Source organism: Peribacillus sp. FSL M8-0224, assembly GCF_038003055.1.
Taxonomy (GTDB): Bacteria; Bacillota; Bacilli; order Bacillales; family DSM-1321; genus Peribacillus; species Peribacillus frigoritolerans.
In genome coordinates this window covers 2,422,204-2,479,874 of the sequence record NZ_JBBOOJ010000001.1, presented here as the reverse complement: position 1 = coordinate 2,479,874, position 57,671 = coordinate 2,422,204, and the positions used below count along the sequence as shown (strand labels likewise).

General features: G+C 39.6%; 53 protein-coding genes (1 of these 53 running past the window's edge). 40 read left to right on the top strand and 13 right to left on the bottom strand.

The window, feature by feature from the left end; genetic code table 11:
• The first annotated feature begins 95 nt into the window (after positions 1 to 95).
• From MKX49_RS11905 to MKX49_RS11890, 4 genes are all read left to right on the top strand, one after another.
• A complete protein-coding gene (locus MKX49_RS11905; RefSeq protein ID WP_340876565.1) occupies positions 96 to 1,091 on the top strand; it encodes a cation diffusion facilitator family transporter in 996 nt (331 codons plus the stop codon).
• A gap of 158 nt (positions 1,092 to 1,249) precedes the next feature.
• On the top strand, positions 1,250 to 1,993 hold the full coding sequence (locus MKX49_RS11900) for a Cof-type HAD-IIB family hydrolase (protein WP_340876564.1): 744 nt from the start codon (positions 1,250 to 1,252) through the stop codon (positions 1,991 to 1,993).
• Positions 1,994 to 2,165: 172 nt separating this feature from the next.
• Positions 2,166 to 3,164 carry an NAD(P)H-dependent flavin oxidoreductase gene (locus MKX49_RS11895; RefSeq protein WP_054395689.1) on the top strand — a complete coding sequence of 333 codons (999 nt, stop codon included), beginning with the start codon at positions 2,166 to 2,168 and terminating at the stop codon, positions 3,162 to 3,164.
• 414 nt (positions 3,165 to 3,578) lie between these two features.
• Positions 3,579 to 5,975 carry a YhgE/Pip domain-containing protein gene (locus tag MKX49_RS11890; protein ID WP_340876563.1) on the top strand — a complete coding sequence of 799 codons (2,397 nt, stop codon included), beginning with the start codon at positions 3,579 to 3,581 and terminating at the stop codon, positions 5,973 to 5,975.
• Positions 5,976 to 6,495: 520 nt separating this feature from the next.
• Here the strand turns inward: MKX49_RS11890 and MKX49_RS11885 are convergent.
• From MKX49_RS11885 to MKX49_RS11875, 3 genes are all read right to left on the bottom strand, one after another.
• Positions 6,496 to 7,095, bottom strand: a complete 600-nt coding sequence (locus tag MKX49_RS11885) for an exonuclease domain-containing protein (protein ID WP_251539903.1) — start codon at positions 7,093 to 7,095, stop codon at positions 6,496 to 6,498.
• A 424-nt stretch (positions 7,096 to 7,519) separates the two neighbouring features.
• Positions 7,520 to 8,401 (bottom strand): helix-turn-helix domain-containing protein, encoded by an 882-nt coding sequence (locus MKX49_RS11880; RefSeq protein ID WP_340876562.1) that lies wholly within the window; start codon positions 8,399 to 8,401, stop codon positions 7,520 to 7,522.
• A gap of 287 nt (positions 8,402 to 8,688) precedes the next feature.
• A complete protein-coding gene (locus tag MKX49_RS11875; protein ID WP_323597132.1) occupies positions 8,689 to 9,318 on the bottom strand; it encodes a CAP domain-containing protein in 630 nt (209 codons plus the stop codon).
• Positions 9,319 to 9,654: 336 nt separating this feature from the next.
• On the opposite strand from MKX49_RS11875, the gene MKX49_RS11870 reads away from it, so the two are divergent.
• The 10 genes from MKX49_RS11870 to MKX49_RS11825 all read left to right on the top strand — a co-directional run bounded on the left by MKX49_RS11870 (position 9,655) and on the right by MKX49_RS11825 (position 19,529).
• Entirely contained in the window at positions 9,655 to 9,975 is a 321-nt protein-coding gene (locus MKX49_RS11870) for an FAD-dependent oxidoreductase (RefSeq protein WP_340876561.1), read from the top strand.
• A 145-nt stretch (positions 9,976 to 10,120) separates the two neighbouring features.
• A complete protein-coding gene (locus MKX49_RS11865; RefSeq protein ID WP_340878528.1) occupies positions 10,121 to 10,855 on the top strand; it encodes an NAD(P)/FAD-dependent oxidoreductase in 735 nt (244 codons plus the stop codon).
• Positions 10,856 to 10,919: 64 nt separating this feature from the next.
• Positions 10,920 to 11,498 carry a GNAT family N-acetyltransferase gene (locus MKX49_RS11860; RefSeq protein WP_048679424.1) on the top strand — a complete coding sequence of 193 codons (579 nt, stop codon included), beginning with the start codon at positions 10,920 to 10,922 and terminating at the stop codon, positions 11,496 to 11,498.
• Positions 11,499 to 11,653: 155 nt separating this feature from the next.
• On the top strand, positions 11,654 to 12,088 hold the full coding sequence (locus tag MKX49_RS11855) for a DMT family transporter (protein WP_098865135.1): 435 nt from the start codon (positions 11,654 to 11,656) through the stop codon (positions 12,086 to 12,088).
• A 685-nt stretch (positions 12,089 to 12,773) separates the two neighbouring features.
• Positions 12,774 to 14,408, top strand: coding sequence for a peptide ABC transporter substrate-binding protein (locus MKX49_RS11850; RefSeq protein WP_230175882.1), 1,635 nt, complete (start codon positions 12,774 to 12,776; stop codon positions 14,406 to 14,408).
• A 133-nt stretch (positions 14,409 to 14,541) separates the two neighbouring features.
• The gene (locus tag MKX49_RS11845) at positions 14,542 to 15,471 is read left to right on the top strand and encodes an ABC transporter permease (RefSeq protein ID WP_340878527.1); all 930 of its coding nucleotides are present in this window, start codon (positions 14,542 to 14,544) and stop codon (positions 15,469 to 15,471) included.
• On the top strand, positions 15,471 to 16,400 hold the full coding sequence (locus MKX49_RS11840; RefSeq protein ID WP_048679430.1) for an ABC transporter permease: 930 nt from the start codon (positions 15,471 to 15,473) through the stop codon (positions 16,398 to 16,400). The genes MKX49_RS11845 and MKX49_RS11840 overlap by 1 nt, the downstream gene beginning before the upstream one ends.
• A 49-nt stretch (positions 16,401 to 16,449) precedes the next feature.
• Positions 16,450 to 17,463: an ABC transporter ATP-binding protein gene (locus tag MKX49_RS11835; protein ID WP_340876560.1), complete on the top strand. Its 1,014-nt coding sequence runs from the start codon at positions 16,450 to 16,452 to the stop codon at positions 17,461 to 17,463.
• Positions 17,464 to 17,476: 13 nt separating this feature from the next.
• On the top strand, positions 17,477 to 18,469 hold the full coding sequence (locus MKX49_RS11830; RefSeq protein ID WP_095393125.1) for an ABC transporter ATP-binding protein: 993 nt from the start codon (positions 17,477 to 17,479) through the stop codon (positions 18,467 to 18,469).
• Between the two features lie 205 nt (positions 18,470 to 18,674).
• Positions 18,675 to 19,529, top strand: a complete 855-nt coding sequence (locus MKX49_RS11825) for a crotonase/enoyl-CoA hydratase family protein (RefSeq protein ID WP_323597119.1) — start codon at positions 18,675 to 18,677, stop codon at positions 19,527 to 19,529.
• A gap of 221 nt (positions 19,530 to 19,750) precedes the next feature.
• On the opposite strand, the gene MKX49_RS11820 is transcribed toward MKX49_RS11825, so the two are convergent.
• Positions 19,751 to 19,951, bottom strand: coding sequence for a cold-shock protein (locus MKX49_RS11820; RefSeq protein ID WP_029714163.1), 201 nt, complete (start codon positions 19,949 to 19,951; stop codon positions 19,751 to 19,753).
• A gap of 184 nt (positions 19,952 to 20,135) precedes the next feature.
• Positions 20,136 to 21,092, bottom strand: coding sequence for a D-2-hydroxyacid dehydrogenase (locus MKX49_RS11815; protein ID WP_340876559.1), 957 nt, complete (start codon positions 21,090 to 21,092; stop codon positions 20,136 to 20,138).
• Positions 21,093 to 21,212: 120 nt separating this feature from the next.
• On the opposite strand from MKX49_RS11815, the gene MKX49_RS11810 reads away from it, so the two are divergent.
• The 5 genes from MKX49_RS11810 (at position 21,213) to MKX49_RS11790 (ending at position 26,646) form a co-directional block, all read left to right on the top strand.
• Positions 21,213 to 21,761, top strand: a complete 549-nt coding sequence (locus MKX49_RS11810; RefSeq protein WP_048687106.1) for a GNAT family N-acetyltransferase — start codon at positions 21,213 to 21,215, stop codon at positions 21,759 to 21,761.
• A 221-nt stretch (positions 21,762 to 21,982) separates the two neighbouring features.
• The gene (locus MKX49_RS11805; RefSeq protein WP_048687107.1) at positions 21,983 to 23,440 is read left to right on the top strand and encodes a CoA-acylating methylmalonate-semialdehyde dehydrogenase; all 1,458 of its coding nucleotides are present in this window, start codon (positions 21,983 to 21,985) and stop codon (positions 23,438 to 23,440) included.
• Between the two features lie 71 nt (positions 23,441 to 23,511).
• Positions 23,512 to 24,852, top strand: coding sequence for an aspartate aminotransferase family protein (locus MKX49_RS11800; RefSeq protein WP_340876558.1), 1,341 nt, complete (start codon positions 23,512 to 23,514; stop codon positions 24,850 to 24,852).
• A 287-nt stretch (positions 24,853 to 25,139) separates the two neighbouring features.
• Entirely contained in the window at positions 25,140 to 25,754 is a 615-nt protein-coding gene (locus MKX49_RS11795; RefSeq protein ID WP_340876557.1) for an NUDIX hydrolase, read from the top strand.
• A 94-nt stretch (positions 25,755 to 25,848) separates the two neighbouring features.
• Positions 25,849 to 26,646 (top strand): endonuclease I family protein, encoded by a 798-nt coding sequence (locus MKX49_RS11790; RefSeq protein WP_095393134.1) that lies wholly within the window; start codon positions 25,849 to 25,851, stop codon positions 26,644 to 26,646.
• Between the two features lie 62 nt (positions 26,647 to 26,708).
• On the opposite strand, the gene MKX49_RS11785 is transcribed toward MKX49_RS11790, so the two are convergent.
• The 3 genes from MKX49_RS11785 to MKX49_RS11775 form a co-directional block, all read right to left on the bottom strand.
• Positions 26,709 to 27,767 carry a lactonase family protein gene (locus tag MKX49_RS11785; RefSeq protein WP_098865140.1) on the bottom strand — a complete coding sequence of 353 codons (1,059 nt, stop codon included), beginning with the start codon at positions 27,765 to 27,767 and terminating at the stop codon, positions 26,709 to 26,711.
• Between the two features lie 144 nt (positions 27,768 to 27,911).
• Positions 27,912 to 29,669: an adenine deaminase gene (ade, locus tag MKX49_RS11780; protein ID WP_340876556.1), complete on the bottom strand. Its 1,758-nt coding sequence runs from the start codon at positions 29,667 to 29,669 to the stop codon at positions 27,912 to 27,914.
• Between the two features lie 31 nt (positions 29,670 to 29,700).
• Positions 29,701 to 30,186 (bottom strand): nucleoside deaminase, encoded by a 486-nt coding sequence (locus MKX49_RS11775; RefSeq protein WP_340876555.1) that lies wholly within the window; start codon positions 30,184 to 30,186, stop codon positions 29,701 to 29,703.
• Between the two features lie 225 nt (positions 30,187 to 30,411).
• Between MKX49_RS11775 and MKX49_RS11770 the strand changes: the two genes are divergently transcribed.
• The 10 genes from MKX49_RS11770 (at position 30,412) to MKX49_RS11725 (ending at position 37,699) form a co-directional block, all read left to right on the top strand.
• The gene (locus MKX49_RS11770) at positions 30,412 to 31,314 is read left to right on the top strand and encodes an AEC family transporter (RefSeq protein ID WP_323597084.1); all 903 of its coding nucleotides are present in this window, start codon (positions 30,412 to 30,414) and stop codon (positions 31,312 to 31,314) included.
• 224 nt (positions 31,315 to 31,538) lie between these two features.
• The gene (locus tag MKX49_RS11765; RefSeq protein WP_340876554.1) at positions 31,539 to 31,949 is read left to right on the top strand and encodes a hypothetical protein; all 411 of its coding nucleotides are present in this window, start codon (positions 31,539 to 31,541) and stop codon (positions 31,947 to 31,949) included.
• A gap of 420 nt (positions 31,950 to 32,369) precedes the next feature.
• Positions 32,370 to 33,098: an amino acid ABC transporter ATP-binding protein gene (locus tag MKX49_RS11760; RefSeq protein ID WP_340876553.1), complete on the top strand. Its 729-nt coding sequence runs from the start codon at positions 32,370 to 32,372 to the stop codon at positions 33,096 to 33,098.
• A gap of 22 nt (positions 33,099 to 33,120) precedes the next feature.
• Positions 33,121 to 33,948 (top strand): transporter substrate-binding domain-containing protein, encoded by an 828-nt coding sequence (locus MKX49_RS11755; protein WP_048687121.1) that lies wholly within the window; start codon positions 33,121 to 33,123, stop codon positions 33,946 to 33,948.
• Between the two features lie 98 nt (positions 33,949 to 34,046).
• The gene (locus MKX49_RS11750; protein WP_048687123.1) at positions 34,047 to 34,685 is read left to right on the top strand and encodes an amino acid ABC transporter permease; all 639 of its coding nucleotides are present in this window, start codon (positions 34,047 to 34,049) and stop codon (positions 34,683 to 34,685) included.
• Between the two features lie 14 nt (positions 34,686 to 34,699).
• Positions 34,700 to 35,350 (top strand): amino acid ABC transporter permease, encoded by a 651-nt coding sequence (locus MKX49_RS11745; RefSeq protein WP_034307000.1) that lies wholly within the window; start codon positions 34,700 to 34,702, stop codon positions 35,348 to 35,350.
• 658 nt (positions 35,351 to 36,008) lie between these two features.
• A complete protein-coding gene (locus tag MKX49_RS11740) occupies positions 36,009 to 36,290 on the top strand; it encodes a DUF4190 domain-containing protein (protein ID WP_063577730.1) in 282 nt (93 codons plus the stop codon).
• Between the two features lie 110 nt (positions 36,291 to 36,400).
• Complete coding sequence (locus MKX49_RS11735) at positions 36,401 to 36,721, top strand: type II toxin-antitoxin system HicB family antitoxin (RefSeq protein ID WP_048686335.1); 321 nt, start codon at positions 36,401 to 36,403, stop codon at positions 36,719 to 36,721.
• Positions 36,722 to 37,010: 289 nt separating this feature from the next.
• Entirely contained in the window at positions 37,011 to 37,460 is a 450-nt protein-coding gene (locus MKX49_RS11730) for a nucleoside 2-deoxyribosyltransferase (protein WP_081088608.1), read from the top strand.
• A 110-nt stretch (positions 37,461 to 37,570) separates the two neighbouring features.
• Positions 37,571 to 37,699, top strand: coding sequence for a hypothetical protein (locus MKX49_RS11725; protein ID WP_255256757.1), 129 nt, complete (start codon positions 37,571 to 37,573; stop codon positions 37,697 to 37,699).
• A gap of 397 nt (positions 37,700 to 38,096) precedes the next feature.
• Here MKX49_RS11725 and MKX49_RS11720 read toward each other — a convergent pair whose 3' ends face one another.
• Positions 38,097 to 38,840 (bottom strand): L,D-transpeptidase family protein, encoded by a 744-nt coding sequence (locus MKX49_RS11720; RefSeq protein ID WP_063593663.1) that lies wholly within the window; start codon positions 38,838 to 38,840, stop codon positions 38,097 to 38,099.
• A gap of 225 nt (positions 38,841 to 39,065) precedes the next feature.
• Between MKX49_RS11720 and MKX49_RS11715 the strand changes: the two genes are divergently transcribed.
• The gene (locus MKX49_RS11715) at positions 39,066 to 39,518 is read left to right on the top strand and encodes a YueI family protein (protein ID WP_340876552.1); all 453 of its coding nucleotides are present in this window, start codon (positions 39,066 to 39,068) and stop codon (positions 39,516 to 39,518) included.
• Positions 39,519 to 39,804: 286 nt separating this feature from the next.
• On the opposite strand, the gene MKX49_RS11710 is transcribed toward MKX49_RS11715, so the two are convergent.
• On the bottom strand, positions 39,805 to 40,872 hold the full coding sequence (locus MKX49_RS11710) for an AI-2E family transporter (RefSeq protein ID WP_340876551.1): 1,068 nt from the start codon (positions 40,870 to 40,872) through the stop codon (positions 39,805 to 39,807).
• A 500-nt stretch (positions 40,873 to 41,372) separates the two neighbouring features.
• Positions 41,373 to 42,641, bottom strand: a complete 1,269-nt coding sequence (locus tag MKX49_RS11705; protein WP_340876550.1) for an L-lactate MFS transporter — start codon at positions 42,639 to 42,641, stop codon at positions 41,373 to 41,375.
• A gap of 643 nt (positions 42,642 to 43,284) precedes the next feature.
• On the opposite strand from MKX49_RS11705, the gene MKX49_RS11700 reads away from it, so the two are divergent.
• Positions 43,285 to 44,373, top strand: a complete 1,089-nt coding sequence (locus tag MKX49_RS11700; RefSeq protein ID WP_318292118.1) for a branched-chain amino acid aminotransferase — start codon at positions 43,285 to 43,287, stop codon at positions 44,371 to 44,373.
• A 39-nt stretch (positions 44,374 to 44,412) separates the two neighbouring features.
• Here MKX49_RS11700 and MKX49_RS11695 read toward each other — a convergent pair whose 3' ends face one another.
• Positions 44,413 to 45,099, bottom strand: coding sequence for a helix-turn-helix transcriptional regulator (locus MKX49_RS11695; protein WP_323597061.1), 687 nt, complete (start codon positions 45,097 to 45,099; stop codon positions 44,413 to 44,415).
• 135 nt (positions 45,100 to 45,234) lie between these two features.
• Here MKX49_RS11695 and MKX49_RS11690 point away from each other — a divergent pair, with 135 nt between their 5' ends.
• Both MKX49_RS11690 and MKX49_RS11685 read left to right on the top strand, forming a co-directional pair.
• Entirely contained in the window at positions 45,235 to 46,122 is an 888-nt protein-coding gene (locus MKX49_RS11690; RefSeq protein ID WP_340876549.1) for a R2-like ligand-binding oxidase, read from the top strand.
• Positions 46,123 to 46,249: 127 nt separating this feature from the next.
• On the top strand, positions 46,250 to 47,461 hold the full coding sequence (locus MKX49_RS11685) for an iron-containing alcohol dehydrogenase (protein WP_340876548.1): 1,212 nt from the start codon (positions 46,250 to 46,252) through the stop codon (positions 47,459 to 47,461).
• 125 nt (positions 47,462 to 47,586) lie between these two features.
• On the opposite strand, the gene MKX49_RS11680 is transcribed toward MKX49_RS11685, so the two are convergent.
• Positions 47,587 to 47,841, bottom strand: coding sequence for an alpha/beta-type small acid-soluble spore protein (locus MKX49_RS11680; RefSeq protein ID WP_054395714.1), 255 nt, complete (start codon positions 47,839 to 47,841; stop codon positions 47,587 to 47,589).
• 135 nt (positions 47,842 to 47,976) lie between these two features.
• Between MKX49_RS11680 and MKX49_RS11675 the strand changes: the two genes are divergently transcribed.
• The 7 genes from MKX49_RS11675 to pabB form a co-directional block, all read left to right on the top strand.
• Complete coding sequence (locus MKX49_RS11675) at positions 47,977 to 48,711, top strand: YqcI/YcgG family protein (protein WP_063593658.1); 735 nt, start codon at positions 47,977 to 47,979, stop codon at positions 48,709 to 48,711.
• Positions 48,712 to 48,883: 172 nt separating this feature from the next.
• A complete protein-coding gene (locus tag MKX49_RS11670) occupies positions 48,884 to 49,510 on the top strand; it encodes an FMN-dependent NADH-azoreductase (protein ID WP_063593657.1) in 627 nt (208 codons plus the stop codon).
• A gap of 117 nt (positions 49,511 to 49,627) precedes the next feature.
• Positions 49,628 to 51,424, top strand: coding sequence for an oligoendopeptidase F (gene pepF, locus MKX49_RS11665; RefSeq protein WP_318292125.1), 1,797 nt, complete (start codon positions 49,628 to 49,630; stop codon positions 51,422 to 51,424).
• A gap of 232 nt (positions 51,425 to 51,656) precedes the next feature.
• Positions 51,657 to 53,903: an AAA domain-containing protein gene (locus tag MKX49_RS11660; RefSeq protein WP_340876547.1), complete on the top strand. Its 2,247-nt coding sequence runs from the start codon at positions 51,657 to 51,659 to the stop codon at positions 53,901 to 53,903.
• A 279-nt stretch (positions 53,904 to 54,182) separates the two neighbouring features.
• Entirely contained in the window at positions 54,183 to 55,181 is a 999-nt protein-coding gene (locus tag MKX49_RS11655) for an LLM class flavin-dependent oxidoreductase (RefSeq protein WP_340876546.1), read from the top strand.
• Between the two features lie 93 nt (positions 55,182 to 55,274).
• On the top strand, positions 55,275 to 56,297 hold the full coding sequence (locus tag MKX49_RS11650) for an LLM class flavin-dependent oxidoreductase (protein WP_340876545.1): 1,023 nt from the start codon (positions 55,275 to 55,277) through the stop codon (positions 56,295 to 56,297).
• A gap of 93 nt (positions 56,298 to 56,390) precedes the next feature.
• A protein-coding gene (pabB, locus tag MKX49_RS11645) for an aminodeoxychorismate synthase component I (protein WP_340876544.1) crosses the window boundary here: on the top strand, positions 56,391 to 57,671 show its 5' portion. It continues 468 nt past the right edge of the window; the window shows 1,281 of its 1,749 coding nt (coding positions 1-1,281); its start codon is at positions 56,391 to 56,393; its stop codon lies beyond the right edge, outside the window.

Here is a 57,671-nt window from a genome sequence, read left to right as displayed (position 1 = left end):
GTATTGGTTTTGGGTTTGTGGTTTCATATTTTCCAGTGTTGGGGATAATACAGTATGATCATGCATTTATAAAAAAGATAAGGGGGGATTTTTATATGAAAGAATTATTTCGATTATTGAAACAAGGTAATAAATCGGCGTTCATTGCTGCCTGTGTGAATAGTATCATCGCAGTGCTAAAGGGGATTGCCTATTTCATGACAGGAAATGTCGCTATGTTCGCAGAAACTTTACATACTTTGGGCGATGCTGCGAATCAGTTTTTCGTCTTCATTGGTTCCGCACTAAGTAAAAAGTCACCAACTGATCGATTCCCTGATGGTTTTGGACGTTTGGTTAACCTTGTATTACTAGGGGCAGTATTGGTTGTCGGGATCATGTCTTATGAAACGATTAAAGAAGGGTTCCATCACATTTTACACCCTGCAGAATCAACTGGTATCCTTATTAACTTGTCCGTCCTTTCGTTAGCGGTTGTGTTGGAATCATATGTATTATTTAAAGCGATGAAAGAAGTGGTCCATGAGACTGGCATCGAAGCTAAAGGGGCAGCCGTCATATTCAAGAGCTTTTCTGGTTTAAGAAGGGCAAAACCAGCGACGAAATTAGTATTTATGGAAGATATGGTTGCGACCGGTGGCGGCGTACTTGCGATAATTGCCATTTTATTAGCAAACTTCACGCCTTTTATCCAGGCGGAAGGAGTTGCTTCCGTCATGATCGGTCTTGGTATGTTCTATGTGGTTGGAAGGGTTTTTCTTGACAATGCTGCAGGTGCTCTTGGGGAAGCCGATATTGAAATGCGGCAAAAAATTGGAACGATGGTCATGGATGATGCAGACGTAAGGGATATACAGAAACTGGCCGTAATAAAAGAAGGGGAAGACTTTCATGTTGAACTTGAAGTTGAACTGGATCCCCATATTTCAATCGCACAGGCGGACGACATTAAAGATCGGCTGTTTAATCAGATATTAAAGGAAAGAGGGGTAACGGATGTCATTATAGAATTTGATGAAAATGATGGTATCCCAAAATGGGAAGGTCAGATAAAAAAAGAACTGAATGAAATGAAAAAAGACAGCGAGTAGAAATATTGACAGAATACTAAGTGTCATGATCAGGTGATTATAAATCATGACACTAATGATAATGCCTGTTCAATTCATCACGTACTTTCCTTGGGTATGCATTATAAGCTATCATGGACTTAGTTACATAAAGAAGGTTTATGGAAGGGTGAATAAGAATGGAGAAACAAAATATTAAGCTAGTTGCACTTGATATGGATGGCACGCTTCTCAATAAGGCTGGAGAGATATCTGAAGAAAATCGGAGAGCGATAAAAGAAGCCGAAAATCAAGGGGTTTTTGTGGTATTGAGCACAGGAAGATCCTATGCGACGTGCAGTGATTTTGCAAAGTCAATGGAACTCCAATCATACCTCATTACAGTAAACGGAAGCGAAATTTACGATAACCAAGGAAAACTGGTTGAAAGGAATATCGTCGATAGTGAATCCATACAATGGATGTGGGAATTAAGCCAAAAACATGGTACACATTTTTGGGCCATTAGCTGCGATAATATTTACAGGGCTGAAATGCCTGAAAAAATCCATGATTCGCAATGGCTTAAATTCGGTTTTGATACAAATGATGAAAGCATCCGCCAAATCATCATGGATGAACTGGTATCAAAAGGAACCTTTGAAATAAGCAATTCAAGCCCAACGAATATTGAAGTGAATGCCATGGGCGTCAATAAAGCGAAAGCGATAAAGCTCGTATGTTCATTGCTCGACATTACCATGGAAAATGTAATGGCAGTGGGTGACAGCCTAAATGACCTTGCGATGATTTCTGAAGCAAAAGTGGGCGTGGCAATGGGAAATGCCCAAGAAATTGTGAAAGAAAAAGCAGAATGGATTACAGCGACAAACGAAGAAGATGGAGTAGCTAAGGCCATTCGGAAATGGGTGCTTTCAAATTGAATCGAAACTGTATATGGGACGTATTCCATATACAGTTTTTTTATTTAAATGGCGCTGCATGACAATTAAATTTTAGCTGCTGAATTAATTTCTTGAAAATTGTGTCTTTTAGAAGTATGATAATCTTGTAGTGTTATATTTTGGTAATATATTAATAATGGGAGGTATAAGGATGACAAGTAGTTTGCCTGAACAGTGGTGGAATCAATTAACTTTACCAGTTATCTCAGCACCTATGTTTTTAATATCCGGTCCTGAGTTAGTGAAAGAATGCTGTTTGAATGGGGTGATCGGCTCTTTTCCAGCACCGAATGCGCGGCCGATAGAGGTACTGGATCAATGGATGGGTGACATAAACGATACATTGTTTGCAGCAAAGGATAAAGAACCAGGCTCAAAGATAGCCCCATGGGCAATGAATATGGTTGTTCACCGTACATATAGCCGGCTTGAAGAAGAGTTGGAATTGGTCAAAAAGCATCAGCCTCCCATCGTCATTACATCATTAGGTTCACCAAAACATGTGGTGGATGTCGTACATAGCTATGGCGGGTTGGTCTTTTCGGATGTCAGCTCTGTGGATTTTGCAAAGAAAGCTGCGGAATCAGGTGTGGACGGATTGATCTTGGTTGCTGCGGGAGCAGGCGGTCATGCTGGTGACATAAATAGCTTTGCTTTCGTGGACAGCGTTAGGACATTCTGGGACGGAATCATTTTGCTCGCCGGATCGATCAGTACTGGTCACAGTATTTTGGCAGCTCAGGCGGCAGGAGCGGATCTTGCATATATGGGTACACGTTTTATCGTGGCGAAAGAGAGCAGGGCAAATGATGAATATCGTGAAATGCTTGTCGATTCTGACCATGATGACATCATCTTGACTGATGCATTTTCAGGCGTTAATTGTAATATGCTTAAACCGAGCATAAGGAAGGAAGGATTGGACCCAGAACAATTAGCCAAAAAAGAAAAAGTCGATTTTGACAGCATGTCCAAATCGTCTGAATCTAAAGCGTGGCGTGATATTTGGTCAGCGGGTCATGGTGTGGGGGCGATTAAAAAAATAGATACCGCTGCAGGCATCATAAAACAATTAGAAAAAGAGTATCAGGAGTCCTTGAATAAATTGACCGGGCAGGCGGAAAAATTAAAAGGAATTATATCGAAATGATATGAAAGCGCTTTATTTAATTATGCTAATATAGCTAATAAAAAGGGTATCCATTATGGGTACCCTTTTTTGCCATGTAATATCAGAGCTAATTCATAATAAAGTATTTTCAGCTTAAAAGGCAATCTAAATGGATTTAAAGATAAAAGCAGCAGTATATATAGAAAGTATCGCTGTGAAAAAATATTGATAAAAAGATGGATAAATGTTATATTATTTTCGTGATAATGACCAAATGAACAATTTAGTCATATATTATTAATTGTTTAAAAAGTAATATATATTTAGGTGAAGATGAAGAATTTTAAATTTACATTGCAGAAGCATATGACTTAATTTTGTATTCTTTCATCCGTTTTCACCGAGATAGATTAAATAAACGGCATATTCGTCGTATAGGAGGGCTTGGTAGGCGTGTTAAAATCTTTAAAGGGTGAATTTTTAGCCATAATAAAACATCCTATGATACTAATTTCCATAATAGGGATCATACTGATTCCTTTATTATATAGCGGCACATTCCTTTGGGCATTTTGGGATCCATATGGTAAGGTGGATCAATTGCCTGTAGCCATTGTCAATTTGGATGAGGGTGCGGAGTTCAATGAAACGGAACTTACAATAGGAAAAGATTTAGTCAAGGAGTTAAAGGAAAAGAAGGATTTCGATTGGCATTTCGTCAGTCAAAAAGAAGCCAATGAAGGCCTGGAAAATCAAGATTATTACATGAAAATAGAAATTCCGAAAAACTTTTCGAAGAATGCAACGACCTTGCAGGAGGACAATCCGAAAAAACTTGATTTAATTTATACGTCCAATGAAGGGTTCAATTATATATCCACTAAAATAGGTGATGCAGCTTCGGAGAGAATCAAAGGGGAGGTTTCGTCGGCGGTTACGAAAACCTATGCGGAGTCAATGTTCGATAATTTGAACGAAGTGGCTGACGGACTCAAAAGTGCCAGTGATGGAGCTGGAGAATTGAAAGACGGAACAGATACAGTGAAAAACGGCTCCAGTGAACTTGGTGAAGGGATTATCTCAGCTAAAGAAGGTTCCAAAAAAGTGGATGAAGGAATTGACTCCCTTCATTCAGGTTCTGTCGAAATCCATGAAAACCTGGAAAAATTAGCTGAAAAATCATTGACCTTTTCGAATGGGGTCGGTTCGGCAGCTGCAGGATCAAAGGAACTTAATCAAGGGTTACAACAGTTCAGCTCTGGTGTTGGGCAAATGAAAGATGGTCAATCCGAGCTTTTGCAAGGGGCAAAGAAATCTGAAGCGGGAACTGGTGAATTGGCCTCTGGATTGCAGCAGTCATTAGAGGGCTTCAATCAGATAGATGAAAAGCTGCCCGCTTTGACTGAGGGAGCAAATGGTGTAGCGGCTGGTGCCGCCCAGCTTTCAGGTTCATTGTCTGAATGGAGTGCAGCATCGAACGAAGCAAAAGCGGGGGCATCTGAAGTTTCGGCAGGTTTGGATGAGGTTATTTCCGGATTGGAACAACAATCTGAAGCTACGGATGATCCTGCAGAGAAAGCGCGTTTGGAGGGAGTGATTTCTTCTCTAACACGCATCAGTGAAGGTAGTAAAGGAGTATCTGAAGGAGTGGGAAAACTATCGGCCAGTGCAACCGAAATGGCTAAAGGCTCAAATAGCCTTAGTGATGGAGCCAATCAGTTAAGTGAAGGCACTAGTGCGTTAAGCGGCGGTTTCACGCAATTGAAGCAAGCTCAGGATAAACTCGCCAATGGGGCGAATGAACTGAAAAACGGTCAAGGTCAATTGGTGTCTGGTTTGACAACATTTGGCGAAAGTATCGATTCAGCGCAGAGTGGACTTGGACAATTAACGGAAGGCAGCAATAACTTGGTAAGCGGGCTTGATCAGCTTGAAGATGGCTCCAAGCAATTATCAAGTGGAACCTCACAGCTTTCCGAAGGTTCCAAAGGTCTGGTTACAGGAACGGATAGATTGAAGGAGGGGTCAAACAGCCTAACTAGCGGTATGGGAGAACTGGCGAATGGAGCCATTAAGTTACAAGATGGAATCGCCAAACTTTCAGATGGATCTGCAGAATTACATGACGAATTGAATGACGGGGCAAATGAAGCAGGCAAGATCAAATCCAATGAAGAAGTTTATGACATGTTTGCAAGCCCAGTTAAAGTAGATAAATTACCAATTAATAATGTACCGAACTATGGCACTAGTTTTGCACCGTATTTAATTTCATTAAGTTTATTTATCGGGGCTATCGTTCTGACGATCATTTTCCCGTTAAGAGATCCTGCTGTTATACCTGCGAGTGGATTTAGCTGGTTTATTAGTAAATACAGCGTCATGGCACTCATAGGAATCTGTCAAGCCATATTGGTGGACTCGATTTTAATTTTGGGCCTTGGAATCAATGTTACGAGCCTGCCGCTGTTTTTTGCAGTAAGCATTCTTGCTAGCTGCACATTCATGGCAATCATCCAGTTCCTGGGTTCAGCCTTTGACAATCCAGGCCGGTTCATAGCATTATTGATTTTGATTCTCCAACTGACCAGCAGTGGCGGAACATTCCCCAATGAATTAGTACCTGGTTTCTTGCAGGGATTCACACCGTTCCTGCCGATGACTTATTCCATTAATGCTTTTCGTGCTGTCATCTCAACAGGAGATTATAGCTTCATGTGGCATAATCTTGCCATATTGGCGATATTCCTCGTTACGGCATTAATCTTATCACTTCTTTACTTTATTTATCGGTATAAGAAAATGAACGGCACATTGAATGAAAATCAGGAAGAAGCAACTGTACAATGATCAAAAAAACAGCGACCCATCTGGGTCGCTGTTTCAGACTGTAGACAAATTCGAGGAAAGTGAGTTTGTTTACAGTATTTTATGGGTGTACAATTTAGACGTTGATTTCCGCTTCGGGCACTCGCTTTCCGCGGGCGGTCCGCCCTCGGCGCCTTTACGCCTGCGGGGTCTCCCCTAGACGCGCTTTTTCCGCAGGAGTCTCGCACCCTCCGCTCCAATCAACTTTGTTTTAACTTTTAGATAGAACCCTTTGCCTAAAGTCTTTATTTTTTTGAAATATAATTTTAAAAGCTGAGGTGATGAGGATCCTTTCTAAACATATTTCAAAGGGGGTTCTGAATTTTTTAATTCCGAACCCCATTGTCTACAAACTGAAACAGGTACCCGTCATGAGTCGCTATTAAAAACCTGAATATATGTGCCAAGCGCTTCCTGTTCACAAGGAAAGGGTCAAAAAACGATTATAGTGACAAAACTATGGCGCAACCTGTACAAGAGTGTAAAAGTATTTAAACAGCTTTTATACCCTTGTCTTTTGGGAAGCAGGTGCATATTTCTTCATTGGATTTTTTGCAATGACATCCTTTAAATAAGGATCACCAGAAGGACCTGGTTTTCTCATAAGCTCCATTAGGTAAGATATATCGTCCATGGCCCTGTGTGTTTGAAAATTAGTGATATTATGTGCCTGCAGTAATGTTAAGAGTTTACTATTCTCAAATCCATATTGCTTCCAAGGTACATTACGCATCGTACAGTACCACTTTTGATCATTGATTTCCGGATACATTTGGTAGAGAAAACTTCTATCGAAAGAAGCATTATGTGCGAAAATCGAATCGGTACGGTCAATGAAGGTTTTAATTTTTTCATCATGAAAACTCTTTCCTTCTACGGAGCTGTATGGAATTCCATGAATTCTGTATGCTTGATCATAATTCCTTCTTGCTCCATAGGAGAGAGGCTCCCTTAAAAATGATTCTTGATCAATAAGATTAATGATTTCCCCTGTTTCACTGCTGTATGTAAAGAGTATAAGGGCAAGCTCGATAATTTCATCTGAAGAGGGACGTAAACCAGTTGTTTCTACGTCCAGTACTAAACCTAATCTATTAGTCAATTTTTTTTCCTCCAGTTGGGTTACATTCTTCTATTATAGCTGACATAGAATGGCTATTGAAAGCATTATGATCGTTTTAAAGGATTTGAAATATTGAAGGTAAGGGTGAACTAACGAAACTAAAAAAAGATAGAGATTTTTAAGCAATCTCTATCTTAGACAGTAGACAAACTTGATGAAAATCGAATTTGTCTACTGTTTTTTTGCTTATATAGATTTGGACGTTAATTTCCACTTCAGGCACTCGCTTTCCACGGGCGGTCCGCCCTCGGCGCACTTGCGCCTGTGGGGTCTCCCTTGGACTGCTATTCCCGCAGGAGTCTCGCACACCCGCTCCAATCAACTATGTTTAAAAATTTAGATAGAACTCCTTTTGTCTACTGAGATAGAGATTATAAGCAATCTCTATCTTTTTTATCCATGTTCATATGCAGTGCAAAATGTTTTGCAATTCATGTTCGGCAATTTGTACGAATTCTTCGTTTTTTTGAAGACTGAAAATGTTTTTGGATTGCTTTATATAGTGCAGTCCTTCTTCAGGTTGTTTCAGCTGAACCAGATTCTTACCAGTTAAAAGATGGAGTTCCGCATATAAATATAATGATTCTATCGAATTACAAATGTTGATCCCTTTAAGAGTATAATTTAATGATTCCTGATAATAATGGAGTTCAGTCAATGTTTGTGCTAATCCATGAATGATCTTCACGATAATGGTACCTTCCTGATTCACATGGGGAATATTCTCGATAAATTCCAGTGCTTCATTGAAGATGGTGATGGCCTCTTCATAATTTTTCGTTTTAAAATGGATGATCCCGATACTATTTAAAACTTCTATTTCCTGTTGATGAAGAATGACCCGTTTACCCATGGTAATCTGCATGGCCTCATTCAACAATTCTATAGCCTTTTGTTTGTCATTGTACAAATGAAAAAAAGAGATACCTTCATGCCATTTTAAGAATTGATAAAATGATATCGATTTTTCCGGTGCAGTTGCCATTTCTTTTTGGACGATTTCATAAATTGCTTCATAATTACGTGTCCGTTTGTATTTGTTAATCAAAAGTTTAATGGTTTCTATGTAATTATAAATCGGTTCATTTTTAGTAGTGAAGAAATACGGCAGATCAACTTTAAGTTTATCCGCAAAAAGTGCCAATTCATCAATGGTTGGAGAAGTGATGCTTCTTTCATAATCTGTCAGGGCATTAGGTTCACATATATCCTTAGCCAGTTCTTCTCTTGTAAGATTTTGTTTTATTCGTAATTCGTTGATAACAGAGCCAACCTCTATTTTCATTACAATTGCCCCTTTGTACCTATATCTAGAATTCTATTTTAACATAATTTAATTTTTATCAGTAAGATAATTGAAAGATAGTATGATATAACTACTTTACGTGTATTCCTTGAATACCATCCAACTAAAAAATAACGAAGAACGTTTTCTTATTGAAGCGATCAAACTGAAATTACGTCTTTTCTATATAAAGTGAGAAAGGTATATAATCATTGATAATAGCAATCATGAGACTTGGAATATAAGAATAAATAAAAAGAGGCGGCAATCTGCCGCCTCTAAAGCTTTTAATTTCCAATGAATTGTTGGGTCCAATAGTGGGCGTATTTCCCTCCAGTTACATGCCCGATTCCAATGTGCGTATAGTTTTTGTTAAGGATATTCGCCTTATGTCCGGGGCTGTTCATCCATGATTTCATGACAGCATCCGCACTAGGTTGACCTGCTGCGATATTTTCCCCTGCGTACTCGTAACTGATTCCAAAGGATTTCATCATATCGAAAGGCGATCCATAACTGGGACTTGTATGATTGAAATAATTATTATCACGCATATCTTCAGATTTTAGAATGGCTACGTTGGAAATGGCTGTATCCATTTTAAGTGAAGGGAGGCCCGATTTTGCACGTTCTTCATTAACTAAACTAAGGACCTGCTGTTCAACTGATTGACTTTCTTTGCGATTAACCGTGGTATTGGATGATTCGGGAAGATTTATGGTTTGTCCGATTCGAATTTGATTTGCATCGTTTATAGCAGAGTTCGATTTAAGTAATTCGTCAATGCTGACACCATATTCAGAAGCGATTTTCGTTAAGGTATCTCCTTCTGCCACCTCGTAAGTATTGGCTCCCAAAGCGACTTTTGGAGATAGAAGTGATAGTGACAGTGCGGATAAAAGGATGATTTTCTTCATTTTAATTCCTCCTAGTAGAATATCTGGATTGGAAGTATAGTATCCTATAAAAATAGTTTTGTGTAAAATTAGCTCATTCCATTCTTTATAGGACTAGGAAAAAGGGATAGTATGAGAATATACATAATACAGGTACATATGACTTGGCAGATTATATGGTAAATCCAAATCATAGGTCTATTTGATAAATTGGAATGATGGATTTCTGGAAAAAAAGAATCATTTTACGTTTGCAGGCCATGTTTGTCAGGGTAAATAATAAGTGCATCAAAACGATATAGTTATATGGAACTGAAAAGGATGAAACTAATTAATTATCCCAAGAGTGGAGCTTGTATGGATTTAAAGGCAGGGAAAGTGTTTTGGAAAGATACATTTGAAGCGAGAAAATATCCCATGTTGGAGGAAGAACTTTCATGTGATGTTTGTATAGTAGGGAGCGGTTCATCAGGGGCACACTTTTCCTATTTTTTGGCAGAGACTGGTCTGAATGTCGTCCTGATCGATAAACGGGATATAAGTGAAGGAAGTACGGTTGCGTATACTGGACTTTTACAGTTTTCAAATGATAAAACTTTTACTTCCCTCATTCATAGTTTTGGAGAAGAAGCTGGGACACCATTCGGACACTTGAGAAAGAGGTCGTTCCAAGTTTAAAGGAAAATCCGGATTTTAAAATTAGAAAAAGCTTGTACTATGCATCCAATCCCATGCACGTTTCTAAGCTTAAAGAAGAATATAGGAATCTTAAAACCCGCAATTTCCCTGTTGAATATTATACAGAAAAAGAGATTAACCGAAAATTTTCGTTTCCGAAAGCAGGAGCGCTGGTCCAGATAATGATGCTGAAATCAATCCTTATAAACATGCACATTTATTGATTGAAAAGGCTGTTTCGAAAGGCGTAAGTGTCTATGCAACAACAAAAATCAATGAAAAGATAGAGAATCAAACCCAGTTATTTACCGAAACGGGTCACACGGTACATGCACAGACGGTCATCTTGGCAATTGGTTATGAAGCCCAAGAAGAAGTGAAGGATAAAAATGCAGTGATTCTCAGTTCATATGCCATAGCAACAAATCAAATAGCCGATCAAGCTAAATGGCATGATAATATGATGATTTGGGAAACGGCACGGCCTTATTTATATGCAAGAAAAACTCCTGACAATCGAATTATCATTGGTGGCCTTGATGAATCGACCGGTTATCTGGAGAAAAGGGATTCAATGATTTTGAACAAAAGAGATAAATTAATAAAGCAGCTTTTCAATCTGTTTCCAGAATTAGAGAATCGGATCTGGGCTGATTATTATTGGGGAGCTTTTTTTGGTGAGAGCCAAGATGGTTTACCGACAATAGGAATGTATCCTGACCATCCTAATTGCTACTTCTTATTGGGTTATGGCGGGAATGGGTCGGTTTACAGTGTCATCCTTTCCCAAATCATCAGGGATTTGATTACAAAGGGAGGACATGAGGACTCTGCATTGTACGTTAAGGAAAGGCATTTTTCAAAAAGTATTGTCCATTAAGACAGGTATCTCTTCATCATGAATCGAATTAAGTAGACAGCTGAATATACGGAGGGATTTTTCGATGTGGTTTAAGGAATTGGAAACAGAAAGGCTGCATTTAATCGAAATAGGTCACCATCATGCCGAGAGTCTGTTTGAAATCCTCTCTAAAGATGAAGTGACCCAATATGATGGGATAGAAAGTTTAACTCTAGTAGAAGATGCCCGCCGCTTAATCGACTCGTTTAAAAGTGCTTATATAAACAAACGAGGGATGCGCTGGGGAGTAATTCTAAAGGATTCAGGCAAATTCATCGGTACTGTTGGCCTGCATCAATTAAGCCTAGCCAACAAACGCGCCGAAATAGGATATGAAATCCATCCTGAATATTGGAGGAAACACTTTACGTCTGAAGCTGTCAACGAAGTATTGCGCTATTGCTTTGAAGAATTGAGACTAAACAGAATCGCCGCTTTAACTTTCAAGGATAATATTGCATCCAGAAACCTTCTGAAGAAATTTGGATTCAAAGAGGAAGGCAGCCTCAGAAGTTATCTATTTCTTCGTGATCAGTCGCATGATGCCCTGGTATTTTCCTTGTTGAATACGGAGTATTGCCAGTTAAGGCAACAAAGTGTTCAGGAATCATATAGATTTTAGTTTGGTATAGAAGATTGCAGCTGGCCCAAAGTGCCAGTTTTTTTATTTGCAGATGATTTTATATCAGTAAAGGACAATATACATATTTTTCATGTTAAAATGGTATGCGAATTCATTAATCAGTCCGGATGGACATAAAAAGGAGCAAAATCATTGTGAAGATATTATTTCCGTTGCTTGCGGTCCTGGGCGGAATCACCATTGCCATACAAGGACAAATCAATGGTGGATTAGGAAAAAAAGTGGGGGTCATTGAAGCTTCCTTCATTTCGTTTGGAATAGGGACTCTCGCTTTATTATTTATTGTTTTGTTTGCGGGAAATGGAAATATTTCTGCCATCGCGTCTGTACCCAAATGGCAATTAACAGGCGGACTGTTAGGGGCTATTTATGTCATTGTGATCGTATTGGTCGTGCCTCGGATTGGAGTGGCACCGGCATTGGTCGGGGTTATAGCAGGCCAGATAATTATTGGGGCAGTCATTGACCATTTCGGTTTATTTGGAGGCGTACGCATCCCATTGGACGCGAAAAAGGTGGCAGGAATTTGTTTACTTTTCGTGTCATTATATTTGTTTAATCATAAATGAAGAAGGGGCACTTTTCATTGAAACGACGGGTACATATAGGGGGATATTTCTATTCTCCTATAGTTAATGCCTATTATTTGGAGATTGATTAAAGAGAACTAAATATTTTAACGAAGTAATGCATTATCCTGCTAAAATATTTTATTTGAGAGGGGATGGTTTGCTAGGAAAGTTGTCTTAGTAATCAACCTGATATGAATTATTAGAATATTTAGAAATAAATAGACAAGAGAACCTATATGAATACTGATTTAGAGGGGTTTGTAAAAACACCTGGAAGTCGGAAGTCCTTTTAGGTGATCATTTCTATTTACCTAGTATCTAGATCGAATTGATTAGCAATTAATTACTATATTGTGAAAAAGTACTCACCGGTTTATTGATTTTTTGATTTATTCGTAATATACTTAAAATTCAACATCTTTAATTCGAGGTATAGTATCCTTGGCGAGGTGAAAAAAAGGTGATTTTTTACCTAGTAAACTGCATTAATTGCTATTTTTAGGTAGAAATTAAGATTTATGCAAACGGTTCGCTAATTGATTTGGGTGAATTTCTGCAATGAATGCTTCTACTTTTCCTCGCAATCATTATATGTACTATACGGAAGATTAATAGGTGTTAGAAGGATAATCTCTTAAATGGGAATATCCTAAGAAAGATTAAAGATGAGGGGGAATATTTTTTGAAAAAGTCTAAATTTTCAGTGCTTGCTCTTCTTATGGCCATCATGCTTATGCTTGCGGCATGCAATGGCGGTTCGAAGGAAACTTCGAATGAAAAAGAAGGAGGCTCGGGTGACTCATCCGGATCAAAAGTATTAAACGTAAACAATTCGAGTGAACCTGGTTCGCTTCACCCTGCAAATGCTCAAGGTACTCATGAATCATGGATCCTTGAACATACGTTCGAGGGGCTGACAAAGAAAACAGAGGAAGGCAAAATCGTCCCTGGTTCTGCAGAATCATGGGAAATCAGTGAAGATGGATTAACTTGGACATTCAAATTAAAAGATGGTTTGAAATGGTCAAATGGAGATCCGCTTACAGCCAATGATTTCGAATACGCTTGGAAATATGCTTTGAAACCGGAAACGGCTGCAGATTATGCTTACCAACTTTATTATCTTAAAGGCGGGGAAGCATACAACAGTAAGAAAGGGAAGGAAGAGGATGTAGGGGTTAAAGCGACAGACGAACATACATTGGTCGTTACTTTGGAACAGCCTACACCATATTTCCTTGACTTGACATCTTTCTATACTTTCTATCCAATCAATAAAAAGGTACAGGAAGAAAATCCAAAATGGGCTTTGGATGCAAAAACTCACGTTTCAAACGGGCCGTTCAAATTAACGGAATGGAAACATAAAGAAAGCCTGAAAATCGAAAAGAATGAAAATTACTACGATAAAGATAAAATCAAATTGGATGCGGTTAACTTTGCTCTAATTGAAGATGAAAATACAGCATGGCAAATGTATCAGAGTGGCGAATTGGACCTCGCTTATCCACTGCCAGTGGATATTCAAGGTCAAATGGTCAATTCTGATGATAAAGAATTCAAAATGGGCAAAGAACTTGCTGTTTACTATTACAACTTTAATACAGAAGTGAAACCTTTCAATAATGCTAAAGTAAGGAAAGCGCTTTCAATGGCTATCGAGCGTCAAAAAATCACCGAAAATGTTGCTCAAGGCGGACAAAAGCCTGCTTTCGGCGTAGTCCCTCCGGGTATTCCTGATGCATCTGGAGATTTCCAGGAAAATACAGGTAACCTATTTAAGGAAGATGTTACCGAAGCTAAGAAATTGTTAAAAGAAGGACTTGCTGAAGAAGGCATGAAAGAATTACCTGAGTTTTCAATTTTGTATAACACTTTAGATTCACACAAGAAAATTGCTGAAGCGGTTCAAGGAATGTGGCGTGATAACCTGGGTGTTGAAGTGACACTTGAAAATGCAGAATTCCAAGTTAAGCTTGACCGTGAAAAAGCTGGTGATTTTGAAATTTCCCGTGCAGGATGGGTTGGTGACTATGTTGACCCGATGACATTCATGCTTTGGGAAACGGACGGCGCCTATAATGATGCAGGTTGGTCAAACAAAGAATATGATAATTTATTAAAAGAAGCAAAATCTACAATGGATCCAAAAGAACGCATGGATGCTTTGCATAAAGCAGAGAAAGTCATGATTGACGAAATGCCGATCCTTCCGGTTTACTTCTATACAAAACCATATATGGTTAAATCGAATGTTACTGGAGTTTTTGCTCCAATTAACGCTTATCCGAACTTTATTTACGCGGATAAAAAATAATAGAAGGATAATAGTGAAATGGGAGGTATGTCCGATTAAGGTCATACCCCATTTTTCAATTGCGAATTTGAATATTTCATGCATTCATTTCCGTTTTCAACTTCTTAGAAAATCGATGATTGGGGTGATTACCATGTTGAGATATACATTAAACCGTTTTAAATGGGCGATTATTACTTTATGGGCTGTTATTACATTAACGTTCATCATAATGCATACGATTCCGGGAAATCCATTTGCAAAAGAAGGAGCCATGCCTCCTGCTGTTTATGAAAACCTTCAAGTCCACTATGGATTGGACAAGCCGTTGTTGACCCAATATGGGAATTATTTATTGGAAGTCGTTCAATTTGATTTTGGTCCTTCATTGAAATCTTCATCCATTACCGTGAATGATTACATTTTGAAGGGGTTTCCGGTGTCATTGCACTTAGGGGCACAAGCTTTGGTGATTGCCATCTTCTTTGGCCTCATTTTGGGTGTCGTGGCATCACTGAAAAGAAATAAATGGCCCGACTATTTATCAATGATCATTGCCATCGTAGGGATTTCCGTTCCTAACTTTATCCTTGCGACTATTTTAATCAATTATTTCGCAATTAAATGGAATATATTCCCTGTTTCTACATGGGCGACATGGCAGCATACCATTTTACCATCCATTGCCCTTTCCATGATGCCGCTTGCTTTCATCGCGAGACTGATGCGGACAAGCATGCTTGAAGTAATGGGGCAGGATTACATTTTGACAGCAAAAGCCAAAGGATTGAAACGGAGCGGTGTCATAATCAAACATGCGATTCGGAATGCGTTATTGCCGATTATCACGATTCTGGGCATCCTTACGGCTAATATCGTGACAGGAAGCTTCATCATTGAACGTATTTTTGGTATTCCGGGCATGGGTGATATGTTCGTAAAGGGAATATCCAACAGGGACTACCCGGTGATTCTTGGTTCCACAATTGTGTATAGTGCGGTGCTTATTCTATTGATATTCATCGTTGATATAGCCTATACGTTGATTGATCCTAGAATTAAAGTGACGGGGGAGAAGAAATAATGGCAGATAAAGTGCATTTAACCGAAGATATGTTCCAACCCGCCGAAGGCAACTTTAAGGAAGCTGAAAAAATAGCAAGACCTACAGTTTCATATTGGTCTGACGTCTGGCGTCGATTTAAAGAAAATAAGCTGGCGATGACGGGGTTTATTCTAATAATTCTCTTGGTCTTGATGGCGATTTTTGGTCCGTACATTAACGGATATACTTATTATGGACAAGATTTCGAGAAAAAGAATCTTAGCCCAAATAGCGAGCATTGGTTTGGAACGGATTCATCAGGAAGGGATCTATTTACGCGAGCTTGGTACGGTGCAAGGATATCCTTGTTCATTGGATTGATGGCAGCGCTGATCGACTTTTTAATTGGTGTCCTTTATGGCGGGATTTCTGCCATTCGCGGCGGACGCACGGATAATATCATGATGCGTTTCGCTGAGGTGATCTATGCGATTCCATACCTATTGATGGTTATCTTGATGATGGTCGTATTAAAACCTGGTATTCTGCCGATCATCATTGCGATGTCGATTACGGGGTGGATTCCGATGGCGCGACTGGTACGGGGCCAGGTTTTACAACTGAAAGAGAATGAATATATCCATGCTGCAACAATCTCTGGAGCCAATACGAGCTGGACTTTAAGAAAACACATGATTCCAAATACAATGGGACCGATCCTTGTCAATTTAACGTTGACTGTACCTACTGCCATTTTTGCCGAAGCTACACTTAGCTTTTTGGGACTGGGAGTTCCGGCACCTCAGGCAAGCTGGGGAACATTGACAAGTGATGCACTGGGAAGCATTCTGGTAGGGAATTTCTATCAACTGTTAATCCCGGCAATTTTGATTTCCTTAACGATGTTCGCTTTCAATGTGGTTGGTGACGGATTGCAGGATGCTTTAGATCCAAAACTACGGAAATAAATGAGTCCTAACATAATGATTTGATATTACTAGAATAGGAGGGACGATGATGGAGAACCTATTAGAAGTCAACGATTTACAAATCACCTTCCATACTTATGCAGGTAAAGTGCAAGCGGTTCGCGGTGTGAACTTTGGCGTGAAAAAGGGGGAAGCCGTTGCGATTGTTGGGGAGTCCGGATGCGGCAAAAGTGTTACAGCGAAATCTATCATGAGATTATTGGAAACACCCCCGGCAGAGTATGGAAAAGGGTCGATAAACTTTGGCGGTAAAGACCTTCTTAAAATGAGTGAAAAGGAAATGCAGAGGATTCGCGGGAATGAAATCAGCATGATTTTCCAGGATCCGATGACTTCGCTCAATCCAACGACAAAAATCGGCAGCCAGATCATGGAAGGCATTTTAAAGCATAATAAAAACATGTCCCGAAATGATGCATACGAACGGGCGTTGGAAACACTGAAACTAGTAGGTATCCCACAGCCGGAAAAAAGAATGCAGCAATATCCGCATGAGTTTTCAGGTGGTATGCGCCAAAGGGCAATGATAGCGATGGCCCTTGCTTGCGAACCGAAATTGCTGATTGCCGATGAACCTACAACTGCATTGGATGTAACGATACAAGCGCAAATATTGGAACTGATGAAAGATATCCAACGAAGAATGGATACTTCCATCATTTTAATCACTCATGATTTAGGTGTGGTTGCGGAAACTTGTGAACGGGTAGTCGTCATGTATGCAGGCAAGGTTGTGGAGACGGGTACGGTAGATGCTATATTTTCAAACCCGCAGCATCCTTATACAAGAGGTCTGCTTAAAACGGTGCCAAGGCTGGATATGGAAAAAACGGCTCCGTTGGTTCCGATTATCGGATCACCACCGGATTTATTGGATCCGCCAAAAGGATGCCCATTTTACCCAAGATGTGAATCAGCAATGAAAGTGTGCAAAGACCATGATCCGGAGCTTGAAGTAGTGGAAGAAGGTCAGACAGCCGCATGCTGGCTGCACCACCCGATGGCCAAGTCAGCGCAGGTACAAGCACCGACTAATGTATAAAGGAGGAGAACCAATGGTTTCACTGAAAAATAAGGCCTTAAAAGAAAAGACATACAACGAAAATTCTCCTCTTGTTGAAATAAAGAATCTGAAGAAGCATTTTCCTATCGGTTCTCAATCGCTGAAAGCGGTAGATGGTTTGGATCTCAAAATCTATCCAGGGGAAACTGTCGGTCTTGTTGGGGAAAGCGGTTGCGGTAAGTCGACTGCAGGTCGTACAATCACTCGATTATATGAACCGACAGATGGAGAAGTTCTTTTTCAGGGGAAAAATATTTTCGATTACAAACCCGGGGAAATGTCACATATCCGCCGTGAAATACAAATGATTTTCCAAGATCCTTACGCATCCTTGAACCCAAGGATGAAGGTGGAGGAATTGATTGGGGAACCACTTGCCATTCATGGGATATCAAAAGGTAAAGAGCGAAGAAAACGGGTGGAAGACCTGTTAAAGCTGGTTGGTTTAAGTCCGGAACATATCACTCGTTTTCCGCATGAATTCAGTGGCGGACAACGCCAGCGTATTGGAATTGCAAGGGCCTTGGCTTTAAATCCTAAATTCATCGTTTGTGATGAACCAATCTCTGCCTTGGATGTTTCGATACAGGCCCAAGTGGTCAACTTATTAAAAGAACTGCAAAAAGAAATGGGATTGACTTATTTATTCATCGCGCATGATTTATCGATGGTCAAGTATATTTCAGATCGTATTTTAGTCATGTACCTTGGAAGAATGATGGAACTTTCGGATAGTGATTCTTTAACGAAAGATCCGCTACACCCATACACACAGGCCTTGCTATCCGCAGTGCCGATACCAGACCCGACTATTAAACGGGAAAGGATCGTCCTTAAAGGCGATGTACCAAGTCCGATCAATCCGCCGAGCGGCTGTGTATTTCGGACGCGCTGCCCTAAGGCGATGGAGATATGCTCCAGTGCTGTACCTGAATGGAAAGAACAAAAACCAGGACATTTCGTTGCTTGTCATTTATATTGGTAAACAAAAAAACCAGTTGCATTTGCGACTGGTCTTTTTTTACACATTTATGTAAAATATTTTTAGAATAGAAACGATTATCAAATTATTTATCAGCATGTCAAAATAAAAAACTAGGAATCTGAAAATAAAACATATAAAATGTAATTATATGTAAATATAAAATTCTGTTGAATGTTTCAATTTGTGAGAGAAGGAGGGACTGTTATTGTATTCCACGATAACTAGTGAGATTGTCGATCGTGTCATGATTGTTACTCTTAATCGTCCAGAGAGAATGAATGCTTTCAATGAAAAGATGTGTGAGGAGATGATTCGCGCTTTTAATGAAGCGGATGAAAATGATGAAGTAAGAGCCGTCATATTAACTGGCGCTGGGGATGCTTTTTGTGCTGGAATGGATTTGGAAAAAGGTGCAGAAACGTTTATGGATCACACTCCTTTGGTTGAATATCGCGATGCAGGAGGAATGTTGTCATTACGGATTTTTGAGATGAAGAAACCTATGATAGCTGCCATTAATGGAGCGGCAGTCGGGATTGGGATAACAATGACTTTGCCCATGGACATTAGAATTGCTTCAACAGATGCAAAGATGGGTTTTGTATTTGCAAGGCGGGGGATAACGATGGAGGCATGCAGCGGCTGGTTCTTGCCTAGACTTGTTGGAATGGGCAAAGCTTCCGAATGGATTTTTACCGGCAGGATGATTACGGCCAGTGAAGCATATGAGGGAAGGCTGGTAAACAAGATCGTCGAGCCAGAAGAATTGATGTCTGCAGCAATGGAGATTGCGACAGACATTGCGGAAAATACATCTTCCGTCTCTGTGACGCTATCCCGGCAGTTAATGTGGTCCATGCTCGGTGCGAACCATCCTGTTGAATCACACAAAATAGAATCGAAAATGATTCATTGGACCGGAAAACAAGCTGATGCACTAGAAGGAATCGAAGCTTTTCTCGAAAAAAGGAAAGCAGATTTCAAAATGAAAAGCAGCACGGATATGCCTCCGTTTTATCCGTGGGGAACGGATCGAACATATGAAGCGGATAAGAAATGAATGAATGGTAAAGTCGATATCGAGGGCTTCGGAAGTGCTTGATAATTTTTACTTTTCGGATAAATTAGGGTTTCTTTTCTTAGTGTGTTATACTAGGTTTACCATTTACTAAACTTGTTTCATGTTCCCTATTCCCTGTGAATAGGGTTTTTTTATGATTGTTTTTTTGATCAAAAAAAACAGACCCTACAAGTAGGGTCCGTTATATATTGTATTTAAAATTATGCTTTTTGAACGTTAGTAGCTTGGGGTCCACGTTGACCTTGCTCAACTTCAAAAGTAACTTCTTGACCTTCGTCTAATGATTTGAATCCTTCGCTTTGGATAGCTGAGAAATGTACGAATACATCGTCTCCGTTTTCGCGTTCGATGAAGCCAAATCCTTTTTCTGCGTTAAACCATTTTACTTTACCTTGTTCCATTGTTGTTGCCTCCTAGTGTGAATCCACACATTGTGTTACTACCCTTGCTCAATCATTAGACGAAAAGTTTTTCACTTATCAATCTTCCCGAACAAAAATAATTCTTTTTAAATATAACAGATAATGTCGGAATCTGCAAGCTAACAAGGAAAGATTATTAATGTATACAGAAAATGAACAATTCTTAATACCCTTTTTTGTAATCAAGTAAATTTGTTGAAGGTGTTTTACCATTTACATAGTCCTTTAAATTCGGCATGAAAATATCCTGAATTAGCCTTTGGTCGTAAAATTCCGTATTTCCGGATGTGTGCGGCGTGATGATTACGTTGTTCAACTCCCATAAAGGGCTATTCTCAGGAAGTGGCTCCGTTTCAAACACATCAAGACCAGCACCTGCAATATCTTTGTCCTTAAGTGCTTGAATCAATTCGTTTTGAATGACCAGGTTTCCCCTTCCTATATTAATGAAAAATGCGGAGCGCTTCATTAACTTGAATTCGTTTTTACCGAACATATTCCTTGTTTCTGGGGTCAATGGTAATGTCACGACAATATAATCACACTTAGGAAGAAGATCAATCAATTGTTTTTGTGTGAACATCTCATCTACGAATTCTTCTGATTCACCGGAATGGCGCATCCCTAATACGGTCATGCCAAAAGCCTTGGCAATTTTGGCGGTTTCCTTTCCGATTTTCCCGACACCGATGATTCCTATGGTCTTTTCATGAATTTCTTGCTTCATATGTGCGTGATGCCAGGTCTTTGTCTGCTGTTGCTTAATATATGTATCTATTTTTCTTGTTAAGGCAAGCATTAATGCGAAAATAGTCTCTGAAATGGGATACGCATGAACGCCGTTTGCAGTTGTAATCTGAACATTCTTTTGTTCTAAATTTTCCAGGGGTAAAGCATTCACTCCTGCGCTCCATGTCTGGATCCATTTAACATCGCTTGCAGCAATCGATACAGACATTTCCGCTTTCCAGCCTGCGATCACTTCTGCATCGGCAATATGATCTCTCCATTTTTCCGGAGATCTCCCAGTGATAACAGTCCACTCGGGAATCAATTCTTGGATCTTCTGTAATAAGATTTCATTCAAATTTTGGCTTATTATGAGTTTTCTTTTTGGCATAATTACCCTCCTGGATATTTTTTCTGAATTATACGTAAGTTTCGATAATATTTCAATTGGGAAGGCGATTGCTTACCAATCTTGCTATAATACTAATAATCAATGGAATGGGGTGTAATCATGAACGTGAAAGAGATATATGGACAGCTGCCTGCCCTGGAATCAAAACGATTGATCATGAGGAAAGTCACCATGAATGATGCCGAAGACATGTTCGCTTATGCATCCAACAATGAAGTTTCCCGTTACGTCACATGGGAAGCCCATCGTTCCCTAAGTGATACAAAAGATTTTATCCGATTTATCCTTCAAAATTATGAGGATAAGAAAATCGCTCCATGGGGCATAGAACACAAGGAAAGCGGTAAGTTGATTGGCACCATTGATTTTGTTTCATGGCAGGTTGACCATCATAGTGCGGAAATAGGGTATGTGCTTGCACCAGAATATTGGGGGAGTGGCTTGATGACGGAGGCAGCCCAAAAGATAATCGCCTTTGGCTTCGAAAATATGAATCTAGTTCGAATACAAGCAAGGTGCTTCGTTGAAAATTCAGGTTCAGAGCGAGTCATGCAAAAGGCTGGTATGTCTTTTGAGGGAATCATAAGAAAAGGAATGTTCGTCAAGGGGAAGCATCAAGACCTAAAGCTATATTCCATTATAAAATGATGGCTGCGAAGTCAGCTGATTAAAGGGAAAGTAATAAGAAAAATATACATTGTTTGCGAAGCGTGAATTTCTGTTGTTGATTATGATGGATATGGGAAAGCCAAAAACAAACAATATGTGCAAATATTGAATCAAAAACTATACAAAACGTCTAATGTAAAAAGTCGTTTTGAAAAATATAATGAAACTATGAAATCGTGTTGAAATGGAGGGTTTATTTAATGACAGTTATCAATGAAGTAGAAACGTTGAAAAATTATATCGGTGGCAAATGGGTTGATTCCACAACTTCGAAACATGAACAAGTGCCTAACCCGGCAACAGGAGAAGCATTGGCAATCGTACCCCTTTCAACTAAGGAAGATGTAAACCAAGCGGTGGAGGTTGCTAAAAAGGCGTATAAAGAATGGAAAAAGGTCGCCGTTCCAAAAAGAGCTCGCTTCTTATTCCGTTACCAGCAATTACTGATTGAACACTGGGATGAGCTTGCAAAGCTGGTCACTATCGAAAACGGAAAAAGCTATACAGAAGCATATGGTGAGGTTCAGCGCGGGATTGAATGCGTGGAGTTCGCAGCAGGTGCCCCTACCTTGATGATGGGAAGTCAGCTTCCTGATATTTCCCCAGGCATTGAATCTGGCATGTATCGTTATCCAATGGGTGTCGTTGCCGGGATTACGCCGTTTAATTTCCCGATGATGGTGCCATGTTGGATGTTCCCGCTGGCAATAGCTTGTGGAAATACGTTTATCTTAAAACCTTCAGAACGGACACCGCTTTTGGCCAACCGTCTCGTGGAATTATTGACAGAAGCCGGTGTTCCGGATGGTGTTGTCAATATTGTCCATGGTGCCCACGATGTCGTGAATGGGATTTTGGAACATGAAGACATTAAAGCGGTATCATTTGTGGGATCCCAGCCTGTCGCAGAGTATGTATACAAAACGGCAGCTGCCAATAAAAAACGTGTCCAGGCTTTATCGGGTGCGAAAAATCATTCGATCGTCATGCCTGATGCAGATTTGGATAATGCCGTAACGAACATAACGAATGCAGCTTTCGGATCTGCAGGCGAGCGCTGCATGGCTGCATCAGTGGTTGTTGCGGTGGGAGAAGTGGGAGATACGCTCGTTGAGAAATTAAAGGCTGCAGCGGATAACATCAAGATTGGAAATGGAATGGATAAGGACGTTTTCCTGGGACCTGTAATCCGTGATACTCATAAAAAAAGAACAGAACAATATATTGAAATCGGGGAAAAAGAAGGAGCTGTCCTCCTTCGTGATGGCAGGAATGAAGGCGATCAGGAAAAAGGCTATTACGTTGGACCGACATTATTTGATCATGTAAAAACAAACATGAAAATATGGAGTGATGAAATTTTTGCTCCTGTCTTATCCATAGTACGAGTTAATACTCTTGAAGAAGCAATTGAATTGACCAATCAATCCGAATTTGCCAATGGTGCCTGCCTCTATACGGATAGTGCAAAAGCCATCCGGGAATTTCGCGAAGAAATTGATGCAGGGATGCTTGGCATTAACCTTGGGGTACCCGCGCCAATGGCATTCTTTCCATTTTCCGGATATAAAAGTTCGTTTTATGGGGACCTTCATGCCAATGGGAAAGACGGCGTGGAATTTTACACCAGAAAGAAAATGTTAACGGCAAGATACTGATAGGAAAAAGGGGGTCGGCGCAATTTGTGGTCGGCCTTCCTTTATACATTATTTTAGGAGGAGTGTAGCTTATGCAGGTTGAAAAACAGGGTCAGGATCTTAAAGCGATGGATGGTAAGTATGTGTGGCATCATATGAAAGGGGCTGAACCCACCCCTGGTGCAATGGTGATTAAAAACGGTCAAGGAGCATGGATTACGGATGTTGATGGGAATCGCTTCCTGGATGGGATGTCTGGTTTATGGTGTGTCAACGTCGGTTATGGCCGCACGGAACTGGCTGAAGCAGCTTACGAGCAGCTGAAGGAACTTCCATATGCCCCTTTAACGAATAGCCACATCCCGGCTATTAAGCTAGCGGAGAAATTAAATGAATGGCTTGGTGGGGATTATGTGATTTTCTTCTCTAACAGCGGTTCAGAAGCCAATGAGGCGGCCTTTAAAATTGCGCGGCAGTATCATCAGCAAAAGGGTGAACATGGACGCTATAAATTCATTTCGCGTTATCGCGGCTATCATGGCAATTCAATGGGGGCCCTGTCAGCTACCGGGCAGGCACAGCGGAAATATAAATACGAACCTCTCGCCCCAGGGTTTCTTCATGTATCACCGCCAGATTCTTACCGAAATCCAGAGGATGAAAGCGGTGAAAAAAGTGCAGCGGAAATTGAACGTACCATTACATGGGAGCTGAGAGAAACGGTGGCTGCGGTCATCATGGAACCAATCATCACCGGGGGCGGAATTTTGATGCCGCCCGATGGATATATGAAACGTGTCAAAGAAATTTGTGAGAAAAATGGTGTCCTTCTCATTTCGGATGAGGTCATTTGCGGGTTCGGCCGTACTGGTAAGAAATTCGGATTTATGAACTATGATGTAAAACCAGACATCGTAACAATGGCTAAAGGAATCACGAGCGCTTATTTGCCATTATCAGCTACTGCCGTCAAACGTGAAATTTATGAAGCGTATATTGGCTCAGACGTTTATGACCGCTTTCGGCATGTAAATACATTTGGCGGCAATCCTGCTGCCTGTGCCGTCGCTTTGAAGAATATTGAAATATATGAAAATGAAAAACTAATAGAACGGTCCAAGGAGTTAGGGCTACGCTTTCTGCAAGAGTTTGAAGAAATCAAATTTCATCCCAATGTTGGGGATGTACGCGGGAAAGGTTTGTTGGTAGGCATTGAACTAGTGGAAGATAAACTGACAAAACAGCCGATCGAACTTTCCAAAATCAATAAAGTCATTGCTTCATGCAAAGAAAAGGGGCTGATCATAGGGAAAAATGGCGATACAGTAGCAGGTTTCAATAATATCCTGACTCTTGCTCCCCCGCTTAGTATAACTGAAGAGGATTTCGCATTCATCATAGCGACGGTAAAGCGAACGTTAGCTGAACTATGAAAATAAAATAAAAAAACAGAATATTCAACAATTTTACGCGTGTGCCTGTTGATACACATAACTTGCTTTTTAAATGAGGCTGATACGTCAGTTTTAGCGCCGTTCGGAACTTTGAACGGTGCTTTTGTCTATGATCAAGGAAGAATAAGAGGTAAAGGAATCTAATAGAAATTATAGGCGATATTTTGGAATCGTTTTCCTTGCTTAGTTATAGCGGATGTTCGAAAATGGAATGATAAGGAGTAGTGATAGAATATCTAAATTATCCGGCAGAAGAGGTGAGGGACATGAATAATGAAGATATAACAAAAAAATTAACATTACATATCCCTGAAATTTTAGGGAGTGGGAATTTTTCAAAGTATGCTGTATTGGTACCGCTAATAGAGAAAGAAGGTGGAATTCATGTTCTTTTCGAAGAGCGTTCACACAAACTGAGGAGGCAGCCGGGGGATATATGTTTTCCGGGCGGGAAAATAGACAAGCTGGATCATGATGAACAGGCTGCTGCCCTAAGGGAAACATATGAGGAACTTAATTTGCGAAAAGAAGATATCGAAAACGTCTTTCCAATCGATTATTTGGTATCTCCATTCGGGATGATTGTCTATCCTTATGCAGGATTTGTTCGTAACCATCAACGGATAATACCTAATCCAGCTGAGGTAGAAACCATTTTTACGGTCCCGCTTTCCTTTTTCATGGAAAAACCGCCAGAAATTTATCATGTGGAATATAAAGTGGAACCGCATGCAAACTTCCCCCATGATTTAGTCGTTGGCGGGGAGAATTATAAATGGCAGCCAAAACAGATGGAAGAGTATTTTTACTTATATAATGGTCGGGTAATCTGGGGAATGACAGCGAAAATCCTTACCCATTTTATTGAAATTCTTCGTTAGACCCTTCTAAAGCACCTTTTTTTTTCGGTCTATTTCTATTAAACTTTAATTATGGTAAAAGTTAGGTTTTTAATAGAAGCGGGGGGATGAGTGGATGAAGTATAGTTTTGAAGTACTTGAAAAAGAACGGGAAATGGCAATGGCTGCACTAGTCAACTTTAATGAAAACCGCGAATACTATGATGAAACCAAAGATCAGGAACTTAAGCTGGCATACTACAAAGATGGTTCCTTGGACCGGGAAGGATTGAAGGACCTACTTGTGGCAACCCATAAAAACCAGCTGAACTACTCACCGCATCGTCATGTTTACCCATGGGTGGACTTACAGGAAGATGGCCAGCTAAAAAGTCTGTATTCCGGTAAAGGGATGGATCCTGCACAAGTGATTGAGGAAGATATCCGTATACTGGAAGTGTTGTCAAGAGGTATTGAATCAACAAATTCGGAGAATATTCTCGTTAATTGTGAACATGTAGTACCTCAATCATGGTTCGATAAAAAAGAACCGATGAGGGGGGATTTGCATCATCTGTTCGCCTGTGAACCAACGTGTAATAGCAGCCGGAGTAACTATCCATACCATGATTTTGAGGATTATATCCCTGAAAGATCGGCTGCCGGTATAAAAGCGGGTTGCGGGAAATCAGACGAAAGTAAATTCGAGCCCGAATACGGAAAAGGGATCGTGGCGAGGGCAACTTTGTATTTTTTACTCAGATATGAGGGAATCATCGATAGCGGCAAAATCGACCTGGCACTGCTTTTGGAATGGCATCGGCTTTTTCCCGTCAGCACTTATGAAAAACATAGAAACCTCGCTATACATGAAATGCAGGGTAATCGTAACCCATATATAGATTTTCCCGAAATGGCAGAGAATTGGAATTAAAGTAGGGCATAAAAAAGAGGATTGAAGCTGCAGTTAAAGCTTCAATCCTCTTTTATTATGAATTATAAGAATTTAACGCAAACAGGGAAGGGAACTTGAACATCCTTTTGCAATAATGTTAATTTTCCGTCATGCTCATTCCGGGCATATAGTGTCAAGTTTCCTGATTGTTCATTAGAAGCGATCAGAAATTTTCCGCTAGGGTCCAATGAAAAATCACGCGGCCAATGTCCTTCGGTGGAAACCAGCTGCACGAATGCCAGTTTGCCTGTTTCTTGATTGATTTCGTAAACGGCAATACTATCATGTCCGCGGTTTGCGGCATATATGAATCGCCCGTCATCAGAAATATGAATGGCGCTTCCTTGGTTATTTTCCTTGAAATCTTCCGGGACGGTCCGTACCGTTTGCAATTCAGAAAAACTACCGGTTTGACTATCGAAGCTCAAAACAATCACTTCTGGTACAAGTTCTGCCATGACATAAGCAAATTTACCGTTTGGGTGGAAGGTCAGATGCCGTGGTCCGCTGCCGGGAGCAACAGATAAGCTGTTTACTTCTTCCAAAACCCCATTATGTATTTTATAGGTTATTACTTTATCTATTCCGAGGTCGACAACAGCAATGAACCTTTCATCCGGCGTGAAACCAGCGAAGTGAGTGTGTGCTTTTTCCTGACGTTCTTCATTCGGTCCATGCCCTTCATGTTGAACAGTTGATGATACAGGCAAAGGTGTCGCATCGTCATGAAGCGGATATGATTCAATCACGCCTTCTCCATAACTGGAAGTGACCAAAACCTGTTTCTTGCTGTCGACACTTATATGGCAGGAAGAGCCATTTGGTGTAAGTTGTTTGCCTAAGAAGGTAAGCTCACCTGAATCTTCATTAATCGAATAGGCTGAAACTCCACCGCTACCCGCTTCTTTTAAAATGGCGTAGAGATTCTTTTTGTCCTGGCTGATGGCGACATAAGTCGGATCGGTCAATTCTGCTGCAAGAACCGGTGTGCTGAGCTTTCCTTCTGCTGTATCTAAAGTAAATCGGTAAATACCTTCGCTGTTTCCTTTTGTGTAAGTGCCTATGTATCCAATGATGTTCTGTTGATCATGTTTTGCCATATTTATCTCCTCCAAGAAAGAATTGTGTTTATTTTTATTTTAACATAGATGATGCGCATATATCCTTTTCCCATTTTATGTTGAGTCGGAACCTTTTTCTTTTAGAATTTTTTTGGGTGATAAGAAAAAAACCCGCCTAGCGGGTTAATTTAAATCGACTGGCTTTGATGCTTCGATGGGTATATGCCTAAACTCAGAAACGGAAAATAAACCCTGATCCGTCAGTTTGATTTCAGGGATGACTGGTAGCGCCAAGAAGGCAAGTGTAAGAAAAGGGTTGAAATGCCTGTTAGCACCGAGTTTCAATAAGGCTTCATCGATGTGCTTCAATGAATGGACCACATCCATATAATTGCATTCACTCATCAATCCAGCTATTGGAAGGGGAAGGGAAGCTAGTATTTCCCCATTTTGGATTACAGTCAATCCACCCTGCATTTTTTTGATTTCCTTAGCTGCCAGAAGCATATCCTGGTCATTCGTTCCGGCAATGATCAAATTATGTGAATCATGAGCTACTGTCGTGGCAATGGCTCCTGATTTCAACCCGAGCCCTTTGACGATTCCCAGGCCCACTTGTTTGGTCATATGATGCCGTTCAATAACAGCAAGTTTTAGATGATCAACATGTTCGGAGAACTGAAATAGACCATCATGATTAAGTGTGACCGGTTCAATCGAATGCTTTGTAATCAAGCTGTTTGGAGTTATCTCAATAATATTAGCGAACTCATTTTTAATAGGTATCGCGAAATAATCTCCGGTTATTTCATGAAATTGAACAGAGTGCTTCAACCCGTCGGTAATAACCTGTTTCTCATCAGCTGGATAGTTAAGCAATCGATTATTTTGTACCATAAGCTTTCCATCTTTGAAGACCGAATGGAGGATGACTGAATCAAGATCATCCAGTAGTAGGAAGTCTGCCTTGTATCCAGGTGCAATTGCACCATGTTCCTTTAATCCAAAGCATTCTGCTGCATTAATGGTCGCCATTTGAATGGCGGTAATTGGCGGGACACCTGTTTCTATGGAAAGTCGAACGTTGTGATCGATACTTCCTTCAGAAACTATATCATCTAGGTGCCGGTCATCGGTGACGAATAAACAACGGCGGGAGTTCTTCTCATTAATAACTGGAATCAGGTTAATTAAGTCTTTGGCGACGGTGCCTTCCCTGATCATAAGATACATTCCTTTACGCAGTCTTTCTTTTGCCTCTTCCGCTGTAGTGCATTCATGATCTGTTTTAATGCCTGCACTTAGATAAACATCGAGCTGTTGTTCAGATAATCCAGCTGCATGACCATCGATGCTTTTGCCCAGTCTGTTTGCATCGTATATTTTTTGCAGCATATCCTCATCTGTATGTGAAACGGCAGGGAAATTCATTACTTCGGCTAATCCAAGCACTCTCGGGTTTTGATAAAAGGAAATTAAATCTTCACTTCTTAAGACAGCACCAGAATGTTCAAACTCCGTAGCAGGTACACAAGAGGGCATCATGAAGTAAAAATCAAAAGGAAGTTGATCGGATTGTTCAATCATATATTCCATGCCCTTCTTGCCAGAAACATTGGCAATTTCATGAGGATCTGCAACGATGCAGGTCACACCATGTAAAAGGAGGATTTTTGCAAGTTCATAAGGCCTGACCATCGATGATTCTATATGAACATGGCCATCAATGAAGGAAGGGCATACGAATTTTCCTGAAGCATCGATTTCCGAAGTACCCTCATAATGCCCAATTCCAGCAAAATAACCATCGGTGATCGCAATGTCGCCAGTATAGATATCACCATTGAATACATCTATGATTTGCCCGTTCTTAATGACGCAATCTGCAGGTGTTCTTCCTGATGCAACGTCAATTCTCCTTTTAAGCAAGTTTTTTTTCATATTCGTAACCCCTTTGGCCATATATAACCGGTTAATATTTCACTTTTTCCGTATTGGTTTCCCATGTTCGGAATGGTAAATCGTGGTCATTAAAAGACAATTGTTTCATTTTAATTGTACGGTTTTCCATTGGCAAGGCAAGTTCTTGGTAGATAAAGTGATCATCAAAGCCAATAACTGCAGCGTCTTCTTTAGTGCATGCGTAATAAATGGCTTTTGGACGTGCCCAATAAATAGCACCGATGCACATGGGGCATGGCTCGCAGCTAGTGTAAACTTCACAATCTGTAAGCTGGAAGCTGTCGAGATTCCTGCATGCATCACGAATCGCCTGTACTTCGGCGTGCGCTGTAGGATCGTTGGCCGTTGTCACATTATTACATCCTCTGCCTACGACTTTGCCATCTTTTACGATAATAGCACCAAAAGGACCTCCGTTCTTCGCCAATACATTTTCATTTGCAAGTCGAACGGCCATTTCCATGAATTTTACATCCACTAAAAAACACCCCTTCATATATTAATAACCCAAAAGTGTTAATGTTACGTTTATTAACGTAAATATAATAAACAATATACCATATGTCTGGGGAAATGGAATATTATTTTCTGAAAATAAGGAAAATTCAGTTCGTATTAAAATATATGAACTGCAAACAAATTGGTTTAAAAGAATTTTTACAAATAGTAATAAAACTGATATTGTTAGAAGAAAATCATTGAGATTATGAAGGTGAAGTGCATGGGGTTTTTGGGAGTTCTTTTACCGATATTCGGTATTTTTGTTTTAGGGTTCATCGGTCAGAAAAAGTTTAATCTTGATACAAAATCGATTTCCACGATGGCATTATATTTAATGTCACCTTTTCTCGTGTTCCGGACTTTTTATTCCGCAGAATTTACGATTAATTATTTTTACCTGTTCTTATTCACGATAGTACTTTGCCTTTCTCTCATACTGGTAGTCTACATCATATCTTATTTTCGCAATTATACAGTCACTGAGACAAGCGGCATGATATTGGCATCTGCATTCATGAATAACGGAAATTACGGAACACCCGTCATTTTCCTGTTATTCGGAGCCGCAGGACTCGATTATGCAATCATCCTTATGGTGGGACAGCAGTTAGTGATGTGCACGATCGGCATTTATTTCGCAGCAAAGGGCAGCCCGGAAGGTAACGGAGTTCAAACAGCGATTAAAGCGGTATGTCGAATGCCAATTGTTTATGGAGCCATTGCCGGTATAATATTTCAGTTCGGTAACGTACCTTTAAGCAATTCGGTCATGGAAGCTATTAACCTTGTTGCAAATGCAGCGATCCCCACAATAATGATTACACTGGGAATGCAGCTGGCCAACATTTCCCTGAAAAAAATAGCCTATCGGAAGCTATCAGTTTCGCTGCTACTTAAACTTGCCGTGTCACCTGCCATTGCCTTCCTGCTATCTCTTGCCCTGCCAGTGGGTGATATGGTCAGGCATATCATGATCATCGTAGCTGCAATGCCAACGGCGGCCAACACTACGATGTATGCGCTCCAATTCAACACGGAGCCTGAATTCGTATCAAGTGCTACGTTCATAAGTACATCATTAAGCCTTATTACGCTTCCAATCATATTTTTCTTTGTATTATAGGAGATTATGATTCTAATTATGTGGGCAAACTTATTATATACAAGAAGCGGAAGCATCCTGGTAATTAAAAGAGGGATCCGGATGGATTACCTTTGACCTCGCGGTTAGTGAACGACTTGTGGACTTGGATTTAGGTGTCCAAACATTTTCATTTAAAATTAAAGGGCAAGCTTGTTAAACTGGCGTTTACTTTTTTAATGCCTGTATTTGATTGGAGGGGTTTTATGTTCCAGACTAAAATTAAACTGACTAATACTGGAAAGATTGATGCCATTTTAAAGGGAATCGTTCTGAAAACCTATGAAGAATCACTGGAAGAAAAACTCTTACTATGCATGGAGTGCGGTGATGTCGATTTTTATATCGCGTATTCAAATAATGAGGAACTTCAGGATGCGATAAATGAAAACTTTGAAATTGATGAATATGGCGAAATCGTGAAAATAGATGAACATCAGGAACTTATGGATGATTTATACGATTATTTCTTGATCATACATAAGGAAAGTGATTTGTTTGATTTTTTTTCAGCAGGTCCATATACCCACAATGGGAAAACCCGTGAATCGGATACGGATATGCTGGCGCCAAGGGGTTTATATTCAGCCCCATTTAAAGACGCGATAAAGGAATGATGAAAAAGACAGCGATAGCTGTCTTTTTGTATTTTTAAGAGCTTATTAAGCCTTCGGGAAATAAATGTATTTTTACAAAAAGAGGGAATTTTTTTATGGGATATCAGTTTAAATTTATCAGTTTTATGAAATATAGCAATAATATCATGAAATATAATATCATTTTAACAATTTAAAGTTTATATGGTAATTTTAAGAAATATTATATATAATAAAAATGTGAATATTGAATATATTATTTGAATTACTAGTTTAAAATAACAATAAAAATGGACTTTTCACAATGAATTATGAAATATTGGGAAATAATTTTTGCAGAAAGGATTATACATAAGATTTGTTTCGAGTTAAGAGAGTGATATATTACGCTTTTAGAATTCTGATTATTATAAATTTTCAGTTTTAGACAGGGGGCTAATTATGATAGTTTTTGACCGAGTGAACAAGTATTATGGCGATTTCCATGTATTGAAAGAAATTGACCTAACAATCAAAAAAGGGGAAGTGGTAGTGGTCATCGGACCTTCCGGATCAGGAAAAAGTACACTGCTCCGATGCATTAATCGTCTAGAGACCATTTCGCAAGGATCCCTTTCAATAAATGGGTTAAATGTAGCGGATAAAAAGACGGACATAAACAAACTCCGTCGGAATATCGGTATGGTTTTCCAGCATTTTCACTTGTATCCCCATAAAACCGTGCTTGAGAATATCATGCTTGCTCCAAGGAAAGTCCTGGGACAATCCGAAGAGGAAGCGAAAAAGATTGCACTGAAGTATTTGGACAAAGTGGGGATTGGAGATAAAGCAAATTCATTTCCTTCCCAGCTTTCAGGTGGACAGCAGCAACGGGTAGCTATTGCCAGAGGTTTGGCAATGGGACCGGAAATCATGCTTTTTGATGAACCTACCTCAGCCTTGGATCCGGAAATGATTGGCGAGGTACTGGATGTAATGAAAGCACTTGCCCATGAAGGAATGACGATGGTAGTGGTCACGCACGAAATGGGATTTGCCCGTGAAGTGGCGGATCGAATCGTATTCATGGACGAAGGCAGTGTTTTAGAAGAGGCAACACCGGCTGAGTTTTACGCCAATCCTCGTGAAGAGAGGGCTCGTTTATTCCTTAGCCGTATATTAAATCATTAAATAAAAAACAGGGGTGAATTACATGTTGAAGAAAAAGAAATGGTTAAAATTATCTTTGCTATCATTACTGGCTGTCATTTTATTAGCTGGATGCGGCGGGGGGAACGATTCAGACAAAGCTGAAGAGGGTGGAGGCAAAGACAAAGAAAAAGATGTTCTCGCACAAGTGAAGGAAAAGGATAAGATCGTTTTTGGGGTGAAAAATGATACAAGACTATTCGGTTTGAAGAATCCTAGTACTGGAGAGGTTGAAGGCTTTGATATTGATATTGCCAAAGCTCTTGCAGCAGAAATCCTTGGTGATGAGACTAAAGTTGAATTTAAAGAAGTGACTTCTAAAACCAGGATGGCCTTATTGAATAATGGTGATATCGATGCGATTGTAGCGACCATGACAATCACGGAAGATCGTAAAAAAGAAGTAGACTTCACAGATGTTTATTTCGACGCAGGACAATCTTTGTTAGTTAAAAAGGGCAGCGATATCAAGGGTATTGATAGTTTAAAAGGGAAAAAGGTATTGGCTGTCAAAGGCTCTACTTCTTCCATAAATATCCGTGAAAAAGCTCCTGAAGCACAAGTGCTTGAATTTGAAAACTATTCCGAAGCGTTCGCTGCACTTAAATCCGGACAAGGGGATGCATTGACAACGGATGATTCCATCCTTTATGGAATGGCAGATGAAGATCCGAGTTATGAGCTTGTTGGCGGTACATTTACGGAAGAACCTTATGGTATTGCCGTGAAAAAAGGAAATGCTGAATTTGTTGAAGAGTTGAATAAAGCCCTTAAGTCTCTTAAAGATTCAGGCAAGTACGATGAAATCCATGATAAATGGATTAAACATTAAACATTTTAGCAAATGGATATGGGAAGCTGACCTTAAATAACATTTGTCTGTGAGGATGAGCGTTTTGCTCATCCTTACTAGTTAAAGGAGTGTATGCCGTGCTTGATTTCTCCATTTTAACAGAGAATCTGGATATGTATTTATTAGGCTTTAAAAATACGATCATGTCGAGTTTGGTCGCGTTGATAGCGAGTTTGATTCTTGGGGTGCTAATTGCCATCATGCGGATTGCACCATTAAAGCCACTAAACTGGCTGGGTACCGCCTATGTTGAGTTCATTCGGAACATCCCGTTATTGATCATTACCTTTTTCTTCTTTCTCGGTCTTAAACTAAGCGGGCTATACGCAGGTACATTAGCCTTGACCATTTACACTTCATCTTTCATAGCTGAGGCAATTCGAGCAGGCATACTTTCTGTGCCAAAGGGTCAAATGGAAGCTGCCCGTTCATCAGGTCTGACTTATGGACAGGCAATGAGGCTCGTCATTCTGCCGCAGGCCGTTAAAATAGTCATTCCTCCTTTAGGAAACCAATTTATCAATCTAGTAAAGAATTCTTCCATTTTGGCCGTTGTTGCAGGACTCGATCTTATGTACCACGGGGACTTGATTTCTTCAAGGACATTTGTCGTGTTTGATGTGTACATTTTCGTGGCAGCGTTTTACTTAATTCTTACCATTCCTTTAAGTTTTGGCGTTGGTTATTTGGAAAAACGTCTGGCTAAGAGTAATTGAGGGAGGTATAAGATATGGATTTTGCAGGTGCCTATACACCAGATAATCTTAAGTTTTTATTAGAAGGATTTTGGGTAACGCTCCAGGTAGCTTTTATATCCATTATTCTAAGTTTCATTATTGGCGGTCTTGTAGGTATAATCCGATACGCAAAAGTGCCGGTGTTATCACAAATATTAGCTTTGATTGTAGAAACTGTACGTAATTTGCCTCTGTTATTAATCATATTTTTTACGTATTTTGCTTTGCCGGAGATACGGATTAAACTGGAAATCATTCCAGCAGCCATAGTTGCCTTGACAATTTTCGAGTCAGCCATGCTTTCTGAAGTCATTCGAAGTGGGCTAAAATCCATTGATAAAGGCCAAATGGAAGCTGCCCGTTCATCAGGTTTGAGCTATACACAGGCATTGATACATATTATTCTGCCCCAAGCGCTGCGCCGCATGGTTCCTCCTATTGTCAGCCAATTCATTTCTTTATTAAAGGACACCTCTTTAGCTGTTGTCATCTCTTTACCGGAGCTGACGCATCATGGTCAAATCATATATGGACAAAGTCAAAAGTATTTAATACCGATTTTGATCCTGGTGGCTCTCATGTATTTCATAGTTAACTATAGCCTTTCTTTGGTAGCCCAGAGACTTGAATTGAAACGAACCTAAAAAAACGACTCAGAAATGAGTCGTTTTCTATTTGTCTAGGAGATTCGGAAGTGTCTCACCCTCAACCTTGTTTTAAAACTTGTTTATACTCCATGATCCATACAGTCAGCGGAAAAGGAGCGGAGTTCTGAAATCGACTGGAATAATATTTAAGAAGCAACCGTAGGCTGGACTCATTCTAAACGAGTTTAAGACTAGGTTATCTTTCATGATTTTATAACTGTAATCCTTAATGGATGGAAGAAATTTGCGGCACTCCTGCCGAATAACTGGCTAGCCGAGACCCCACAGGCGCTTGTGCCGAGGAGGCTTGGCAGACAGTCAGCGGAAAAGGAGCGGAGTTCTGAAATCGACTGGAATAATATTTTAAGAAGCAACCGTAGGCTGGACTCATCCCAAACAAGTTGAAACTAAGTTATCCTTCATGGTTCTATACTGTAATCCTTAATGGATTGAAGAGATATACGACACTCCTGCCGAAATACTGGCTAGCCGAGACCCCGGAGACGTTTACTTTGACGCGGCTTGGCAGATAGCCGTCGGAAAGGGAGCGGACCTCTGGAATCAACTCGAATATTACATGATGAATGAGTACACAAAAAATGAATCTTTTGCTTTTAATAACCGTATATATAAAGGAAGAAAGAAGGTGGAATATATGTCGGAAATTAAAAGAAGCAATAGCAAAGCGATTGTATCATTGATCATGGGGGTATTATCCCTGTTTATTCCAATCATCGGCATCATATTAGGTATTTTAGGGTTAATATTTGCATCGAAGAGTAAACAAGAAATGAACCTTACTGGTGAATCTGGAAATGGTTTAGTGACAGCTGGAAAAGTGTGCAGCATTATAGGAATAATCTTGAATGTTCTCATGATTTTGATTTTCATGGTGTTTTTTTATTTCGTAGTCAATACGGACATATCAACCTATTGAATGTAAGTATTAACTTGACAAACAAAGAAAAGTAATTTAAACCTATATAAAATGGAAATTCATGTTATAATTATTATAAATATCTAAATATTGTATGAAGGGATGATATTTTGACCATTCAAATCTTTGAGTACCCAGCCGTATTCTATTATGAAAAGCACCCGTTGATTATCGACTCTTTTTCCGTTCAAGTTTGTTTCCCGGATTTTAGGCGAGAAGGAATTATTTCTTCCGTTAGCGGTAGGAATCGGGTAGATGCCTTAGCTTGTGCTCAAGAACTGTTGGAATCCATGGTCGAACATTTTATACACGATAAAAAAACAATCCCGGATGCAAGCGAAATGGAAAAGGTGAATCTGGATCGGGGAATTAATATATGTGAGGCTGCACCCTTCAGAATTGAAATAGAAAATATCACATATGAAAAATAAAAAAACCTTGCCGGTTAAAGGACAAGGTTTTTATTTTGGATTACTTGAATTTGTAACCCGGAATGTCAGACCAGTACATACATATTATTTTTTTAGTAAGCTGAAGTCGATAGTGATAATAGTGCCACTTCATAAAATATAAAAAAACCATCAATACCTGTAAAAGGAATGATGGTTTTTAGTTTCACTAAAAAATTCGCCATTTAATTATTTTTTATTTTTGGGGAAAGGATATTGCGTTCTTTATAACGAATATGTATAGTATAGGTAACATAGGTAAAAAGTATCAATAGTTATATATTTTGGAGGTGTGTGTGTGAAATATTATATAGCATCAGACGAAAAAAATTTGAAGCAAGTAAAATCATTGATCAAGAAATTGACTTCAAAAGGATTTACTTGTGTGAATGACATGAATTTAATTACGAATGATGAGAAAAACCAAATAACGGACGACATTGGAGAATATGAAAAAAAGGGGATAGAGGAAGCCGATTTCATGCTAATCTTCCTAACCGCAGGAAAAGGTAATCTATATGAGCTTGGCTATGCTTTATCTTTAAATAAGAAAATAATTGTATATTCGCCTGAGAAAGACAATTATCATATTAATAAAAAATCAATATTTCATAATCTGCCCGAGGTAACAATCTGCAGCGGGACCTTTTATAAGCTGGTTAAATTGATACATACGCTTTCTCCGGAAGGATCTGAACAAGATTCACTGCATCTTAAATAAATGTCAAATGTAAAATTTTAAGGATACCCTCTAATAAAATTTCTTTTGAACGAATTGTTTAAAGTATTAAAAATGAGGGTAAAGACCATTAAAAAAGGGAGAGGACTGTTTTGGCCATTATTGATATCGACCAATTATTGTTAGCCACTGAAGCGATAGCAGAAGAGTCAGTTCCATTCCATCTAGATACATTTGACATCGATCAACTTTTAGATAATACGGATAATTGGAATTGGTAAAGAAAAGCATGCCCATAGAGGATATGCTTTTTTTAAAGAGAACATAGCCTGATTACCTGTACGAAAATAATACAAGAAACCAGGCAGGTGGAGATATTTTAACGATTGGATAAAGTTAAAACCTGCGTCCTTTTACGAATCCTAAAATCACAAACATCGAAATGGTGCCGATAACAAAAATTGCTTTAATGGAATTCACTAGAATTTCATCGTACATTTGTATTACCTCCTTGTATGTAATGACAGTGCGATTATGATTAGCTGTTGATGTATAAATTATAACATAAAGTCAATATCTGTTGGTGGAAAATTAAAGACGATATGGGGAATAATGTATAGGGTGTACAGTTAAAATATAAAAAAGATATCCTCTAATCAGTGGATATCAGTGAGAAAATTATTTAAGTCCTAGTGCTTTTTTTGTTTTTGGTCCGACGATTCCATCAGAAGTAAGTTTTTTGGACTTTTGGAATTTCTTTACGGCTGTTTCGGTGTTTTTTCCAAATGACCCATCTACTCCTTTAGTGCTGTATCCAAGTTTAGTTAATCTTTTTTGCAGTTCGATAACTTGGGGGCCACTGCTTCCTTTCTTCAGGGTAGCGTTTGTATTTACCGGAAGGCTCACAGATCCGCTCACTTTAAATCCATTCGTGGCAGCTATGTTGGCAAATGATTTATTCGAACTGGCAATCAATACTACAGTATTCATTCTCACCCTATCGTAAAGCCATTGTACATCATTGTTATACATACGAATACAACCGGCACTTATATATTTCCCGATGGTTGTAGAATCATTATTGCCGTGTATTGCGTACGTATTTCCTGGTGTATTCCTTGCATTGATCCCCAGCCATCTTTTACCTAGAGGGTTTTTTGGGTCTCCGCCTCTAATGTTGCCTTTATAATAGGGTCGATTCACAATCTTTGTCACTACTTTAAACTTTCCTTCAGGAGTGTAGGAGGCTTTCTTACCTGTCGCCACGATGAATACCCTCACCAATTTATCATTTTCGTAATAGGCAAGCTGATTATTGGCTTTATTGATGATAATCAGTTGTCTTGCTGCCGCACCTGAAGTATTACTGAACCCCAAAAAACTAAAGGCGAAAATCAAAATAAATACAATTAATTTTTTCATGTTTTTCCCCGTCCCTCATTTAAGCAACCTACATTTACACATATACTATCCTATGCATGAAGTGAGGCTAAAGTGACAATTTTTTTAAAAAAGGGTAGACTAATTAACTATGGGAAAAGTCAAACTTAGATCCAATTTCACTTTTATGCATATCAAAAGAATGATGGGCACTATTTTTGGCCATATTACATACATTATTGAAGTGAAAGCGGAGGTGGGTAAGATTTGTCACGCCTAAAGGTGGAGGACTATCTAGAACAAGGCATCCATGGTCCAAAAGAAATCAAGGCTGGTGAACGAAGGGAGTTTCTGGGCACATTACGGGAACGCGTAGTCATCGTCCTAAAAAGAAGCCAAGTCTTTGAAACGAATGTATACCCGGAGATAGAGCAAATGATGAAGCAGTATCCCCATTCAAAGTTGTTTTTAAATGGGCAGATGGACTATCAATATCTAGGAAAATATATTAAATTGGCAATGAGTCATGATATTCCTTACAAAATCGTCCTAAACAAAGATCATAACTCCGATTTGGGTCTGGTGTTAGCGGAAAGTAACGCCATAAACAAAGAAGAAATTTATATAGAGAAGCAAATTCATGCCCAGCAAGTCATCAAAAAGAAAAGCTTCACAGCCTTTTTTAAACGCTGTGTTAAAAAATTATTAAAAAAACGTTGATGTAACTATCAACGTTTTTAGTTTGTCTACAAAAAAAGGGGGGGAATGGACTATTCCGGACCATGATAGTAAGACTAGGTTTTCCATAATGGTTTTTAGTGATTTATGAAATGGAATGGAACTTTTTTTGAAAGAAAAAACACCCCGTAAATGTTAGTTTGGTGTCTAACATTTACGGGGCAGTTCAATTCTCTTACTTAAGAGTTGGTCTACAGTCTGAAACGAGTGCTTTTTGTTTTTATTTTTAATCGTTCTTTTAATTAAGTGTGTATACAACTTTTCCTGTTTATGTAACCCTATTCCGTAACCTGTAAAACTTCCTGAAATTCCCTATAATCGTTTTTACTACGGAATAGGTAGGGATAGCGATTAAAATGCCAATGAATCCATATATTGATCCAGCAGCAAGCAGCAATAGGATAATGGTAAGCGGGTGAATGTTAAGCCGTTTACCCATTATATTCGGTGTAACCAAGTGCCCTTCGACCTGTTGAACGACAGTAAGGACAATGAGTACTTTCACTGCCAGCCCAATATCTTGCTGCAAGGCAATGAAAAGGGCGGGGATGATGCTTATTAATGGACCAAGGAATGGTACAACGGTAAAAATCATGGCGAATAAGGCTAATACGAGTGCATAATCGAGACCGATAATAAGGTAGCCAACATACATCAAAGTCCCTATGACAATTGATATGATGAATTGACCGATAATATAAGTTGAGAGGGCTTTATCGACGTCTTTTAAAATTGTGTTCCCCTCTGATTCTACATCGTTCGGTATGTATTTTAATAGAAATGGTCGTAATTTATCTCCATCCTTCAAGAAATAGAATAAGATGAATGGTGTAATGAACAATACTGTTAATACACTAGTGACCGTGGATAAAATGGTATTGACATTCACGATGAGTTTTTCCGAATAATCTTTCAAATGTGTGACCGCTTTTTCTTTCAACTCTTCCATATTTACCATGCCAAAATCATTTTTTTCAATCATGACTTCAGATTCTTTAGAGAATTCCTTGACTTTGCTGGGGAGGTTTTCAGATAACTTTTGAAATTGGTCAACGATTACAGGACTGCCAAAGTAACCTACCATCCCAATCATACTAAATATAATCAAAAACACGGTAAAGATACTAGCTGACCTCGGGATAAATTCAGTTAACAAGTTAACGACCGGCCGTAATATATAGTATAAAAGCCCAGCCGCAATAATAGGAAAAAACATGGCAGCAATGATTTTTTGCAGCGGCAGCAGAACATAATCAATCTTACCCAGTAAAAAAATAATTAAAATGATCAAAATTATCGCGCAAGCATATTTGAAAAACGGTTTATTGATCCACAAGACAATCCCCCCTAATTCCATCTCTTACTTGATTCCCTGATTTAGCTTAATGTTAAACTAAATAACTTGTTCTAATTGTTTGGTGTAAAATGATCATTCAACTTTTTTCGATATGGCTGACCAGAATTAAATGGGAATACAGTCTGTTAATATAGCGGCAAGCAAACAAAAACAAGACTTTCATTGAAATAAAAGTCAACTTTTAAAAATATTTGGTCACTTTGATTTTTACCTGTCCTCACGTTCATAAGTCGATAAGCCCAATAAATGCATTTCCTAGACTACTGCGGTTAAGTTTAAGCAATGCGCAAAACTGCACCAGCTAGAAATCCTTCTGGGATGATAAATCGTAAAAAGTTCCAAAAAGATATCGATCCGGAAGATATCCGAAAGTTTTTTAAGAGCAGCCGCCGGTTAGGCCAAAACAAAAAAGGCATCACCAAGGTAAATTCCGGTTATGGAAGTTTACTTGATCATGCCTTTTTATAAAGGTTATTAAATTAGGATATTTTACCTAATGTGTTCGTTGCGCCTTGTTTCTGTTCTCTTTGCATTTTTTTGATGTCCAGACGCAACCAGATGGAAATGGCGAATGCTATCGCAATTAATGCTGCGAAAACATAGAATACCGGGATATAACTGTTCGTACTTTCCCTGATTGCGGTAACTAACATAGGTCCGCAAACTCCGCCTAGAGACCATGTAGTTAAAAGGTAACCGTGGATGGCCCCAATTTCCTTAGTTCCAAATAAATCCCCGGCAAACGCAGGGAGATTTGAAAATCCTCCTCCGTAACAACTCACGACCAGCAAGATGAGTCCTTGGAACAATAGTGTATTTGTAGTGGTAGGAAGTAAAAGGAACGCTCCGATTTGAATGATGAAGAAAATGACGAAAACATTTGGACGTCCAATATAATCAGATGCTGCTGCCCAGCCAAGTCTTCCTCCGCCATTAAAGATTCCCATAATACCAACTAATGTTGCTGCACCTGCTACAGACAGCCCGACAACGTCTTGAGCCATAGGTGAAGCTACCGAAATCATCATGATCCCTGCACTTGTATTTATCAGTTTCATGGACCATAACATCCAGAAGTGTTTAGTTTTAACCGCTTCTTTTGCAGTTAATTGCCTTAGGTCTTTCTTCAGTTCTTTCTTACCGGACTCAATATCTTTCTTCATTCCTTCAGGTAGCCAGTTGGCTTTTGGAGGTGCAATATAGGATGCCCCTAAGAACATCAGTATGAAATAGCCTGCGCCTAAAATATAATATGTAGTATAAATGCCAACGGATTCCATAAGGCTTGCAGCGACTGGGGCTGTAATGAGAGCTCCGGCACCGAAACCTAATACTGCCATTCCTGTTGCCAATCCCCTGCGATCTGGGAACCATTTGACTAAAGTGGATACTGGTGAAATGTACCCAATCCCCATACCAAGTCCACTTAACACCCCATATGTCAATAGGTAAAGCGGAAGTGAATCGACCATTACTGCTAAACCGGAACCGGCTTGTCCTAATCCGAATAATACGGCAGCGACCATAGCTGACTTCCTTGGACCATTTTTTTCTACGAATTTGCCAAAGAAGGCAGCAGAAGTTCCTGCAAGCGCCATCATTATTGTGAATGCTAACGTAACTTCAGTTTCTGACCACCCCATGGTCTCGACTAATGGTTTTTTGTAAACGCTATATGCGTATGCACCGCCAATGGATAGGTGAATGGCGATAGCGGATAAAGCGATTAACCATCTGTTTTTTGTCATGTTGTTACCCCTTTTCGTTAAAGAATAAGAAAGTTGCATGCATTTTATCTATAATATATCGTTTTGCATGCGTTTTATCTATCTCGTGGGATAAGTATATAAGAATATTATTTAGTAGTAAACTGCTAAATTGAAATTCATGTAAAATTTTCCTCGGTGCTTAGAGTTGGGAAAAAACACTTTATGGATTCGGATTAAAAATGTTATTTATTCTAAGGCTTTTAATATACATATAAGGTTTGCAGGTATTGCTTTGGTGCATTATTCACGAATCTGCCAAAAGTCTTTTCATTTATCGATTTTCCTGGTTACAAAAAGGGAAACGATTGAATTTACTCTTAAGGTGCGATGAACCAGATTTATTCTCATTGGCTTTATAGTGATTAGTTTGATAAAATTAATCTAATATTCAAGACATATTAGCGTACCACTCGGAATTGATATTTTTAGTGGTTTCAGGAATAATTGATTCTTTTTTCAGGTATCATAGTCTGGAAATCAAAGAAAAACCAATTTATTTTAAAAAATTCCGAAAATTTCGTCTTAAAGGCTTGAACTATGATTCCTTATAGGAGTAAACTAATGAAAGATAGATTTTATGGAAGTGAAATCTTGTAAATTTAATCAACAAGGGGTTTTGGTAATGAAGGAACATGACATGCAAATCACGCTTAGTACAACAAAGAAAGAAAAACCACAAGCGGACCAGCTTGAGTTCGGTAAGCAGTTTACCGATCATATGTTTATTATGGATTACACACAAGGGCAAGGGTGGCATGATCCAAGAATTGTTCCTTATCAACCGCTCTCATTGGAGCCGTCAGCTATGATTTTTCACTATGGTCAATCCGTTTTTGAAGGATTGAAGGCATATGCAACACCTGAGGATGAAATTATCTTATTCCGTCCGGAAAAGAATTTCCAACGCTTAAATAGTTCGAATAGCCGATTATGCATACCGGATGTCGACGTTGATTTCGCGTTGAAGGCCTTAAAGACTTTAATTAGCGTTGATAAGGATTGGGTTCCCCAGGCAGAAGGGACATCATTATATATCAGGCCATTCATTATAGCTACTGAGCCTTATCTTGGAGTATCTCCATCGAATAAGTATCAGTTCATCATCATCATGTCACCAGTGGGATCGTATTATAAAGAAGGCATCCATCCAGTTAAAATTGCAGTGGAGTCAGCTTTTACACGTGCAGTTAATGGAGGTACAGGTGAAGCCAAAACGGGCGGTAATTATGCATCGAGCCTAAAAGCCCAGGAAGTATCCGAAAAGATGGGTTATGCTCAAGTTCTTTGGTTAGACGGAGTGGAGAAAAAATATATCGAAGAAGTTGGAAGCATGAATGTTTTCTTCAAAATTAATGGTGAAATCATCACCCCTGCTTTAAATGGAAGCATCCTTCCGGGTATTACTCGTGATTCCATTATAGAATTGCTGAAACATTGGGGTCTTCCCGTGTCGGAAAGACGCATCTCGATGGAGGAAGTCCATGAAGCCTATAAATTGGGTCACTTGGAAGAGGCCTTTGGAACGGGAACAGCCGCGGTCATATCACCAATTGGTGAATTTTTGTGGAATGGTGAAGAAATGATTGTTCAAAGCGGAGAAACGGGCGAACTTTCCAGAAAGCTTTATGATACACTGACAGGTGTCCAAACAGGTAAAGTCGCAGACGAGTTGAGCTGGACTACGAAAGTTGAAGAAAAAGTGACTCAATGATACTTAAAAAAACCTTCTTTGAAGGTTTTTTTTTTGCTTTCAGATAATCATTTTGTGCCTTATGGCAACTGCGACGGCCTCGGTCCGGTGATTCACTCCCAATTTCCTGATAGCAGAAGAAATATGATCTCTGACAGTAAATTCACTAACGCCCATTTTTGGTGCCATTTGCTTTAATCCCATCCCATTGGCTAAATATTGAAGGACCTCCACTTCACGTTTGCTTAGAAGGTAGGTGGGAGGGGTGGAATCGAATGTTGAACTGACAGCCAGTTTCAAATAATGGGAAAGCTTCATTAAATCATTCTTGGTAACGGGCTCGTTGGCGTGAATGGGGTCAACCAACACTATACCGATGGCCAAGTCATTCACAATTATCGGAATGATTGCCAATGAAGAAATGGAAAATCTTTTAACGTATTTTGCAGGGATGGAGGATTTAGCATGCTGAATGGTTAAGTATATGGGCTTGTTATGGATGACTGCTTGGTGGATCGGGTATATATCATGAATATTTTCTCTAACATTATGTAATGAAAAAGTATCTTCACTTGTACATGCACAAATTCCTTCACCCATTCCTGTTAAACTTGAGTAACTGAATAAAGATGCTCGTTGAAATGAAAAAAAATCCACACAGCCCTTTACGATCATTTGTGATTTATTTGCCGTATCTTTTTGGTGGGAAATCTTTTTTACATGATTCATCAGAGTTTCCTCAAGCATTCGACTTAATTCCTCCCTACATTTTCAGTACTAGGATAAATACTACTAATATCTTACAATATAATGAAAACTCTTACAAATTTAAAAATCCTTAGAGATTCAAAAGTTTAAAGTTCATTTCAAGGAGGCATTACCATGAAAAGAAAGAGTTTAACGACCACAAGCAGGAGTTTTAGAGAAGATACCCTACCATTTAAACTTTACCAAAAGGCAAAGAAATTCGGTATATGGAATCCTCGAGACATTGATTTCAGCCAGGATAAAGAAGATTGGAAGTCATTTACTGACATTGAAAGGGAAGTGTTATTACGGATCATTTCCCTTTTTCAGGGCGGGGAAGAAGCTGTGACTTTGGATTTGCTGCCGCTCATAATGACGATAGCCAAAGAAGGCCGGATCGAAGAAGAAATGTACTTAACGACATTTCTGTTCGAGGAAGCGAAGCATATGGAGTTCTTTCGCTATACATTAGATCAAATTGGTGAAACGGGTGATTTGACGGTGTATCACTCAGACACTTATAAATCGATTTTTTATGAAATATTGCCTGAAACGATGGAGAAACTTTTAACCGATCAATCACCAGAAGCCTTGGCAGAAGCAGCCACTGTTTATAATATGTTTACCGAAGGCGTTCTTGCAGAAACTGGATATTTCGGGTTCTATCAGACTCTTGAAGCTAATAAAATGATGCCTGGTTTATTAAAAGGTGTGGGTTTATTGAAGAAGGATGAATCACGCCATATTGCATATGGAACTTTCCTGCTGCAGCGAATCATTAGTGAACATCCACATATCTTTAAACAGGTTGAAAAGAGGATGGAGGAGCTTTCACCACTGGCCATCACGTTAAATACGGAGGGATATGATCGGTTAGGAAATCCTTTTGGTAATGACCAACAAGCTGTATTGAATTTTACCCTGAAACAATTATCAGTGCGGATGGAGATATTAGCCAGGGCAAAAGGGAAAGGGATTGAAGAAATCTATCAAAGTAATGAAATTGAATATGGGGTTTTGTAATGCCGAAATAAGATACAAGCATAATGTGAGTTTACATTCGTTAATGGATGGCCGTCAGGAACTTGAATGCAGCGTATGAAGGAGCTTAAACTCCGAATATTGACTATTAAATCCGAGGTGAAACGATATGAAGGTAAATGCTCATTCGAATTTTTGGTTAAGGTCTTCGGTTTACAGTGGCACTAACACTCGTTCACTCATACCGGGCCTATTCAATGGTCTCGGGGCAAGAAGGATTCTGCTCGTGAGTGATGCTGGCTTGGAAAATGCAGGCGTCGTTAAAAAAGTTGCCGAAACTTTTGAGCAGCAGAAATTGGGTGCCAAAGCTGAAATAGTTGGACAGTTTCTGGGTGTAACACAAGACGCGGCGAGTAAATGTGTAAACGAAGCATTGAAATATGCACGCGAAGTTCATGCCGATGCCATCCTTGCCATTGGTGGAGGGAGCGTCATCGATACCTCAAAAGCATTGAAATACGGATTATATAAAGGAATTACGGATATAAATGATTCAATACCAAGCGGTTTTCTATATGAGGGTTTTCCAAAAGCACAATCCATGAATATCCCGCATATTTCCGTAGCCACAACAGCAGGAACCGGTTCTGAAGTGTCCCCGATCGCAGTCATATATAATGAACATAAAAAAGTCAAAATGAATATTTACAATGTTTTTTTAAGTTCGGATGTTGCGATTCTTGATCCCGAGTTAACAGTCGGACTGCCGTCTGACATTACGGCGTTTACTGGTGCCGATGCATTGACACATGCAATTGAAGCGATCATTTCACCTGCTGCGACATCAATAACCGATGCATATGGATATCAGGCCATTCGAGTTATTGAAAGAAATTTACCGAGGGCCGTAAAAGATGGAACGAATATTGAGGCTAGAATGGAAATGCTGCATGGAAGCATGATGGGAATCACTGCATTTTGTAGTGCATTGAATGCGATTCCGGTTCATAATTTTGCCCACGCATATGGGGCGTTATTCCGTATTCCGCATGGACTGGCAAATGCCGTATTATTACCGGTCGTCATGGAATCAATCCCGGATTTATATCTTCAAAAGGCCCATTTGATAGCTGAAGCCTTTAGTGTGAAAATACAGGATGAAGATTCAAAAAGGATCTTAGCGAAAGTGGTAGAAAAGCTACGTGTGTTCCTATCTGATCTTGGTCTGGCTTCCGACTTCAGCGCCTATGAAATTAACCAGTCGGATATGGAAAGAATTCTGAAAGCAGTAATGACCGATCCAGCTGCCGCTAATTATCCAATGTCGGAGGAATTAATAATGTCAGTTGTTTCAAGAGTTTCACCCGTGAAAATTAACTGATACTAAAAAAGCCAGCCCGTAAAGGTTGGCTTTTATTGCGTTGTAACGTGTTAAGCCCCAAAATTTTTCATTCAAACAGTTCATTTCGTTATCTGATGTCTAAGAACAACAGTGATAGACTCTGGTTAATGTTTTTTTCCTAAGTTTTCCTGTGCCATCTTTATAAGTTCCTTGACCATGCCTCCGCCTAACTTTCCCCCTATTTTTCCATTCTGCTTGGATGTCAGTTCACCGTTATAGTCTTTTTTCAACGGTACGCCAATTTCTTTTGCTACTTCAAACTTTGCCTCTTCGGGATTCTTTGTACCAGCGATTTTGGCTTTTAAATCATCAAGGCCTTGTCGCGCTTCAGATACTAATATTTTCCTTCTCCTTGCCATTCAGCAACACTCCTCCTATTTTTTTCTTAGGTTATCCTAATGAAATGAAAATGATAAACCTGATTTGCAATTCGAAGAAGTTTTAGTTTATTTAAAGCGGGTAACATATAATAAAACGATTTAAGGAGAAAAATGATGCTGACTGCGAATTCAAGCTTGTTAACAAAAGAAGATATGACAAATCCCGATCGAGTGCCACAATGGCTGATCAAGGAATATCAAACATTCCATGAAACAGTGACCGATAAAACCTTTCCTTGTTATTTTGGTATGAAAGCTGAAAATAAAGGGGAACTTCGTTATGCTTATATCACACAGGAAGATTGGTCCAATCTCCCAAAAGCAGTGGAAAGCTTTCTTGATTTATTTCAAGAACCACCATATATAAGGCATGGCCTTTTCGTTTTTATGGAGCCTGAATCGATAGAGGGTGATATAGAATTTTACCGTAAAAGGTTTTGGGAGATCCTGCAATACCTGCATCAAGCGGATGTAAAACCTTGGCCAATTGAAAAGCCGAAAGATCCGGATCATTATTTATGGGACTATCATTTTGCCGGGGAACCAATCTTTGTCTTTGGTAATGCACCTGCTTATAAACAGCGTAAAACTCGCGATTTAGGAAATAGCCTCGTCCTTGGTTTCCAGCCCCGGATGATCTTTGAAGGCTTGGAAGGAACGGAAAAAGGCGGAATCATGTCGCGTGAAAAGGTCCGGGAACGAGTGGAGAAATGGGATAATCTCCCGAAGCATCCTGATATCAGTCACTTTGGTGATGTAAATCATAATGAATGGAAACAATTTTTCATAGGGGATGATATAGAACCGATAAAAGGTAAGTGTCCCTTCCATCATAAACAATTAACGTAACCGTGAGCAATTTGCTCACGGTTTATTTGCGTTTGAAAATAAAAAACATAATCCTTGCCTTATTGGATTTTCAGTTTTATAATGTGAAAGTAGCAATTGCAGTTAATTCGAGATATATGGATTAAATGCTATTTTTATAGAACATACAAAATTAACAATTGGGGGAACAAAAATGTCTAAAGTATTGTTTGTTAAATCAAATGACCGCCCAGCGGATCAAGCTATCAGTGTCAAAATGTATGAAACGTTTTTGAACGCATATAAGGAAGCAAATAGTAGCGATGAAATAACTGAATTGGATTTATTTGAACTGAACTTGCCTTACTACGGAAACACTGCAATCACTGCCTTATATAAACGCAACCAAGGCTTTGAATTGACTGAAGAAGAAGTGGAAATTGCTGATATCGTGCAACAATACTTGAATCAATTCCTTGCTGCCGATAAAGTAGTATTTGCCTTCCCGCTATGGAACGCAACGGTTCCGGCACCATTGGTAACTTATATTTCTTATCTTGCCCAAGCGGGAACTACATTCAAATATACAGCTGAAGGCCCAGTTGGTTTAGCTGGAGATAAAAAAGTGGCTTTACTTAATGCACGCGGATCCGATTATGCATTGCCTGGAATGGAAGCTGGCGAAATGGCTGAGAAATACGTAACGATGAATTTAAACTTATGGGGCATTAAAAACCCAGAAACAGTCGTAATCGAGGGACATAATCAATACCCAGATCGCTCACAGGATATCGTTGCAGAAGGATTGGCGAAAGTTGCTGAAACTGCAGCAAAATTCTAATTTTAAAAAAGGTAAACCAGTATGTATTTTTAGCATACTGGTTTTTCTATGCAGATTTTTCTGAAAGTCGATTATAATAAAGGGTAAGCTATAAGCATGAAAGGAAGTGCAGACGGTATGCAAACGTTTAAATCACGTGACGAAATAAAGATAGAAGAAACTTGGAATTTAAAGGATATTTACGAAGATCAGGCTAATTGGGAAAAAGATTATCAAGAAGTCCTGAAGATGACAGAAAAATTAAAAACTTATGATGGCCATATTCAGTCAGCTCAAGATTTATTCGAGTATTTACGGTTAAGTGAGGAAGTTGGGTACATTTATAACAAATTATATGTATTTGCCATGCTTCAAGCCGATTTGGATACACGGGTCACCTCATCACAAGCATTGCTGGATCGAGCTGGTAAGTTAGGGCAGAAAATAAGTAATGCTTCTGCATTCTTCATGCCGTTTCTTCTAAGCTTGGAAGAACAAACATTAAAAGGGTACATAAATGAAGTCGAGGGTTTGAAATATTTTGAAGAGGATCTACTGGATTCCTTCCGCTATAAAGCTCATGTATTAACGAAAGAACAAGAAGAGGTGCTTTCCCAAATAGGCGAAGCCTTTTCAGCTCCACAAAAAACGTTCGGAATGATCAACAATGCGGATATAAAATTTGGGGAAGTTACGAATGAAGACGGCGAGAGAGTAGAGCTGACGCGAGGAATGTATTCCAAATTGATTGAAGATGATGATCGGGATAAAAGAAAAGAGGCTTATTTCGCATATTATCAGCCATATGTACAATTGAAGAATACAATCGCTTCCACACTTGCCACGGCAATCAAAAATAATGTGAATCTTTCAAAGTTGAGAAATTATCCATCTGCCTTGGAAAAATCATTATTTGGTGATCAAGTTCCAAAAGAGGTTTATGATAATTTAATTATGTCTACTAAGCAAAATATCGGACCCATGCATAAATACATTCATTTAAGAAAAAAATTGCTGGGTGTAGAAGAATTGCGTGCTTATGATTTAAGTGTACCATTAGTCGAAGGGGCTAAAGAGGAGATTTCTTACGATGATGGTTTTTCTTTGATGGTGGAGGCACTAAAGCCACTTGGTGAAGAATATATCACAATCCTTAAAACCTTTAAGGATAACAGGTATATCGACGTCAGGGAAACACCTGGAAAACGTTCAGGTGCTTACAATTTAGGACTTTATGGTGTTCACCCTTTCATCTTATTAAATCACCGTGATGATTTAGACAGTGTATTTACACTTGCACATGAATCTGGACATGGCATGCATTCATACTATAGTTCAAAATACCAACCGCAAATAAGTGCTGGGTATTCCATTTTTGTCGCTGAAGTTGCTTCCACTGTGAATGAAATCCTTTTGATTCGCCATTTAATTAAGACAACAAAAGACGTACAAAAGAAAAAACATTTACTTAACCATTTCATAGATAGTTTTAAAGGAACATTCTTCACACAAGTGATGTTTGCGGAGTTCGAAAAGATTGTACATGAAAAAGCTGAAAATGAAGAACCTCTAAATGCCGAGGTTTTTAATACAGCCTATGAATCGATATTTCGTGCATATAATGGAGATGAAATAAGTTTCGATGAAGAAGTGAAGTATGGCTGGTCACGCATCCCACACTTTTATCGTCCGTTTTATGTCTATAAATATGCTACTGGTTACGTTTCAGCCATTACGATTGCTGATAAGATCCTTTCTGGGGACAAAAAAACACTTGAAAGTTATTTGACTTTCTTGAAAAGCGGGAGTTCCGATTTCCCATTGGAGCTGCTTAAGAAAACAGGCGTGGATTTAACGAAACCTGATCCGATCGAAAATGCAATGAAGATTTTCAGTGATCTCGTCGACCAATTCAGTGAGTTGACAGAAGGCTAATCTAAACCATTTCTTCCAAAAGAGCCCATGGTAGGATGTTATAAAAAATGCTATAGTTAAAACATTGGCGTATGAAAGGCCCAATCAATAGATTGGGCCTTATTTTATATGCAAAAGAAACAGGTAATTCGCGAAAAAAGTCATGATGACAGCGTTATTTTCAACATCGGAGCCTAGCCAATGGGCCAGTTTCTTTGTACTACAATGGCATATTTTGTGAGGAAAGTGGAAAATGAATTCGACAGTTAATTATATAAAAGAATGGCAGCAGGCACTTCAACTTGAAATCCTGCATTTGAAAAAATATGGCAGCACAAAATACTTGGTTTCGAACGGGCATCTGCTTACAAGCGACGGTTCCTTCAACTATTATTTTGAAACAGGTTCATCGGTAAAAATCCCTGTCGGTTCCCTCGTTCGACTTGAATGGGGAGGGATTAAACAGGATGGAAGGATCCTCTCATCGGAAGGGAAAAGTATAATCATTGTTTTTGATCGCTCGTTAGGCGATATCATCGGTGAAGCCTTTTTATTCCATGATCCCTGGGAATTGCTGGAGCAATTGATCATCCGCTTGGATGAAATCAAGAGAAGTAAAAGGAAAAGGCTTCGAATCAAGCGCCTGATGGATCCGTCCATGCCTCAAAAACATCCTTTAACTGAGAAACAAAGCAGTGTGAAAGAATTATATGCCCGCTCGAAGTTCAATCCTGTCACTTATGTTTGGGGACCGCCTGGAACAGGAAAAACCTATACTTTGGCTCGTACAGTAGCCAATCATTATTTACAAGCTAAAAAAGTTCTAGTTTTGTCCCATAGCAACCAGGCTGTCGATGTTTTGATGGCTGAAATTTCATCATTCATTAAAAAGAAAGATCGTTTCAAAGAAGGCGATGTGCTTCGCTATGGATCTCAAATCGGTGAATCACTAGCTATCCATGATGATATTGTTACGGGGCAATTATTAGGAAAACATGAACCGACATTAATTAAAGAAAAAGAAGAACTTGGCGAAGAGAAACGTCTTATAAAATATGACTTGGCAGGTTCCTTCAGTAAAAGGGATACAGATCAGTTAATCGAGATAGAGAAAAAGCTGGCCAAAGTATTGGAGAAAATCCGTCAAAAAGAGATTCAATTCATAAAAGAAGCAAAAGTAATCGGGACGACCTTAGCTAAAGCCGCAAATGACGAAACGGTTTATCTAAAGGAGTATGATCTGGTCATCTTGGATGAAGCGAGTATGGCTTACGTTCCTCAGGTGGCTTTTGCTGCAGCGTTAGCCAAGCATATTATCGTTTGTGGTGATTTCAAACAATTGCCGCCCATTGCTTCGGCTCGTGATTCCCTCGTGAAACTTTGGCTGAAGGAAGACATATTTCATCGGGCCGGTGTCGCCCAGTCTGTTGAAGAAGGAGAACTCCATCCCCATTTATTCCTATTAAAGGAACAGCGCCGCATGCATCCGGATATTTCGGCATTCACTAATCGTGTCGTCTATAACAATTTTGTCGGCGATCATAAAAGTGTTGCGACTAGCAGGGAGGGCATAATGCTGGCGGAACCGTTTGCCAATAGGGCAGCGGCACTTCTTGATACTAGCTTAGCGGGGGAATATTGCATCACTGAACGGACATCCCACTCGAGAATGAATTTATGGCAATTGCTTTTATCTTTTCAGTTGATTCATGAAGCTTATGTGGGCGGTTCAAGGTCAATTGGTTATGTCGCCCCATATCGTGCCCAGGCAGAATTGATGGAAAAACTATTGGATGACTTATTTGAAAAAGAACGGCAAACTGCGGATATCATCGCTGCAACTGTACATCGTTTCCAGGGAAGTGAACGTGAGATGATGATCTTTGACACAGTAGATAGTTATCCGCAAAACAGGGCTGGAATGTTATTGACAGGGAGAGAAAGTGAAAGGCTGATTAACGTGGCCATAACAAGGACTAAGGGTAAGTTCGTACATGTATGTGACACTTCGTTTGTTAACAAACACGTTTATCGCAGTAAAACACTTCGTCAGCTTGTCGATCACCAAATTCAAAATGATCAGATTGTATCAAAGAAAGACATTGGAAAATGGGTTAAACATCAGCACCCGAAATTACGATGGATGCATGCCCGTAAATTGGGGGACTTTCAGGAAGATATTGAATCAACAAAACATGACATAGTTATGGCTGTACCGGATTTGAACAGTTTGTCTGAAGAATGGCAGCAATATTTAATGAGACGGAACCCTGCAGTGAATTTGACGATCATATCAGCAAAAAGAAATCCTGATATCAACTCGGATCATTTTATTTGTTCCCCTGTTTCCTTTTCGTTTATCATCTTGGATAAACGAGTTGTCTGGCTAGGTTTGCCCGTAGAGTCCAATAATCGGGTCCAGCCCCCATATATAGCGGCTCGTTTGGATTCAAAAATCATGGCAGATGAATTACTATCTCAATTCAAAAAAAGTGAATAGCTTTGAAAAGCCCCTTAAAAGGGCTTTTCTTTTTTACATATATCCCTAAAAAGACCTCGATAGAATAAGTGACGACCATTTGAGCCACTAGTGTCCCTGATGTATTAAACCAAATACCTCGCTAGAATATACTATTCACTTATACTCCCCAATTTTAATTCAACTCCTTATATTTTTTGCTAAAGGCAGCAAACTAAACTAACAAAGCAAGCGTTTCAGGCGACTTTCAAATAGTTATGATTTACTATTAAGTTACGAAAGTCAAGAAGGGGGGATAAAATGAAACTTGGCATTTTGGATCAATCCCCGATTGCATCCGGACAATCAGCACAAGAAGCTTTACAGGCTTCACTTCAACTAGCGCAAGAAGGAGATAGGCTGGGTTATAGCAGAATCTGGTTAACTGAACATCATGATCTGCCTGGCTTGGCCTGTTCCGTTCCAGAGGTTTTGATAAGCTATATTGGTGCACAAACAAAAAATATCCGGATTGGATCAGGGGCAGTGCTGCTTCCGCATTATAAGCCATACCGAATAGCAGAGACATATAATATGCTAGCCACACTTTTTCCAGGCCGGATTGATATAGGAATGGGACGTGCTCCTGGTGGATCTGCCGAAGCAACAATGGCCTTATCCGATAATTTCCTTCAGAATGTATACAAAATGCCCGAACTGGTTCAAGAACTGTTGAATTTTCTAAGAGATGAATTTCCGAAAGAACATCCGTTTTCAAATGTCTCTGCTGCTCCTATCCCAATGGTATCCCCTGAACCATGGATATTGGGAACAAGCGGGAAAAGTGCAAAACTTGCCGCTGAGAATGGAACTGCATACGCGTTTGGTGAATTCATGAGCGAAAATGATGGCGTGCAGAGTTTTAAACAGTACCGTGAGCACTTTCAAACAAAAGGGATACTCAAAGCACCTAAAACGATTATTACGGTATCGGCCATTTGTGCTGAAACGGAAGAATATGCGAAAGAAATCGCCCTCAGCAACACCCTATGGAAAATTCAAAGTGGACATGGGGAAAGAAAGCCGGTTCCAAGTATAGAAGAGGTAAGGAATCATGAATGGACTGAAAAAGAAAAAACACAAATGGAAACCATGCATAAAAAACTGATTTTTGGTACCCCTTCACAAGTTAAGGATCGGCTATTGAAGATTCAGGAGAAATATCAGGCAGATGAGATCATGCTGATAACCATCACTCATAAGTTGGAGGATCGGCTTAATTCGTTTCGTTTGATTGCCAGGGAAATCCTTAACAGTTAATCCCCTTAAGCATTTTATGTGCATTTTTTGTGTATTTTCTATATGATGGCTTTGCGTCCGATTTATCATAATTGAAAGAAAGAAGATGAAGATATGAATGCTGATCAACATGCAAAAAAACTTGGCGACATTTCTTTTTCCGTTCTGGACCTGGCTTCTATTGTTGAGGGTGGTACAGTTTCGGGAGCTTTTAAAAATACAGTAGAATTAGCTAAACATGCGGAGCAATGGAATTACAACCGTTTCTGGGTAGCGGAACATCATAGCATGCCTGGGATTGCAAGCTCTGCAACGTCAGTGCTTATAGGCTATGTTGCAGGCAGGACGGAAAGAATTCGGGTGGGTTCTGGAGGCATAATGCTACCGAATCATGCACCGCTGGTTATCGCAGAACAATTTGGAACATTGGAAGCAATGTATCCTGGCAGAATAGATTTAGGACTGGGGCGTGCTCCCGGAAGCGACCAATATACAGCCATGGCACTTCGGGGTGATGTACGTAATAACGGTCAGGATTTTCCTGAACAATTGGCGCAGCTCCGTAGCTATTTAGATGCGGATTCTAAACATAATCGTGTTCGCGCCATTCCTGGAGAAGGGCAGGACATCCCGATTTGGCTGCTTGGTTCAAGTGGGTTCAGTGCTGCATTATCAGCACAGCTGGGATTGCCATTTTCATTTGCAAGCCATTTTTCACCTGAAAATACTCAACCAGCTTTAGCCCGCTACCGCAATAATTTCCAACCATCCGACGTTCTGGATAAACCTTATGTCATGGTTGGTATCAATGTTTTTGCAGCCGATACTACGGAAGAAGCGCAAAGGATTGCTACATCTTACCAACAGCAGTTCTTGAATTTGATACGGAACACACCCGGTCAACTGGCTCCTCCAGTTGATACGATGGATGGCCTTTGGACAGAATATGAAAAAGCCATTGTCATGAAGCAGCTGAACGCTTCCATTATAGGTAATCCAAAAGAGGTAAAAGAGCAGTTACAGGCATTTTTAAATGAAACACAGGCGGATGAAATGATTATAAACTCTGCCATTTATGATCAGGATGCACGCCTTCGTTCTTATGAAATCATTGCAGAGGTTACTGGAATGAAATAATTGTTAAAGAATGAGCTTGCAGATCCCGTGTCTGCAAGCTTTTTTATAAAAATACATACCGATTGGCTTCATTAACAAAGTTAGGAGAGAGTAATGAAACGAGAAGATCCATTATCCTTAATATTTCACTTCACAGATAAACAAGGTGAAAGCAGGCCACTATATTTTGCGAATCCGAAAAAAGTGATCACCGCCCATTCAATTGAGGATGTCCTTCCCCAATTCCAAAAAGTGCAGGAAGCGATTGAACAGGGGAATTATGCAGCGGGATATGTTTCCTATGAAGCGGCACCTGCTTTTGAACAATCCTTTAAAGTAAAAGATGGAGCCAAAATGCCATTATTATGGTTCGGGATTTTTGATAAACCGGAAGAGGAAATACCTGAAAAAATGACCGAGGCTTTTCATTTAGCTGAATGGCAATCAGAAACGGATTCAAATGCCTATCGTTCTGGATTTCAAAGAATAAAATCAGAAATCAAGAAAGGCAACACATACCAAGTCAATTATACGATGCGTTTGCAATCCCAGTTCGAAGGAGATGACTTCGCTTTTTTTGAACGTTTGAAGAGAGCCCAACGCTCGAACTATAGTGCATATTTGAATGTGGGTTCACATCGAATCCTTTCGGCTTCACCCGAGTTGTTTTTCCGTTGGGAAGATGGTCAGCTGATTACTCGGCCAATGAAGGGGACTGTAAAGCGGGGAACGACACTGGAAATGGATCAGCTTAATGCAGACTGGTTAGCAGCCTCGGAAAAGAATCAAGCTGAAAACTACATGATTGTAGACCTGCTCAGAAATGATTTGGGAATGATTGCAGAACCAGGAAGCGTCAAGGTTCCACAGCTTAAGGCAATTGAAAAATATCCGACCGTTTGGCAAATGACATCCACGATTACGGCCGATACGAATCCAGGAACAACAATCATTGATATATTCAAGGCTCTTTTTCCTTGTGGATCGATAACAGGGGCACCTAAAATTAAAACGATGGAGATCATCGCTGATATCGAGAATTCACCACGTGAAGTTTATTGCGGTGCCATCGGGTTTATCACTCCTGAATCCGAAGCCGTTTTTAATGTGCCGATTCGTACGGTCGTGATCGAAAAGGAAACAGGGAAAGCTGAGTATGGGGTTGGCGGGGGGATCACTTGGGATTCCGAGTTATCGGAAGAATATGACGAAGCCTTTTTAAAAGCCAAATTATTGACGGTGGAAAGGCCTGCTTACAAACTATTGGAATCGATAAAGCTCAGCGATGGCGAATATTATTTGTTGAATGATCATATCGACCGGATGAAACAATCCGCTGAGTACTTCGATTATCGGTTCTCTGAATTGTATCTTAGAGATCGACTCCAAAAGTAT

Coding starts and splice junctions, on each gene's coding strand:
- MKX49_RS11800 (WP_340876558.1), top strand. CDS start 23,512: ATGCAGGTTGAAAAACAGGGTCAGGATCTTAAAGCGATGGATGGTAAG.
- MKX49_RS11815 (WP_340876559.1), bottom strand. CDS start 21,092: ATGCCAAAAAGAAAACTCATAATAAGCCAAAATTTGAATGAAATCTTA.
- MKX49_RS11835 (WP_340876560.1), top strand. CDS start 16,450: ATGGAGAACCTATTAGAAGTCAACGATTTACAAATCACCTTCCATACT.
- MKX49_RS11860 (WP_048679424.1), top strand. CDS start 10,920: ATGTGGTTTAAGGAATTGGAAACAGAAAGGCTGCATTTAATCGAAATA.
- MKX49_RS11690 (WP_340876549.1), top strand. CDS start 45,235: ATGAAAAGAAAGAGTTTAACGACCACAAGCAGGAGTTTTAGAGAAGAT.
- MKX49_RS11810 (WP_048687106.1), top strand. CDS start 21,213: ATGAACGTGAAAGAGATATATGGACAGCTGCCTGCCCTGGAATCAAAA.
- MKX49_RS11880 (WP_340876562.1), bottom strand. CDS start 8,401: ATGAAAATAGAGGTTGGCTCTGTTATCAACGAATTACGAATAAAACAA.
- MKX49_RS11720 (WP_063593663.1), bottom strand. CDS start 38,840: ATGAAAAAATTAATTGTATTTATTTTGATTTTCGCCTTTAGTTTTTTG.
- MKX49_RS11775 (WP_340876555.1), bottom strand. CDS start 30,186: ATGAAGGGGTGTTTTTTAGTGGATGTAAAATTCATGGAAATGGCCGTT.
- MKX49_RS11755 (WP_048687121.1), top strand. CDS start 33,121: ATGTTGAAGAAAAAGAAATGGTTAAAATTATCTTTGCTATCATTACTG.
- MKX49_RS11740 (WP_063577730.1), top strand. CDS start 36,009: ATGTCGGAAATTAAAAGAAGCAATAGCAAAGCGATTGTATCATTGATC.
- MKX49_RS11685 (WP_340876548.1), top strand. CDS start 46,250: ATGAAGGTAAATGCTCATTCGAATTTTTGGTTAAGGTCTTCGGTTTAC.
- MKX49_RS11650 (WP_340876545.1), top strand. CDS start 55,275: ATGAATGCTGATCAACATGCAAAAAAACTTGGCGACATTTCTTTTTCC.
- MKX49_RS11905 (WP_340876565.1), top strand. CDS start 96: ATGAAAGAATTATTTCGATTATTGAAACAAGGTAATAAATCGGCGTTC.
- MKX49_RS11875 (WP_323597132.1), bottom strand. CDS start 9,318: ATGAAGAAAATCATCCTTTTATCCGCACTGTCACTATCACTTCTATCT.
- MKX49_RS11870 (WP_340876561.1), top strand. CDS start 9,655: ATGGATTTAAAGGCAGGGAAAGTGTTTTGGAAAGATACATTTGAAGCG.
- MKX49_RS11705 (WP_340876550.1), bottom strand. CDS start 42,641: ATGACAAAAAACAGATGGTTAATCGCTTTATCCGCTATCGCCATTCAC.
- MKX49_RS11660 (WP_340876547.1), top strand. CDS start 51,657: ATGAATTCGACAGTTAATTATATAAAAGAATGGCAGCAGGCACTTCAA.
- MKX49_RS11820 (WP_029714163.1), bottom strand. CDS start 19,951: ATGGAACAAGGTAAAGTAAAATGGTTTAACGCAGAAAAAGGATTTGGC.
- MKX49_RS11795 (WP_340876557.1), top strand. CDS start 25,140: ATGAATAATGAAGATATAACAAAAAAATTAACATTACATATCCCTGAA.
- MKX49_RS11745 (WP_034307000.1), top strand. CDS start 34,700: ATGGATTTTGCAGGTGCCTATACACCAGATAATCTTAAGTTTTTATTA.
- MKX49_RS11790 (WP_095393134.1), top strand. CDS start 25,849: ATGAAGTATAGTTTTGAAGTACTTGAAAAAGAACGGGAAATGGCAATG.
- MKX49_RS11680 (WP_054395714.1), bottom strand. CDS start 47,841: ATGGCAAGGAGAAGGAAAATATTAGTATCTGAAGCGCGACAAGGCCTT.
- MKX49_RS11765 (WP_340876554.1), top strand. CDS start 31,539: ATGTTCCAGACTAAAATTAAACTGACTAATACTGGAAAGATTGATGCC.
- MKX49_RS11760 (WP_340876553.1), top strand. CDS start 32,370: ATGATAGTTTTTGACCGAGTGAACAAGTATTATGGCGATTTCCATGTA.
- pepF (WP_318292125.1), top strand. CDS start 49,628: ATGCAAACGTTTAAATCACGTGACGAAATAAAGATAGAAGAAACTTGG.
- ade (WP_340876556.1), bottom strand. CDS start 29,669: ATGAAAAAAAACTTGCTTAAAAGGAGAATTGACGTTGCATCAGGAAGA.
- MKX49_RS11830 (WP_095393125.1), top strand. CDS start 17,477: ATGGTTTCACTGAAAAATAAGGCCTTAAAAGAAAAGACATACAACGAA.
- MKX49_RS11700 (WP_318292118.1), top strand. CDS start 43,285: ATGAAGGAACATGACATGCAAATCACGCTTAGTACAACAAAGAAAGAA.
- MKX49_RS11655 (WP_340876546.1), top strand. CDS start 54,183: ATGAAACTTGGCATTTTGGATCAATCCCCGATTGCATCCGGACAATCA.
- MKX49_RS11895 (WP_054395689.1), top strand. CDS start 2,166: ATGACAAGTAGTTTGCCTGAACAGTGGTGGAATCAATTAACTTTACCA.
- MKX49_RS11675 (WP_063593658.1), top strand. CDS start 47,977: ATGCTGACTGCGAATTCAAGCTTGTTAACAAAAGAAGATATGACAAAT.
- MKX49_RS11845 (WP_340878527.1), top strand. CDS start 14,542: ATGTTGAGATATACATTAAACCGTTTTAAATGGGCGATTATTACTTTA.
- MKX49_RS11770 (WP_323597084.1), top strand. CDS start 30,412: ATGGGGTTTTTGGGAGTTCTTTTACCGATATTCGGTATTTTTGTTTTA.
- MKX49_RS11840 (WP_048679430.1), top strand. CDS start 15,471: ATGGCAGATAAAGTGCATTTAACCGAAGATATGTTCCAACCCGCCGAA.
- MKX49_RS11670 (WP_063593657.1), top strand. CDS start 48,884: ATGTCTAAAGTATTGTTTGTTAAATCAAATGACCGCCCAGCGGATCAA.
- MKX49_RS11900 (WP_340876564.1), top strand. CDS start 1,250: ATGGAGAAACAAAATATTAAGCTAGTTGCACTTGATATGGATGGCACG.
- MKX49_RS11805 (WP_048687107.1), top strand. CDS start 21,983: ATGACAGTTATCAATGAAGTAGAAACGTTGAAAAATTATATCGGTGGC.
- MKX49_RS11695 (WP_323597061.1), bottom strand. CDS start 45,099: ATGCTTGAGGAAACTCTGATGAATCATGTAAAAAAGATTTCCCACCAA.
- MKX49_RS11785 (WP_098865140.1), bottom strand. CDS start 27,767: ATGGCAAAACATGATCAACAGAACATCATTGGATACATAGGCACTTAC.